The organism is Kitasatospora sp. NPDC001527, assembly GCF_040298605.1.
GTDB lineage: Bacteria > Actinomycetota > Actinomycetes > Streptomycetales > Streptomycetaceae > Kitasatospora.
Genome location: NZ_JBEPAM010000004.1, coordinates 281,274 through 332,416, shown reverse-complemented (window position 1 = coordinate 332,416; position 51,143 = coordinate 281,274). Strand labels below are relative to the sequence as shown.

General features: G+C 75.0%; 45 protein-coding genes (1 of these 45 only partly in view). 26 read left to right on the top strand and 19 right to left on the bottom strand.

Annotated features, from left to right (window positions below):
- Positions 1–1,732, top strand: a 1,732-nt coding sequence (locus tag ABT238_RS06665) for a M28 family peptidase (RefSeq protein WP_350755798.1), incomplete at its 5' end; no start/stop codon positions are given.
- A gap of 81 nt (positions 1,733–1,813) precedes the next feature.
- Here ABT238_RS06665 and ABT238_RS06660 read toward each other — a convergent pair.
- The 4 genes from ABT238_RS06660 to ABT238_RS06645 all read right to left on the bottom strand — a co-directional run bounded on the left by ABT238_RS06660 (position 1,814) and on the right by ABT238_RS06645 (position 5,229).
- Positions 1,814–3,166 (bottom strand): MFS transporter, encoded by a 1,353-nt coding sequence (locus ABT238_RS06660; protein ID WP_350755796.1) that lies wholly within the window; start codon positions 3,164–3,166, stop codon positions 1,814–1,816.
- Positions 3,163–3,678: a glycine-rich domain-containing protein gene (locus ABT238_RS06655; RefSeq protein ID WP_350570761.1), complete on the bottom strand. Its 516-nt coding sequence runs from the start codon at positions 3,676–3,678 to the stop codon at positions 3,163–3,165. Before ABT238_RS06655 ends, ABT238_RS06660 begins: the two co-directional genes overlap by 4 nt.
- Positions 3,675–5,000: a phenylacetate--CoA ligase family protein gene (locus ABT238_RS06650; RefSeq protein WP_350570760.1), complete on the bottom strand. Its 1,326-nt coding sequence runs from the start codon at positions 4,998–5,000 to the stop codon at positions 3,675–3,677. Before ABT238_RS06650 ends, ABT238_RS06655 begins: the two co-directional genes overlap by 4 nt.
- Positions 5,001–5,082: 82 nt before the next feature.
- Positions 5,083–5,229, bottom strand: coding sequence for a hypothetical protein (locus ABT238_RS06645; protein ID WP_350570759.1), 147 nt, complete (start codon positions 5,227–5,229; stop codon positions 5,083–5,085).
- Between the two features lie 337 nt (positions 5,230–5,566).
- On the opposite strand from ABT238_RS06645, the gene ABT238_RS06640 reads away from it, so the two are divergent.
- The 4 genes from ABT238_RS06640 (at position 5,567) to ABT238_RS06625 (ending at position 8,511) form a co-directional block, all read left to right on the top strand.
- Positions 5,567–6,157, top strand: coding sequence for an RNA polymerase sigma factor (locus ABT238_RS06640; RefSeq protein WP_350570757.1), 591 nt, complete (start codon positions 5,567–5,569; stop codon positions 6,155–6,157).
- Between the two features lies 1 nt (position 6,158).
- On the top strand, positions 6,159–6,581 hold the full coding sequence (locus ABT238_RS06635; RefSeq protein WP_350570756.1) for a hypothetical protein: 423 nt from the start codon (positions 6,159–6,161) through the stop codon (positions 6,579–6,581).
- A 103-nt stretch (positions 6,582–6,684) separates the two neighbouring features.
- Positions 6,685–7,092, top strand: a complete 408-nt coding sequence (locus ABT238_RS06630; protein ID WP_350755794.1) for a hypothetical protein — start codon at positions 6,685–6,687, stop codon at positions 7,090–7,092.
- A 105-nt stretch (positions 7,093–7,197) separates the two neighbouring features.
- Positions 7,198–8,511 (top strand): cytochrome P450, encoded by a 1,314-nt coding sequence (locus tag ABT238_RS06625; protein WP_350755792.1) that lies wholly within the window; start codon positions 7,198–7,200, stop codon positions 8,509–8,511.
- 27 nt (positions 8,512–8,538) lie between these two features.
- Here the strand turns inward: ABT238_RS06625 and ABT238_RS06620 are convergent, their stop codons facing one another.
- Both ABT238_RS06620 and ABT238_RS06615 read right to left on the bottom strand, forming a co-directional pair.
- Positions 8,539–12,072, bottom strand: coding sequence for a tetratricopeptide repeat protein (locus ABT238_RS06620; protein WP_350755790.1), 3,534 nt, complete (start codon positions 12,070–12,072; stop codon positions 8,539–8,541).
- Entirely contained in the window at positions 12,069–12,497 is a 429-nt protein-coding gene (locus ABT238_RS06615; RefSeq protein WP_350755788.1) for a hypothetical protein, read from the bottom strand. The genes ABT238_RS06620 and ABT238_RS06615 overlap by 4 nt, the downstream gene beginning before the upstream one ends.
- A 250-nt stretch (positions 12,498–12,747) precedes the next feature.
- Here ABT238_RS06615 and ABT238_RS06610 point away from each other — a divergent pair, with 250 nt between their 5' ends.
- On the top strand, positions 12,748–13,368 hold the full coding sequence (locus ABT238_RS06610) for a LysE family transporter (RefSeq protein ID WP_350755786.1): 621 nt from the start codon (positions 12,748–12,750) through the stop codon (positions 13,366–13,368).
- A 148-nt stretch (positions 13,369–13,516) separates the two neighbouring features.
- Here the strand turns inward: ABT238_RS06610 and ABT238_RS06605 are convergent, their stop codons facing one another.
- Positions 13,517–14,407 (bottom strand): helix-turn-helix transcriptional regulator, encoded by an 891-nt coding sequence (locus tag ABT238_RS06605; RefSeq protein ID WP_350755784.1) that lies wholly within the window; start codon positions 14,405–14,407, stop codon positions 13,517–13,519.
- A gap of 49 nt (positions 14,408–14,456) precedes the next feature.
- On the opposite strand from ABT238_RS06605, the gene ABT238_RS06600 reads away from it, so the two are divergent.
- From ABT238_RS06600 to ABT238_RS06590, 3 genes are all read left to right on the top strand, one after another.
- Positions 14,457–15,194 (top strand): SDR family NAD(P)-dependent oxidoreductase, encoded by a 738-nt coding sequence (locus ABT238_RS06600; protein ID WP_350755782.1) that lies wholly within the window; start codon positions 14,457–14,459, stop codon positions 15,192–15,194.
- A 47-nt stretch (positions 15,195–15,241) separates the two neighbouring features.
- Entirely contained in the window at positions 15,242–15,862 is a 621-nt protein-coding gene (locus ABT238_RS06595) for a DJ-1/PfpI family protein (RefSeq protein ID WP_350755780.1), read from the top strand.
- Positions 15,863–16,310: 448 nt separating this feature from the next.
- Positions 16,311–16,754: a hypothetical protein gene (locus ABT238_RS06590; RefSeq protein WP_350755777.1), complete on the top strand. Its 444-nt coding sequence runs from the start codon at positions 16,311–16,313 to the stop codon at positions 16,752–16,754.
- A gap of 102 nt (positions 16,755–16,856) precedes the next feature.
- Here ABT238_RS06590 and ABT238_RS06585 read toward each other — a convergent pair whose 3' ends face one another.
- Entirely contained in the window at positions 16,857–19,088 is a 2,232-nt protein-coding gene (locus tag ABT238_RS06585) for a transglycosylase domain-containing protein (protein WP_350755775.1), read from the bottom strand.
- Positions 19,089–19,346: 258 nt separating this feature from the next.
- On the opposite strand from ABT238_RS06585, the gene ABT238_RS06580 reads away from it, so the two are divergent.
- Complete coding sequence (locus tag ABT238_RS06580; protein WP_350755773.1) at positions 19,347–20,306, top strand: ROK family protein; 960 nt, start codon at positions 19,347–19,349, stop codon at positions 20,304–20,306.
- 176 nt (positions 20,307–20,482) lie between these two features.
- Here ABT238_RS06580 and ABT238_RS06575 read toward each other — a convergent pair whose 3' ends face one another.
- The 3 genes from ABT238_RS06575 to ABT238_RS06565 all read right to left on the bottom strand — a co-directional run bounded on the left by ABT238_RS06575 (position 20,483) and on the right by ABT238_RS06565 (position 22,656).
- Entirely contained in the window at positions 20,483–21,082 is a 600-nt protein-coding gene (locus ABT238_RS06575; protein ID WP_350570738.1) for an acyl-CoA thioesterase, read from the bottom strand.
- Positions 21,079–21,384 carry a hypothetical protein gene (locus ABT238_RS06570; protein ID WP_350570737.1) on the bottom strand — a complete coding sequence of 102 codons (306 nt, stop codon included), beginning with the start codon at positions 21,382–21,384 and terminating at the stop codon, positions 21,079–21,081. Before ABT238_RS06570 ends, ABT238_RS06575 begins: the two co-directional genes overlap by 4 nt.
- A 279-nt stretch (positions 21,385–21,663) precedes the next feature.
- Positions 21,664–22,656, bottom strand: coding sequence for a DUF6528 family protein (locus tag ABT238_RS06565; RefSeq protein ID WP_350570736.1), 993 nt, complete (start codon positions 22,654–22,656; stop codon positions 21,664–21,666).
- 156 nt (positions 22,657–22,812) lie between these two features.
- Between ABT238_RS06565 and ABT238_RS06560 the strand changes: the two genes are divergently transcribed.
- On the top strand, positions 22,813–25,203 hold the full coding sequence (locus ABT238_RS06560; RefSeq protein WP_350755771.1) for an ATP-binding cassette domain-containing protein: 2,391 nt from the start codon (positions 22,813–22,815) through the stop codon (positions 25,201–25,203).
- A gap of 47 nt (positions 25,204–25,250) precedes the next feature.
- Here ABT238_RS06560 and ABT238_RS06555 read toward each other — a convergent pair whose 3' ends face one another.
- From ABT238_RS06555 to ABT238_RS06545, 3 genes are all read right to left on the bottom strand, one after another.
- Positions 25,251–26,624: an NAD(P)/FAD-dependent oxidoreductase gene (locus tag ABT238_RS06555; RefSeq protein WP_350755769.1), complete on the bottom strand. Its 1,374-nt coding sequence runs from the start codon at positions 26,622–26,624 to the stop codon at positions 25,251–25,253.
- A 131-nt stretch (positions 26,625–26,755) separates the two neighbouring features.
- Positions 26,756–27,349, bottom strand: a complete 594-nt coding sequence (locus ABT238_RS06550) for a hypothetical protein (protein ID WP_350570732.1) — start codon at positions 27,347–27,349, stop codon at positions 26,756–26,758.
- 102 nt (positions 27,350–27,451) lie between these two features.
- A complete protein-coding gene (locus tag ABT238_RS06545) occupies positions 27,452–27,934 on the bottom strand; it encodes a cysteine/serine endopeptidase inhibitor (RefSeq protein WP_350755767.1) in 483 nt (160 codons plus the stop codon).
- Positions 27,935–28,127: 193 nt separating this feature from the next.
- On the opposite strand from ABT238_RS06545, the gene ABT238_RS06540 reads away from it, so the two are divergent.
- The 11 genes from ABT238_RS06540 (at position 28,128) to ABT238_RS06485 (ending at position 40,877) form a co-directional block, all read left to right on the top strand.
- Positions 28,128–28,331, top strand: coding sequence for a hypothetical protein (locus ABT238_RS06540; protein WP_350570728.1), 204 nt, complete (start codon positions 28,128–28,130; stop codon positions 28,329–28,331).
- A 497-nt stretch (positions 28,332–28,828) separates the two neighbouring features.
- Positions 28,829–29,800 carry a TauD/TfdA dioxygenase family protein gene (locus tag ABT238_RS06535; protein WP_350570727.1) on the top strand — a complete coding sequence of 324 codons (972 nt, stop codon included), beginning with the start codon at positions 28,829–28,831 and terminating at the stop codon, positions 29,798–29,800.
- Positions 29,801–29,838: 38 nt separating this feature from the next.
- Complete coding sequence (locus ABT238_RS06530; protein WP_350570726.1) at positions 29,839–31,065, top strand: ROK family transcriptional regulator; 1,227 nt, start codon at positions 29,839–29,841, stop codon at positions 31,063–31,065.
- A gap of 41 nt (positions 31,066–31,106) precedes the next feature.
- Positions 31,107–32,690, top strand: coding sequence for an ABC transporter substrate-binding protein (locus ABT238_RS06525; protein ID WP_350570724.1), 1,584 nt, complete (start codon positions 31,107–31,109; stop codon positions 32,688–32,690).
- 16 nt (positions 32,691–32,706) lie between these two features.
- Positions 32,707–33,651: an ABC transporter permease gene (locus ABT238_RS06520; protein ID WP_350570722.1), complete on the top strand. Its 945-nt coding sequence runs from the start codon at positions 32,707–32,709 to the stop codon at positions 33,649–33,651.
- Between the two features lie 3 nt (positions 33,652–33,654).
- Positions 33,655–34,515, top strand: coding sequence for an ABC transporter permease (locus ABT238_RS06515; RefSeq protein WP_350570720.1), 861 nt, complete (start codon positions 33,655–33,657; stop codon positions 34,513–34,515).
- The gene (locus tag ABT238_RS06510; protein ID WP_350755765.1) at positions 34,512–36,164 is read left to right on the top strand and encodes an ABC transporter ATP-binding protein; all 1,653 of its coding nucleotides are present in this window, start codon (positions 34,512–34,514) and stop codon (positions 36,162–36,164) included. Before ABT238_RS06515 ends, ABT238_RS06510 begins: the two co-directional genes overlap by 4 nt.
- Entirely contained in the window at positions 36,161–38,497 is a 2,337-nt protein-coding gene (locus ABT238_RS06505) for an arylsulfatase (RefSeq protein WP_350755763.1), read from the top strand. Before ABT238_RS06510 ends, ABT238_RS06505 begins: the two co-directional genes overlap by 4 nt.
- Before the next feature lie 55 nt (positions 38,498–38,552).
- Positions 38,553–39,188 carry a 4'-phosphopantetheinyl transferase family protein gene (locus ABT238_RS06500; RefSeq protein WP_350570715.1) on the top strand — a complete coding sequence of 212 codons (636 nt, stop codon included), beginning with the start codon at positions 38,553–38,555 and terminating at the stop codon, positions 39,186–39,188.
- Between the two features lie 75 nt (positions 39,189–39,263).
- Complete coding sequence (locus ABT238_RS06495; RefSeq protein WP_350755761.1) at positions 39,264–39,632, top strand: hypothetical protein; 369 nt, start codon at positions 39,264–39,266, stop codon at positions 39,630–39,632.
- A gap of 807 nt (positions 39,633–40,439) precedes the next feature.
- Entirely contained in the window at positions 40,440–40,877 is a 438-nt protein-coding gene (locus ABT238_RS06485) for a hypothetical protein (protein WP_350755819.1), read from the top strand.
- Between the two features lie 47 nt (positions 40,878–40,924).
- On the opposite strand, the gene ABT238_RS06480 is transcribed toward ABT238_RS06485, so the two are convergent.
- Positions 40,925–41,491 (bottom strand): response regulator, encoded by a 567-nt coding sequence (locus ABT238_RS06480; protein ID WP_350570711.1) that lies wholly within the window; start codon positions 41,489–41,491, stop codon positions 40,925–40,927.
- 254 nt (positions 41,492–41,745) lie between these two features.
- Between ABT238_RS06480 and ABT238_RS06475 the strand changes: the two genes are divergently transcribed.
- Together ABT238_RS06475 and ABT238_RS06470 are read left to right on the top strand one after the other, a co-directional pair.
- Positions 41,746–42,333: a hypothetical protein gene (locus ABT238_RS06475; RefSeq protein WP_350755759.1), complete on the top strand. Its 588-nt coding sequence runs from the start codon at positions 41,746–41,748 to the stop codon at positions 42,331–42,333.
- 20 nt (positions 42,334–42,353) lie between these two features.
- Positions 42,354–43,580, top strand: a complete 1,227-nt coding sequence (locus ABT238_RS06470) for a sensor histidine kinase (protein ID WP_350570708.1) — start codon at positions 42,354–42,356, stop codon at positions 43,578–43,580.
- Positions 43,581–43,635: 55 nt separating this feature from the next.
- Here ABT238_RS06470 and ABT238_RS06465 read toward each other — a convergent pair whose 3' ends face one another.
- Positions 43,636–44,619 (bottom strand): polysaccharide deacetylase family protein, encoded by a 984-nt coding sequence (locus ABT238_RS06465; protein ID WP_350755757.1) that lies wholly within the window; start codon positions 44,617–44,619, stop codon positions 43,636–43,638.
- Between the two features lie 185 nt (positions 44,620–44,804).
- On the opposite strand from ABT238_RS06465, the gene ABT238_RS06460 reads away from it, so the two are divergent.
- Both ABT238_RS06460 and ABT238_RS06455 read left to right on the top strand, forming a co-directional pair.
- Positions 44,805–46,388: a CehA/McbA family metallohydrolase gene (locus tag ABT238_RS06460; RefSeq protein ID WP_350570705.1), complete on the top strand. Its 1,584-nt coding sequence runs from the start codon at positions 44,805–44,807 to the stop codon at positions 46,386–46,388.
- Positions 46,389–46,650: 262 nt separating this feature from the next.
- Positions 46,651–47,079 (top strand): hypothetical protein, encoded by a 429-nt coding sequence (locus tag ABT238_RS06455; RefSeq protein WP_350570703.1) that lies wholly within the window; start codon positions 46,651–46,653, stop codon positions 47,077–47,079.
- Between the two features lie 322 nt (positions 47,080–47,401).
- On the opposite strand, the gene ABT238_RS06450 is transcribed toward ABT238_RS06455, so the two are convergent.
- The 3 genes from ABT238_RS06450 to ABT238_RS06440 form a co-directional block, all read right to left on the bottom strand.
- Positions 47,402–47,998, bottom strand: coding sequence for a sigma-70 family RNA polymerase sigma factor (locus tag ABT238_RS06450; RefSeq protein WP_350570702.1), 597 nt, complete (start codon positions 47,996–47,998; stop codon positions 47,402–47,404).
- 260 nt (positions 47,999–48,258) lie between these two features.
- Entirely contained in the window at positions 48,259–49,551 is a 1,293-nt protein-coding gene (locus ABT238_RS06445; RefSeq protein WP_350755755.1) for a S8 family serine peptidase, read from the bottom strand.
- A 401-nt stretch (positions 49,552–49,952) separates the two neighbouring features.
- On the bottom strand, positions 49,953–51,143 hold the 3' end of the coding sequence (locus tag ABT238_RS06440; protein WP_350755753.1) for a right-handed parallel beta-helix repeat-containing protein. Its footprint extends 2,190 nt past the window's final position; only the last 1,191 of its 3,381 coding nucleotides appear in the window; its start codon lies beyond the right edge, outside the window; the stop codon is at positions 49,953–49,955.

Sequence of the window (51,143 nt, the reverse complement as noted above, 5' to 3'; positions counted from 1 at the left end):
CAAGAACCTCGACCCCACCTGCAACCTCTTCAACCGCACCAAGGCCGCCTGGGACGCCGTCAGCGTCCCCGCCCAGACCGGCGACCCGACCTGCAACGGCGGCCAGACCAACGAGTTCTCGCTCTCGCTGAACCCGTCCGCCGGCCAGGTCCAGCCCGGCTCCTCGGCCACCTCGACGGTCGGCACCCAGGTGACCCAGGGCAGCGCCCAGTCGGTCAACCTGAGCGCCACCGGCGCCCCGAGCGGCGCGAGCGTCAGCTTCAGCCCGTCCTCGGTGCAGACCGGCGCGTCCTCCACGATGACCGTCTCCACCAGCGCGAACACCGCGCCCGGCAGCTACGTGATCACGGTCACCGCGGCCGGCCAGGCCACCCACACCGCGCAGTACACGCTGACGGTCGGCAGCGGCAACCCGGGCGGCAGCGCCCCTGACATCAGCGTCGCCAACGTGCAGGCGCACCTGAGCCAGTTCAACACCATCGCCTCGCAGAACGGCGGCAACCGGCGCACCGGCACCTCCGGGTACAGTCAGTCGCTCGCCTACGTGAAGGCCAAGCTGCAGGCGGCCGGCTACCAGGTCACCGAGCAGACCTGCTCCACCTGCACCTACACCGCCAACAACCTGATCGCCGACTGGCCGGGCGGCCCGTCCGACCAGGTCACCATGTTCGGCGCGCACCTGGACGGCGTCAGCGCCGGCCCGGGCATCAACGACAACGGCTCCGGCTCGGCCGTCCTGCTGGAGAACGCGCTCGTCCTCGCGCAGCAGAACCCGACCCTGACCCGTCACGTCCGCTTCGCCTGGTGGACCGGCGAGGAGCAGGGCCTGCAGGGCTCCAAGCACTACGTGAGCCAGCTGAGCTCCGCCCAGCGCAGCGCCATCAAGGGCTACTACAACTTCGACATGGTCGGCTCGACCAACGCCGGCTACTTCATCAACAACGTCAACTCGACCACCTCGGCGCCGATGAAGGCCTACTGGGACTCGCTGAACCTCCAGCCGGAGGAGAACGTCGAGGGCCAGGGCCGCTCGGACGACGCCTCGTTCCAGTCGGCCGGCATCCCGACCTCGGGCTACGCGGCGGGCGCCAGCGCCACCAAGACCTCGGCGCAGGCCTCGAAGTGGGGCGGCACGGCGGGCCGCGCGTACGACTCCTGCTACCACTCGTCGTGCGACACCACCAGCAACATCAACGCCACCGTGCTGGACCGCAGCGCCGACGGCGTCGCCTACACCCTGTGGAAGACCTCGGTGGGCAGCGGCCCGATCCCGACCAACGACTTCTCGGTCGCGGTCAACCCGGCCACCGGCAACGTCAAGCCGGGCGAGTCCACCACCGCCACGGTGAGCACCCAGACCACCTCCGGCTCCGCCCAGACGGTGAACCTCGCCGTCTCCGGCGCGCCGGCCGGGGTGACCGCCTCGGTCAGCCCCTCCTCGGTGCAGTCCGGCGGCTCCGCGACGCTCTCCGTCGCGGTCGGCTCCTCGGTGCCGAACGGCACGTACAACCTGACCGTCACCGGCACCGGCTCCGTCAGCCACACCAGCAGCTACTCGCTGGTGGTCAGCTCCGACCCGGGCCCCGGTGGCGGCACCTGGACCCCGGGCACCACGTACCAGCAGGGTGACGTCGTCACCTGGAACGGGGTCAGCTACCGGTGCCTCCAGGGCCACACGGCCCAGGTGGGCTGGGAGCCCAACATCGTCCCGGCCCTCTGGCAGGCCATCTGAGCGGACCGGATCGTCTCCGGGTCGGGATAAGGGCGGTGCCGCGGTTCGTCGAGGGGGACGGATCGCGGCACCGCCGCCTGTTCAGCGCCGTTTCCCGGCGGGCGCGGGCGCGGGCTCGGGCGCGGACCCTGCGCCCGCCGCGCGCGCGGAGCGGGCGGCCCGCACCGCCGGCAGCGCGACGAGCAGCGCCACCAGGGCGCAGCCGGCGGCCAGCGTGCCATAGCCGCCGGCCGCCACCACCGGGCCGGAGAGCAGGCCGCCGGTGCAGCCCGCGACCGCCAGCCCCACGTCGGCCAGGCCCTGGGTGGCGGCACCGCGCGCGGGCGGCGCGGCGGCGGTGACCAGGGCCGTTCCGCCGACCAGGCCGAGATTCCAGCCCACGCCGGCCACCAGCAGGGCCACCGCGAGGACCGGCACCGAGTCCGCCGGTGCGAGGCCGGCCAGCAGAGCGGCCGCGCCGAGCGTGACGCCGGAGGCGGCGGCCACCGGGAGCGCTCCCCAGCGGTCCACCAGCAGGCCGCTGAGCGGGGACGGCAGGAACATCGCACCGATGTGCAGCGAGACGACCAGGCCGATCACGCCGGTGCCGTGGCCGTGGGCGGCCAGGTGGACCGGGGTCATGGTCATCAGGGCGACCTTCGGCAGCTGGGCGAGCAGCATGATCCACAGGCCGGTCCCCAGGCCCGGGGCCCGCGAGCGCTCCACCTGGTCCGCCGGGTCCGCCGGGTCGGCCGGGTCGGCCGGTCCCGCGGAATAGGCCGGCTCCGCCGGGCCGGGCGGGGGCGTCGCGGCCCGAACCGACCGGAGCGGATCGGGCCGCAGCAGGGCGCCCAGCACCACGGCCGCCACCGCGTACCCGACGGCGGCGAGTACGAACGGCGCCGCCGTCCGGGGGATGCCCCAGTCCTCGGCCGGCCCGCCGACGAGCGCCACCAGGTTGGGCCCGGCCACCGCGCCGAACGTCGAGGCGAGCAGGACCCGGCTGACGGCCCGGCCGCGCCGCTCCGGTGCGGCCAGGTCGGCGCCCGCGTACCGGGCGAGCAGATTGGTGGCGGTGCCGGCGCCGTAGACCAGCAGCGCGGGCAGCAGCAGGGCCACCTGGTCGGCGGCCACCGCGACCACCACACCGACGCTGCCCAGGGCACCGACCGCGTACCCGAGGCCGAGCCCCGGCCGGCGCCCCCAGGCCTGGCAGAGCCGCCCGATGCCCAGCGCTCCGAGCATCGACCCGCCGGTGAACAGGGCGGTGGGCAGACCGGCCAGCCCGGTCGAGCCGAGCATCTCCTCGGCGATCAGCGAGCCCACCACGACGCCCGCGGTGAGCCCGACGCCGCTCACCAGCTGGGAGACGACCAGCACGGCCAGCACCCGCCGCTGCGCCGGGTGTTCGGGCGGCCGGCCCGGCCCGGCCGCGACCTGCGGGGAGAGCGTCATGCCGCCGCCGTCGGGCGCAGCGCCGAGATCTCCTCCAGCGACATGTCCAGCTCCTCGTGGAGGTAGCGGACGATGGTCCAGTGGGCCGGCGCTCCGTCGTCGAAGGGGCCGAACTCCTGGCAGTAGAACGGGATCCAGCGCAGCGCCTGCTCGGCGGCCAGCTCCCGGCCGGGCTCCTCCTGGTAGGCCTCGTAGGGGATGCCGCGGTGGTGGACGAAGAACCGGCCGGGCAGGCGCTCCTCGCACAGCGCGCGGTACTCGCGGGTCTGCAGGATGAGGTAGTGCCAGATCTCGTCGATGTCCTGCTCGACCGGCAGGAAGAGGCCGGAGAGCTCCTCGCGGTGGCGGGAGACCAGGTAGAGGTAGCGCAGGCACTCGGTGACCTGGCGCTCGGCGTCGGCGGGTGCGGCGCCGGTGCGCGCGATCGTGTACGCCACCACCTCGGCGTGCAGGTCCTCGCCGAGCAGGGCCCTGAGGTCCTCGGCGGTGACGCGGGGCCGGTCGGCGGTCATCGGGTACCTCCGCGGGGGTCCCCGGCGGCCGGGGACGAGGTCGGGGACGAGGACGTGGTCGTGGACGGGGTCGTGGACGGGGTCGGGGCCGTGGCGAGCCAGGCGTACTTGCCCGAGGCGCCGACCGGCAGGTGCGCGTGGTGCTCGGCCCGGCACGGCCGTCCGACCAGCCGTCCGGTCCCGCGGGCCAGGGCGTCCGCCTCGGCCACCGTCAGCGGGGCGCCGTCGAAGGTGGTGCAGCGCAGCACGGCCTCCTCCCCGGGGCCCGTCACGTCCAGCCGGTGGAGGAAGACCCGGGGCGCGACCGCGCCGACCACCTCGTCGAGGTCTCCCTGGGCGACCGGGCCGCCGGGGGTGTCGAGCAGTTCCTTCTCCCGGCCGCAGAACCGGGCGATGCGGCCGGGGTCCGCGCTGCCGTCCAGCGTGCGGACGCAGTCCCCCGAGCGGTAGCGGACCAGCGGCATCCAGGGGTTCCGCACGCTGGTGACGATCAGGCTGTGGATCCCGCTGCCCGGGGCGACGGGGAGGAGTTCGACGCTCATCCCGTCGAGGTACGGCCGGTACCGGCCGCTGCGGTCGCTGTAGTAGAGGTAGCCGAGTTCGGTGCTGCCGAACAGGTCGACGATCGGGCAGTCGAAGTGCTCGCGCAGGTACCGGGCGACGTTCGCGGGGGTGTATTCGTAGGCGTGGACGATGCTGGCCGGCGGCGGGAAGTCCGCCCACAGGCCCCAGGCGCGGGCCTTGCGCACCAGGTGCGCGAGGTGGGAGGAGGAGCAGTCGAGGAGGTACCGGCCGCGCGGGTGCGCCCGGGCGGCCTCCCGGATCTCCGCGAGCATGCGCTCGACGTCGGCCCGCTGCCAGTGGTCGGGGTCGAGGCGGAGGTTGAGGTAGCAGGTGCGCTCGTCCAGCCACCGGTCGCGCGGGGCCGGTTCGGCGGCCGGCTCACCGCCCCGCTTGCGGGCGTTGACCCGTGCCACGTGCTCGGTGGCCAGGACGGTGGTGAGGGAGACCCGCTTGCAGCCCTCCGCCCAGGTGTCGGAGATGTCGGGGTGCTCGCTCCACAGCCGGTAGTAGGAGTTCAGCAGGAAGTACGGCGGTCGGATGATCTGCATGCGGGCGTGGTTGGTGCCGGTGGAGAGCACCATCTCCGCGTCGCCCGCGGCGAGCGCCGCGGCGAGGCCGGGCGTCATCCAGTTGTCCGGGAACCCGCGGGCGATCTCGGGCTTCTCCAGAACGGGGAAGTACCCCCGCTCGATCGAGGCGCGGTAGAGGGGGATGTCCTTGATCCGGTCGACCACGTCGGCGGTCGGCTGGCCGTTCACTGTCACCTCCGGTCGGTGGGGCCCGGGCCGGCCGCTCGGCCGGCCCGGGCCCGTCTCGGCGCTGCCGGTGCGTCGCGCTGGGTCAGGAGATACAGCCGGACTTCGCCACGCTGATGCACCCGGACTTCGCGACGCTGATGCAGCCGTCCTTGGCGCCGCCGGCCGAGTTGACGGCGACCCAGCGCCGCCACTTGTCGTCCTGGGTCATCTTCTTGACGAGCTGTTCCATACGGACCTCCGATGGGTGCCGGTCATCCGGCGGCGCGGATCGACGCCGCCACGGCGACAGTAAAGTGATGGTCAAGGAAGTGTCAATGACGGGTCATCAGACTCGGCCACAGCGCGCCCGATCGGCCATCGGAGGCGATTTCCGGCCGACCCGGGATCCCGGGCGATCCGGCAAAGGTCTAGACCGGATAAATGATCACGGCTCGCGAACTGCGGCTTTCCCTCCAGTAAACGGGGGCCATTCCAGCCACCTAGATTCCCTTGCGTCAGGGCACCGTTGCACTTGAACGGGGGAAGACCGCCGCGCGTGCGCGTCGGCGTGGAAGGAGGCGGACCGAGTGGCACACCAGCCACCCTCAGAACGGTACGGGGAAGCCCTCGACCGGGACATCGCGGCGGAGATTCCCGAGGAGGTCCACCAGTGGCTGCAGCACGACTTCCTCCCCTTGTGCACCACCGACGCGTTCCGAATAGAGGGCGACCCGCGGGTGGACCCGTACGAGGCCGCCACCGAGGGCGTCATCCGCGCCCTCTGCGACTGGGAGAACACCCGCCGCGACCCATCGACCATCATCTACGACACCGTCATGTCCTGGGCCGCCCAGCGCCGCCGCGCCGCGGCCGACGAGCACGCGCCGCTCGCGCTCCAGCGCCTCGCCCCGCTGCTCCGCCACCACCTCGACGACGAGGAGGCCGGCCGCCTCGCCGTCGTCGACGGACTCCAGCCCCGCCGACGGGCCGTCTACCACTGCCAGATCGTCTTCCGGATGAGCCGGGCGGAGGCCGCCGAGGCCACCGGCATGCTCAAGGCCACCGTCGGCACCACCCTGCACTACGCCCGGAAGGCGCTCAGGAGGCAGGAGCCCGATCTCGACCAACTCGAGGACATCATCCAGGAAATCATGCAGGTCAACAGGAAGGACGACTGACATGCCCACGCTCCAGAGCACGAAGGAGACGCACGACAGCGAACCGCCCCCTGCCACCAGGCCGAAGACCGCCCCGCCGCGGGCCTGCACAGCGGTGTCGGACGAGGACTACCAGCGGCTGCGCGACGAGGTCGACCGCCGCCGCAGGCTGCGCCGCAACGGAGAGGAGAACGTCGTGCTGCTCAACCCCGGGTCAACCGGCAGGCCGAGCACGCCCCGGGCCCGCCGGGGGGCCATGGTCATCAAGATCACCTTCGAGAGCACCCGGGCCGACCTGGCCTGGCTCGTCATGGTCGTGCTGGCCGGCGTCCTGGCGATGGTGATCGAGCCGACCAAGTGGACCGCCGGTCTCACCGCCGTCGCGGGCGGCGCCCAGCTCCACCGGATCACCCATCTCAGCACCGGGTGGCGGCGGGGACCGTGACCTGAGCACTTTTCAGGAGCACCACAGGAAAGCTGCCCGCCGACGCGGATTCCGGCCCTGGCCGGCGGACAGCCCCGACAAGCACTCATCAGGAGCACTCGGCATGTTCAACAATGGCACACCACACATTCGAGCGGGCGAACACCAGGAGAAGAGCGGCCCCGCACGGGGAGCCGCACCGCGCCGGTGGCGGATCGGCGCTATCCTGCGCGCCCTCGGCGGCCGGCGGCGGCCCGCGTGCCCCGGCCCCGACCGCCCGCACGGCGCGCCGCCCGGGCCCCGGGACCACCACGGCCCGCACCCGGCCGCGCACGATCACCCCGGCCGCACACGCCACCGGGTCATCACCGCCGTCCAGGCCGCCGCGTTCGCCGTCGGCTGCGCCCTCGGCCTGATCGGGAGCCTCGTCGCCCTGCGGCACGGCAACGGCCTCCAGCTCTTCGCGGCCAGCGCCTTCCTGTTCGGCGCCGCCACCGTCCTGCAGTTCTTCCGGCCGCGCCCCACCGACTGACGAACCGTCATGAACGCCCCCCGGGCCACCCCTACCGCCCACCGGCGGGGCGTCCGCTGACGTAGAGTCGGCGCGGGCCGTCCGTCACCGACCGAGGAGGCACCCGTGACCACCACCGCGAACCCCGGTTCCGCACCCCTCCCCGTCCCCGAACTGCCGCCCGAGGCGGTCGAGGAGTGGCGCACCGAGGAGGCGGAGCTGGTCGAACTGCTGGCCCGCACCCGGCAGCGGCTCGGCGGCGTCGCGGCGTTCCGGATCGGCCCGCGGCCCACCGTCCTGGTCACCGACCCCGAGGCCGTCCAGCACGTCCTCGGCCGGCATCCCGAGCGCTACGTCAAGCGCTCGCACCGCGCCCGGATGCTCGCCGGGGACGGCGTGCTCTCCGCCACCGGCGACGCCTGGAAGAACCAACGGCGCATGCTCCAGGCCCAGTTCACCGGACCGGGGATGCGCCGCTACGAGCAGCGGATCGCCGCCGCGGCCCGCCGCACCGCCGAGCGCTGGGCCGGCCACGCGCGCACCGGGGAACCCGTCGACATCGGCGAGGAGATGCGCCACTTCGCCCTCGACACCATCTGGCGCGCGCTCACCGGCCACCCGCTGGACAGCGCCACCGAACGCGAACTCGACCGCATCCCCGCCGTCGTCGCCGCCCTGCCCCAACTGCCCGACGGCGACCAGGCCCGCGACGCCGTCACCGACGACCTGGCCCGGATCGACGCCGTCGCGCACGCCGCCATCGACGCCGCCCGCCGCCACGAGGACGGCCCCGACGGCCCCGGGGTGCTGCGCGTCCTGCTGGACGCCGCCGCCCGGCACCCCGAGTACACCGACCGGCTGATCCGCGACGAGCTGGTCACCCTGCTCGTCGCCGGCCACGAGACCACCGCCACCACCCTCACCTGGCTCCACCTGCTGCTCGACGCCAACCCCGGCGCCCGCGCCCGGGCCCTCGCGGCCGGTCCCGCGGGCTCGCCCGAACGGCGCGAGGCGGTGCAGGCGCTGGTCCACGAGACGCTGCGGCTCTACCCGTCCGCGTGGATCCTCCCCCGGCACGCGCTCGCCGAGGACACCCTCGCCGGCCACCGCGTCGAGGCCGGCACCGACCTGCTGGTCTGCCCCTACCTCACCCACCGCGACCCGGCCCTGTGGCCCGACCCGGAACGCTTCGACCCCACCCGCTTCGCCCCGGACGGCGCCCGCCCCGCCCACCTCGGCGCCTACTTCCCCTTCGGCCTGGGCGCCCGCGCCTGCCTGGGCACCCAGTTCGCCCTCCGCGAGTCCACCGCCCTGCTCGAACTCCTGCTTCCCGCCCACGAGGTGGATTTCCTGAGCACCCCGACCGGCTCCCTCTACAGCATCACCGTCCGCCCCGACGGCCCCACCCCGGCGGTCCTGAGGGCGGCCTCCACCGGCTGAGCCCGGGGGCACAGAAGCGGGCCGCGCTCAGCCCTGCGCGTTCCGGACGTAGGTCAGCAGGGACCGGGCGGCACGCAGGTGGCCGCCGTACTGTTCGGGGGCGCTCCGGGCCAGCCCCTGGAAGATCCGCACGCCCTCCAGCGCCGCGTCCAGCGCCTCCGGCGTGCCCTCCCGGTCGGCGGCGATCAGGGCGTTCACCAGGATCCCCAGCGCCAGGGCCAGTTCCTCCTGGCCGGCGGACGAGTCGGCCGCGCCCGACGACCGCTGGACGCCGACGCCTTCGCGGGCCGGACGGAGCGCCTCCCGCGGCCGACCCGCCTCGGTCAGGTAGCAGGCGAGGGCGGTGAGGGCCCGCGCGTACCCGGCGCGGTGGGCCGCGGGCTCGGCCGGGGCCAGGTCCCCGCGCACGGCGACGCTGCGCCAGGCCGGGGCCACGGCCTCCCCGGACCGTCCCATCTGCATCAGCATGGAGGCGAGGTGGGTGAGCGACATCGCGTATCCGGGTCCGTGCGCGACCGCGTTCTCCTTCACCAGCCGGCTCCGGAGGTCGACGGACTCCCGGGCCAGGTCGAGCGCCCTCTCCCACCGTCCCACCTCCACCAGCCGCGCCGACAGGTTGTTCAGCGCCATCGCGAGCTCCGGCGTGTGGACGGCGGGGTCCTCCCGCGCCAGCTCCCGCAGGAGGTCCGCGGACTCCTGCGCCGGGTCCACGGCCTCCCGGGGCAGGTCCGCCCTCGCCAGGGAGATTCCGAGACTGTTGAGGGCGTTGGCGAGGTTGTGCCGGTGCACGGCGGAGTTGCGGTCGGCGAGCCGTCGGAAGACCTCCACCGTTTCCCGGGTTCGCGCCACGGCGTCCTGCGGCTCGCCGACCCACCACAGCAGCTCCCCGAGGTTGCCGAGCGCGACGCCCAGTTCGGCGGCGTGGGCGTCGGGGTCCAGCGCCACGAGCCCGCGGCCGAGCGCCACGGCCTCCTCCAGCGGGGCGACGGCCTCGTGGCGCCGGCCGGTCCTGGAGAGCTGGGAGCCGAGCCGGCCCAGATCCACGGCGAGGCCGGCGGTGTGGGCGACGGGATCGGCCTCGGCGAGCCGTCGGGAGATCTCGACGGCCTCCCGGGCCCGGGTCAGGGCCTCCTCCCGCTCCCCCGCGCGCCACAGGGTCTCGCTGAGGTCGATCAGCGCGTCGTTGAGGTCCGGCTCGAAGGCGGCCGGATTCGTCTCGGCCAGGGGCCGGTAGGTGTCCACTCCCTCCCGGGCCGGAGCCACGGCCTCCTCGCGCCGGCCCGCCCTGGTCAGGAGGACACCGAGCCGGGTGACGATCCTGGCGTGGTCGGGCGCGTACCGGGTCGGTTCGGCCTCGGCGAGCCGCCGCTGGATCGCCTCGGCCTCCCGAGCCGCTTCCAGCGCCTCCCGGTTCCGCCCGGCCCTGGGGAGGATGTCGGCCAGGCTGCCCAGTGCGAAGGCCAGGCCGCCGGCCCGGGCGTGCGGGTCGGCTTCGGCGAGCGGCCGGTGCAGCGCCACCGCTTCCCGGGCCGTGGCCAGGGCCTCCGCGACCAGGCCCCTCCCGGAGAGGCGGTCGCCGAGGACGCACAGGGCCGCGGACAGCGCGGCCCCGACGTCGGCGTCGGCGGGGTCGGCGGCCGCCGAGTCGCGGAACAGGGTGACGGCCTCCCGGGCCGCCGCCAGGGCCTCGTCGGCCCGTCCCGCCTTGGGCAGCAGGCCCGCCAGGCAGACCAGGGCACCGGCGAGGCCCACCCCGAAGGTGTCCGGGTCGGCCTCCACCAGGCAGCGCCAGGCGGGCAGGGCGTCCTCGACGGCGGTGAGCGCCTGGGCGTCCAGCCCCGCGTTGACCAGCCGTTGGACCAGCCCCTGCCGGACCACCGCGTGCGCGAGGGGGTCCTGGGTGTGGGCGAGGCGGTGGTGGGCCAGCCGGTAGGCGAGCACCGCGGCGCCGGAGTCGAGGTCGGTGTGCCGGCCGGCGGGCAGCTGGGCCTCGATCGCCTCCAGCACCTCGCGGGGCAGCTCGGGCAGGTCCGCCAGCGCGGCGAGCGCGGTCCCGCCCGCGTGCAGCGCCAGGGCCGGCCGGGCGCTCAGCAGCGGGGCGAGCTGGCCGGCCATCAGATGCGGCCAGCGGGCCGCGGCCGCCGACAGCATCGTCAGGGCGGTCCGGGTCCAGGCCCGCTCCTGCTCCGACTCGCCGCCGCCGAGCAGCCGGGCGGGCACCCCGGTCAACGTGTCGTCGGGGGCGAAGACGTCCTTGAGCGGGTGATCCGGGACCGACAGGGCGAGGAAGTCCTCGGCCAGGCGGTCCGGGTACAGCGGTTCGAGGAAGGTGGTCGCGGCGGCCCGGCCGTCGGTGCCCGGCCGGGTCTCCGCCGCCTCCGGGTACGCGACGGCGTGATCGCGGAGCAACCGGTCCGGCGGATACGGTGCGCCGCCGGCGCGCGCCGCCCGGGTGACCGCGTCCAGGGCGTGATCACGGGTCTGACGCCCGATCAGCGTCGCGACGTAGACGCCCCGGCCCATCTCGTGCTCGTCGGCACGGGTCCGGCCGTGATCGTGGAGGTTCCGCCAGTAGGCGCGCTCACGGGTCAGCAGGTGGGCGGAGACCTCCTCGGGGCTGCCCAGCTCGGGCGGCGCGAACCCGTCCTGCCGGCTCCGGTACACCGCGTCGACCGAGGCCAGGGCCGCCATGTGCACGGCCAGTGCCTCGCGGAAGCCCTGGTGCTCCCCCAGGGACCGGGGCGGCGCCGGCTCGTCGGCGCCGGTGATCCGCAGGGCTTCGGCGAAGCGGCGGCACGCGGCCGTGAACAGCGCCAGGGGGCTGTGGGACGCCCCGCCGGCCCCGCCGGCCCCACCGCCCCCGTCCGCCCCGTCCGCCCCGTTGGCCAGTGGGCCGAGCTCCAGGCGGTCGGTGTCGACGTTCATCCGCTCCAGGTCGTTGCCGGACAGCATCTGCCACCACACCCCGGCCGCCCGGGCGACCAGCAGCACCCTGGTGCGGTGCGGCTGCCGGGTCGCGTCCGCGCACAGCTCCAGCAGGTCGGCCGCCGGCCAGCGGTCGGCGTAGTCGACGACCAGCAGCGTTCCGGCGTGGTCCGGGACCGGCTCGGTGCCGGGGCCGCCGGAACCACGGAGCGGCCCCGGCGCCGGGTCGCTCGCGTGCCGGGCCTGGAGCACCCGCCAGCCGAGCTTCCGGGTCCGCCGGGCGAACTCGGTCGCCAGGCGCGTCTTTCCCTGGCCACCGACCCCGTGCAGCAGGAGGGCCGACACCGGCTCCTCGTTGTCGCGCCAGGCCGCCAGCCGGGCCAGCTCGGAATGCCGCCCGGTGAAGTCCACCACCTCGAAGCGGGAGTGGAGCAGTCGGGACGGCCGCTCGCGGGCCTTCCTGACCGTCAGCACCTCGCGGTCGAGCGGGAACGCGTCCAGCTTGTAGAGCGGGCGTTCGTTGCGGACGGTGACGTTGACGTTCCCGGTGACGTTGTTGATGTTGACCACCGAGCCGTGGACGACGGAGTTCGCCACCCACTGGGCGCCCCGCCGCAACCGCTTCGGGTCGCTCACGCCTCGATCTCCACGTCACCGGCCGCGCCGTCGACGTCCACGACCGAACCGTTGACCCTGGAACGCCGGACGAACTGCCCTCCGGTGGCCGGTGGGGCCTCCGGCGCCGCACCCGGCTGCGGCAGCGGCGAGGCGGCCGGTCCGCTGCCGATCGTCACCTTGACGTTGCCCCCCGCGCCGGTCACCCGGGTGACCCCGCCACCGACGCTGCTGTCCACGACGGACTGCCGGGACCCGCCGCGTCGGTCCTCACCGTCGACGAAGGACTTGCCCCAGAGCGCCGCCAGCGCGGCCACCGCGGCTCCCGCCCCCACCCCCAGGGTCACCCTCGCCCCGACGTCGCGCACACCCCAGAACGGCCCGACGACCGCCGCGAAGAACCACGTCGTGGCGGCGAAGGCCAGGACCGCGACCAGCCCTGCCACCCACCATCTCCACCCCTGTCCCATCCGGCCCTCCCCTGTTCCGTGAGACCACATGGTGTTTCACGCCAACGCACCCCGGCGGGTTCCCACTTATCCCGTACTCGCCCGATCAGCGTCAACCTGATCCCGACCAGGGTTCGGGGCCGTCCGGAGCGGGAAAAGCGGTGGCCGGGTTCTCGGCGTGGGGGCTACGCTCCCGGCCACCACCCGGCGTGCGCGCCGCAGCCCCATCAGAACCGGACCGCCCGCCATGACCGATGCCCTGCTCTCCGGACTCCTCGCCGGCTACGGCGTCGCCGTGCCGGTCGGCGCGATCTCCGTACTGGTCGTCACCCTCGCCTCACGCGTCTCGCTCGGGCGGGGCCTGGCCGCCGCGCTGGGGGTCGCCACGGCCGACGGGCTGTACGCGCTCGCGGCGGTGCTGGGCGGCGCGGCGCTCGCGCCGGTGATCGCGCCGGCCGCGGGTGCGCTGGAGGCCGTGGCCGCCGGGGTGCTCGTCCTGCTCGCCGTCCGCGGCCTGTGGGCGACGTGCCGCGACCACCGGACGGAGAACGGCGTGACGCCGCCGGCCCCGGCCTCGCCCCGGCGCACGTACGCGGCGCTGCTCGGCCTGACCCTGCTCAACCCGCTCACCGTGGTGTACTTCACCGCCCTGGTGGTCGGCGGCCGTGCCGGCCCGGGACCGCTCGGCCCGGGGCTGGCGTTCGCCCTCGCCGCGTTCGCCGCCTCGGCGAGCTGGCAGGCGCTGCTCGCCACCGGCGGCGCCCTGCTCCGCCGTGCGCTCACCGGTCCTCGCGCCCGCCTGCTCACCGGCCTCGCCGGTCACACCGTGGTCCTCGCCCTGGCCCTGCGCCTCGCCCTGACGGGCTGAGGCGGACCCCGGGCGGCGCCCGGTCGGCGGGCGTCGGTTCCACGGCTCCCGGCTGTGGATCCGCTTGCCCCCGTCTCCGGAGCCCCACGGGCCGGACGCGGCAGCGCCATCCCGCCGAGGCCACGGACGGCGGGCTCCGGGCACCCGGTCAGTGGTGCGCCGTGCGGCGGAACTCCGAGGGCGGGCAGCCGTAGTGGGCGTGGAAGCGGCGGGTCAGGTGGGCGTGGTCGGTGAAGCCGGCGGTGGCGGCGATGTCGGCGAGGGGCAGGGCCGTGCGGGCGGTCAGCTGGCCGGCCACCTCCAGGCGGACGGCGAGCAGTTCCGCCTGGAAGGAGGTGCCCGCGGTGGCGAGGGCGCGTTGGAGGGTGCGCGGTGCCAGGCCGAGCAGCGCGGCCGTCGCGGGCAGGCGCCAGGGCCGGGCCGGCTCCCGGGCGAAGTACGTGCGGACGGCGTCCAACGGGCGCGGGCCGGCGGCGGGACGGTCGGACCAGCGCAGCCGCCACCCGGCGACCCGGGTCGCGCGCAGGACCTCCCCGGGGCGGCCCGTCGCGCCGTCGGCGAACACCTCGACGCGAGGCGTGCGGCCGGTCACGGCCGCCGTTCCGGCCGTGTACAGGGAACAGACGAGCAGGGATTCGGAGGGGAGGGGAACCCTTCCCAGGGAGGGAACATGACAGATCGTCAGGGATCCGTCGTCGGCCGGTGACCGGCGGGTCCGGTGACCGGCGTGGAACCAGGGTTCCACCAGCCCGGCACGGCCGAGGAGTTCCGGCAGGCCGCCGCACCGGGACAGCTCGGCGAGCAACGGGTCCTCGGCCAGCAGCCGTTCGGCGGCGGTGCGCAGCGCGGGCCAGCCGCGTGCCGCGAGGGCGGCCACCAGCCGCGCGTGCAGCGGCTCCGGTACCGGCAGGCCGTCGCCGAGCAGCCGGGCGCCCTGCCGGCCCGGCTCGCCGGCGTACCGCGGGCCGAGCGTGCGCAGCACCGCCCGGGCCATCGCCGGGCGGACCGTGCGGGCCATGTCGACGCCGGTGCGGGGCATGGCGCGATCGTACAAGCGGACCGGATGCCGCCGCTCCACGATGGCCGGCGTGAACCTCAGCTCGAAGCGCGTCCTCGTCACCGGCGGCACCGGCGGAATCGGCCTCGCCCTCGCCGACGCCCTCACCGCCCTCGGCGCCACCGTCGTCACCTGCGGCCGCTCCGCCGCCGGGCCGCTCGCCGTCCGCGCCGACCTGGCGGTGCCCGGGGAGGCGGCGCGGGTCGTCGCCGAGGCCGTCGAGCGGCTCGGCGGCCTGGACGTCGTGGTCGCCAACGCCGGTGTGCAGTACCCGACCCCGCTCACCCTGGGACCCGATCCGGAGGTCCTCGGCCGGGCCCGGCAGGAGATCGGGGTCAACCTCGCCTCGGTGGTCGAACTCGCGGCCGCCGCGTGGCCGCACCTCGCCGCCGCGGCGCCCGGCGGCCCGCCGCGCGCCGCGTTCGTCGCCGTCACCTCCGCTCTCGCGTACGCGCCCAAGCAGAGCGCTCCGGTCTACTGCGCGACCAAGGCGGCCGTCCACATCCTGCTGGAGTCGCTGCGCCACCAGGCGCGGTCGACCAGCCCCGGGGTGCGGGTGCAGGAGGTCGTGCTGCCGCTCGTCGACACGGCGATGACCGCCGGGCGCGAGGGCCCGACCAGGAAGATCGGCCCGGCCGAGGCCGCCGACGCGATCGTGCGGGGCCTCGTGCGCGGACGCCCCGTCGTCGCCGTCGGCGCCACCCGCGCCCTGCTGGCGCTGCTGCGGCTGGCCCCGCCCGTCGGCCGCCGCGTCCTGCGCGACGGCTGACGGCCGGCGGCGTGGGCGGGCGGGTACCGGTGGCTATGCTGCGGCGCATGGACATCGTGATTCCGCTCTTCGAAGGGTTCGAACCACTCGACGCGATCGGGCCCTACGAGATCCTCGCGCTCGTGCCCGGTGCCACCGTCCGCTTCGTCACCGGCGAACCCGGCCCGGTGCGGGACGCGTTCGGGGCGATGCCGGTGCACGTCGCGACCGCGTACCCGGAGGTGGAGCGCTGCGACGTCCTGCTGATCCCGGGCGGGGGCGGCATCCGGCCCATGCTCGCGGATCCCGCCTTCCTCGACTGGGTGCGCCGGATCCACGCCGGCACCCGGTTCACCACCTCGGTCTGCACGGGCGCCGTGGTGCTCGGCGCGGCCGGCCTGCTGAAGGGCCTGACGGCCACCACCCACTGGGCGGCGACCGCCGAACTGGAGTCCCACGGTGCCGTCTACACCGCCGACCGGGTGGTCCGGCACGACCGGCTGATCACCGCGGCCGGGGTCTCCTCGGGCATCGACATGGCCCTCCGGCTGTCCGCCCTGCTGACCGACGAGGTCACCGCCCAGGCGATCCAGCTCTGCACCGAGTACGACCCGCAACCCCCGTTCGACACCGGCGCCCTGGCCAAGGCCCCGGCCGAGGTCGTGACCCGGGCCCACGCCCTCGGCTAGGCGCGGCGCGGGTGTCGTCGGTGGCCTTGACCGACGTCGCCCCACCTGGCCGTCCCCCTGGCTGACCGCCGTCCGCGCGTCGTACGACACGGTCGCCGACGAAACCGGTGGACCGGCCCGGTGCCGCGCCCTGACGGGACGCTGGACTACCGGTGACCCGGGGCGTCGAATAACTCCGGTGCCTCTTCGATGAGTTCGCGCATCACGGCGCGCAGGGCGAGGACCTCCGGCGAGGAGCACACCCTCGGCCGGCTGCCGCACTCCCCCGGCGCGCGGCCACAGCGCGCGCCGGGAGCGCACGCCGACACACCGGCTGCCGGGGAGGCATGACGCGGAAGACGGGTAGGACAGCCGCGGGACCGGGAGCGGCGCCGCAACCACCGGCGCCGCTCCTCCGGCCGCCTCCCCGTCCCACCCCGTTCGCACAAGTTCGCACAAGGACGTGCCCATGAGCGACGACCCCGCCCAGCTCGCCGTCACCGACCAGATCAGGGCCGCCGGCGAGCACGCCGAACGCCTGCTCATCGCCTCGGGCCGCCCGGCCCCGGTCCGGACCACCCCGGAGCAGGCCCCGCCGTGGTTCCGAGAGACCCGGGCGGTGATGCTCCGCGCCGAGGAGGACGGCAGCCTGCGCCACTGCGACCACCTGGCCGCCCCGCAGCCGACCGCCATCCTCGCCGAGGCAGCGGACCGGCTGGTCTGCTGGGACTGCTACACCAGGGCGCAGGCCCGGCGCAGCTGCCACCTCTGCGGCGGGCCGGCGGGAACGCAGTCCCTGCACGGCGGCGTCGAGGCGGTGATCCGCGGCCCGGCCGCCGTCTACTCCCGCGTCCTCTGCCGCTCCTGCGCCGAACCCACCGGCCCCCGCGGCACCTTCGGCAACGGCCGCTGACCCACGGCCTCGGCACCCGGGCGCTGCGGAGCCCCCCAGCCAGGACGACGGCCCTGCGCCGGTGCCCCCCGCCCACCACCGGGCGGGGGGCACCGGCAGGCGTCAGCGCCGCTTGCCGGGCGGGGTGGTGGAGGAGGCCGGGGGCGAACCCGCGGCCGGGGTGCCGGAGGCCGAACCCGTGGGCCCGGTACTGGCGTTCGGGTCGGTCCTGGGCGCCGGGTCGGGGATGTCCGTCATCGGCAGGGACTGCTTGGGCGCGCCCCGCAGCGCCTGGTTCATGGCGTCCCGCCAGATCGGCCCGGGCCCGGTGGCGCCGAACACCTCGTCGTGGCGCTTGCCGTTGATGGTGATGTCGCGCATCTCCACCCCGCCGTTGGGGCCGCCGAGCCAGACGGCGGTGGCGAGTTGCGGGGTGTAGCCGCTGAACCAGGCCGCCTTCTTCTTGTCCGAGGTGCCGGTCTTGCCGGCGATCTGCCGGTCGCCCTCCAGCTGGAGCGCCGAACCGGTGCCGCCGCCCTCCGTCACACCGTTCAGGATCGTGTTCAGCACCCGGGAGGTGCTCTCGGAGAAGGCCCTCTCGCAGCGGGAGGGCGGGACGGCGACGTCCTTGCCCTCGACCGTGGTGATCCTGCTGATCGCGACCGGGGCGCAGTACGTGCCGCCGGCGGCGAAGGCCGCGTAGACGCCGGCCATGGTCAGCGGGCTCACCTCCTCGACGCCCAGGGCCATCGCGGGGACCTCGTTCAGCGGCTCGCCGCTGGCCCGGGCCGTGATGCCGAGCTTGTTGGCCATCTGCTTGACCGCGCAGAGGCCGATCTCCTGCTCCATCTGCACGAAGTAGGTGTTGACCGAGAGCGCCATCGCCTCCTTCAGCTGGTACGGCCCCTTCTCGCTCGCGGACTCGTTGGGCACCGTCGTCTTCGGTTTGCCGGTGTTCTTCCAGGTCCCCTCGCAGGTCTTCATCGTCGGGTACTCCATCCTGTTCGGGGAGTCGTACTCCTGGGTCGGCGGCAGCCCCGCCTCCATCGCCGCGGCCGCGACGACCGGCTTGAACGTGGAGCCGGGCTGGAAGCCGTTGCCGCCGCCCATCACCGCGTCGACGTTGAGGTTGACCACGGTCTGGTTCTTGCCCTTGTCCAGGCCGTACGGGCGGGTCTGGGCCATCGCCAGGATCCTGCCGGTCCCCGGCTCGACCATGCTGGCGGCGGCCGAGACGCTGTCGGTCACCCGCACGTTGGAGCTCACCGCGTTCTGGGCGGCTGCCTGCTTCTCCGGGTCGAGGGTGGTGTGGACGATCAGGCCGCCCTGGTCCCAGAGCTTCTTGCGCTCGGCGGCGTTGGCGCCGAACGCCGGATCCTGCTTGATCACGTGCTTGACGTAGTCGCAGAAGAAGCCCATGCCCGCCTTGGCGGTGATGCAGCCGTTCTGCGGCCCCCGGTAGTTCAGGCCCAGCGGGGCGGCCTTGGCCTCCTTGGCCTGCTCCTCCGTGATGTGCCGGTTCTCCAGCATCTTGTCGAGCACGGTGTTGCGGCGGTTCAGCGCCGCCTGCGGGTGCGCCTTCGGGTCGTACTTCGAGGGGTTCTGCACCAGGCCGGCCAGGGTCGCGGCCTCGGCGAGGGTGAGGTCCTTGTTGGACTTGCCGAAGTACCGCTGGGAGGCGGCCTCCACGCCGTAGGCGCCGTTCCCGAAGAAGGTGATGTTGAGGTAGTTGGTGAGGATCTGGTCCTTGCTCAGCTCCTCCTCCAGCTTGATCGCCACCTTCAGCTCCTGGATCTTGCGGCCCAGGGTCTTGCGCATGGCCTCCTTGACGGCCTCCTGGTCGTCACCGGCCTTCTCGACGTTGACGTTCTTCACGTACTGCTGGGTCAGCGTGGACGCGCCCTCGGAGGTGGTGCCGCTCTCGGCGTTCTTGCTGATCGCCCGCAGCACGCCCTTGAGGTCGACGGCGCCGTGCTCGTAGAAGCGGGCGTCCTCGATGTCGACCTGGGCCTGCCGCATGTACGGCGACATCTGCTCGGCGGCGAGGACGGTGCGGTCGCGCTCGTAGACCGTGGCGATCAGGCCGCCCTTGGCGTCGAAGATCTGGCTGGTCTGGGTGAGCGGCGGCGCCTTGAAATCGTCCGGGACGTCCTCGAACTCCTCCGCCGTGTTCTTCGCGGTCAGCCCGAGCGCGCCGGCCGCGGGCAGCACGAGGCCGGCGAGCAGCACGCCGGAGACCACGCTCACTCCCACGAAGGTCGCGCTGTAGCGGGCCAGCCGCAGCGGCGACCTCCGGGAGGGCCCGGGCGCGGCGTCGTCGGCCGGGTCCCCGGTCGGAAGAAGATTCGAATCCATACCTGTTGGATGCCGCGGAGGCCGCGGAGCGTTGCACGTTCCGGGCAGTTTCCGTGCGGTTCGGGCCGGAACGGCCCGAAAGGGCAACGCCGGACCGCCGCGCGCGGCCGGTTCCCTCCGCCGGCACCGGCTCGGGCCGGTGACCCCCGCGGAGCGCGCCGTCGGCCCGATCCTGTTTGCTGTCCCTGTCTTTGTCCCTGTCCCCGTCCGGTCCGCCGGGCCCACCACCGTCCGCACCCTCATCCGGAGCCACCCGCCATGACCGCGCCCTCGCCGTCCACCGCCGCCCCGCTGTCCGCCGGCCCGCTGTTCGCCGCCGTCGACATCGGCGGGACCAAGATCGCCGGGGCGCTGGTCGACTCCACCGGGGCACTCGCCCACCGCGTCCAGCTGCCGACGCCGGCCCAGCGGCCGGGTGCCGAGGTGCTGGCGGTGGTGCACCGGGTGCTGGACCGGCTGGCCGCCGCGCCCGCCTGGGGCGCCGTCACGGCGGTCGGCATCGGCAGCGCGGGCCCGGTGGACCTCGCCCGGGGCACGGTCAGCCCGGTCAACATCCCCGGCTGGCGGGAGTTCCCGCTGACCGCCGGGGTCGCCGCCCACCCCGCCATGGGCGCCCGCCCGGTGGCGCTCGCCGGGGACGGCGTGGCGATGGCCGCGGCCGAGCACTGGCTCGGCGCGGCCCGCGGCACCGACAACGCGCTCTGCCTGGTGGTCTCCACCGGGGTCGGCGCCGGCCTGGTGCTGGACGGCGCCGTGCGCCCCGGTCCCAGCGGCAACGCCGGGCACCTCGGCCACATCACCGTCGACCTGGACGGCGAACCGTGCCCGTGCGGCTCGCGCGGCTGTCTGGAGGGCATCGCCAGCGGCACCGCGATCGCCCGGCGGGCCCTCGCCGGGGGCTGGCGGCCCGCCGGCGACGACCGCTCGGCGCGCGCGGTGGCCGAGGACGCGCTGGCCGGGCACCCGGTGGCGCTCGCCGCCTTCGACCGGGCGGCCCAGGCGCTGGCCGCCGGGATCGCCGCCACCGCCGCGCTGGTCGACCTGCGGCGGGTGGTGATCGGCGGCGGGGTGGCGACGGCCGGACCGGTCCTGTTCGAGCCGCTCGCCCGTCATCTGGACCGCTACGCGGCGCTGCCCTACGTCCGCGGTCCGGAGGTGCGCCGCGCCGAACTCGGCACCGACGCCGGGCTGATCGGCGCCGCCGCGCTCTGCCGCTGACCGGCGCGCCCGCGTGGAGCGCGGTGTCAAGAGGGTGGCCACCAGCCGGAACCGCTCCGCGCGCCGGGCGGGTTCGCGGTGCTCCGCGGCCGGCCCGGCCACCGGACCCGCCCCGCAAACCAAGCAGGATCCTGCCCCAGCAGGATCCTACTCATCGATCGGGGTCGCGGCGGAGGTCAGCGGGCGCGACGCCCGTCCGGGATCACCGGAACGCCCCTGGTGAGGGCGGAGGGGTTCGGCAGACGCCGGCGGGCCGGGTGGTGCCCGGAGGACGCCATGGTGAGCGACCCGCGCGGCGAGCCGAACGCCACCCGGGGCGGCACCGCGTGGGCCGCGTCGTCGGAGAGGAAACCGGAGAGGAACCGCCGCTCCGACGGGCTGAGCGTGCGGGAGCGGCCGGAGACCGCGTCCCTGGCGACCACGACCGTCCGTGCCCGCATGAACGTGTGCGCGTCACGGCACACCTTGACCACGACGTGCGCGGAACTGCGCCCCAGTCGTTCGACCGTCAGCCGCACCAGCAACGGTTCCGGCCGGTGGTACAGCTGCTCCAGATAATCGATCTCGTGCCGGGCGATCAGGAATCCCGACGGGAATAGCGATTCCTGGACGGCGACCGCGTGGTGGCAGAACAGGTCGTAAATTCCCTCCTGCACGTAGGAGACCAACCGGGCGTTGTTGATGTGCCCGTTCTCGTCGACGTCGCTCCACCGGGTGGGACAGACCACCACGTGGGCGTTGACGTCCACCAGCTGGGTCGCGGGTGCCGCGCTCACCGCTGCTCGGCCGTGGAACCGGTGAGCAGCAGCGCCCGGCGCAACCGCGCGTAGTAGACGGCGTGTTCGGACGCCATCCGGGCCGCGGTCCAGCCTTCCTCGGCGGCCTCGGCGGCGGCCTCGACGACCAGGCTGTCGAGCACTCCGTCGACCGCCCGGCACAGCTCGGCGACGGCCGCCAGGCGGTCGGCGACCTCCGACCCGCCGGCGGCGCCGCGGGCCGGGAAGGCCGCGAGCGATTCCACCGCGAGCCGCAGCTCGTCGACGGTCTCGGACCTTGATTCCGAAACGAAATTGCGCACAGTTCTCTCCCTGAATGGGTACATTTCTGGATGAGTGAACCCGCTGAGCGGGCTCGTGTTCCCCCGGCGCCATGGACGCTATCCCAGCCCGGGGCGCTACCGGAAGGTATACGGAACCGGAGCGGAAACTGACCACTATTGGAGTAGTTTGGCGTTGCATAAAATCAGCCGCATCCTCCGAATGGCAGTCCGGCCCCGCCCCATTCCGCTCTATTTCGCCACCCCGTCCGCCACCCCTCCCGCCACCCCTTCCCCCGGTCGCGCCCCCTGCCGCGGCGGTCATCCCCCGCTCCCCCAACTGGTCCACCAGCGCGCCTTGTAGAGGTGCGTGCCGGGCAGGCCGCGGCTGCCGTCGGGGCGGTGCAGGGTGAGCACCGAGGTGCACCAGGCGCACGGGCCCGCGTGGTCCGGGGCGGTGGTGAGCAGCCGCCCGGTGCCGGGCTCGTCGCCCACGCTCTTGATGTCCCGCTCGGCCCGCTCGCTGCCCAGCCGGATCCGGGTGAAGCGGTCCGCCGCCGGGTCGAAGCGCCACAGGTGCGCCGCCGTGCTCACCCAGAACCGCCCGGGCGCGGCGAGCACCGGCGCCAGGTCGTGGCCGCCCGGCTCGGGCAGCGGCACCGTCCGCTCGGCGGTGAGCGTCGGCGCGGCCGCGCTGCCGCCCACCCGCAGCGCGGTCAGCCGGTCGTCGCCGAGCGCCCAGAGCAGCCGGGAGCGGCCGTCCCAGTGCACACCGTGCGCGCCCGGCAGCCGGTACTCGGCGTGCGCGGTGCTGCGCGGGCCGAGGGAGGCGGCGTACAGCCGTATCCAGCCGCCGGTGGAGGCGGCGACGGCGACGTTGCCGTCGGGCAGGAGTTCGGCGCTGTGCGGGTTGGCGAGCGGGCCGGTGTCGACGGCCCACCGCGCGGCGCCGGTCGCGGTGTCGACGACGGCCGCCAGGCCCCCGGAGGCGGTGGCCAGCAGGTACCGGCGGCCGTGCCGCACCCGGCTCTTGACCTCGTCCGGCAGCTCCCAGCTGCGGCGCGGGTCGAGGTCGTCGAGGTCGCCGGCGGTGTCCGCGGACCACGACCAGACCACCGGCCGGCGGTCCGGCCCCCGGTAGCCGACCAGTTCCTCCGCGCTCCGCACCACCAGCACCCGCCGCGACGCCTGGTCCACCACGGCCACCGCCCACCCCGGCCCCACCCCGGCGGCGGTCGCGGGGACCGCGCCGGCGCCCACCACGAGGGCCGCCAGGCCCGCCGTCGCCCGCCACAGCCGTGCCCGCTTCGACACCGCCGGCACCTCCCGTCGTCCGTCCCCCGCCACCACCGTGCGGTGCGCCCCGGCCGGCCGCCAGCGCACGGCCCCGACCGGCCTAAGACCACCACCTGTCGTACCCGGCTGGTTAGATCGGAACCGGAGGGCACCGTGAGAGGAACCGGAGAAACGATGAGCACGGCCAGCAGGACCGACGCACAGGCACCCGAGCCGCACGCCGCCGACACCCACGACCTGATCCGCGTGCACGGGGCGCGCGAGAACAACCTCAGGGACGTCAGTATCGAGATCCCCAAGCGCCGGCTGACGGTGTTCACGGGGGTCTCCGGTTCGGGCAAGAGCTCCCTGGTCTTCGACACCGTCGCGGCGGAGTCGCAGCGGCTGATCAACGAGACGTACAGCGCGTTCGTGCAGGGCTTCATGCCGTCGGTGGCCCGGCCCGACGTGGACGTGCTGGACGGCCTGACCACCGCGATCATCGTCGACCAGCAGCGGATGGGCGCGGACCCGCGCTCCACCGTCGGCACGGCGACCGACACCAACGCGATGCTGCGGATCCTGTTCAGCCGGCTCGGGCAGCCGCACATCGGCTCGGCCAAGGCGTTCTCCTTCAACGTCGCCTCGATCAGCGGGGCGGGCGCGGTCACCGTGGAGCGCGCCGGCAAGACGGTCAAGGAGCGGCGCAGCTTCAGCGTCACCGGCGGCATGTGCCCGCGCTGCGAGGGCCGCGGCGCGGTCTCGGACATCGACCTCACCCAGCTCTACGACGACACCAAGTCGCTCGCCGAGGGCGCGATCACGGTGCCCGGCTACACCGGGGACGGCTGGATGACGCGGATCTTCAGCGGCTCCGGCTTCCTGGACGCGGACAAGCCGATCCGCGACTACACCGAGCGGGAGTTGCAGGACTTCCTCTACCGCGAGCCGACCAAGGTGAAGGTCAACGGCATCAACCTCACCTACGAGGGGCTGGTCCCGAAGGTCCAGAAGTCCATCCTCGCCAAGGACCGGGAGGCGATGCAGCCGCACATCCGGGCGTTCGTGGACCGCGCGGTCGCCTTCGCCTCCTGTCCCGACTGCGACGGCACCCGGCTGACCGAGGCCGCCCGCTCCTCCAAGGTCCGCGGGATCAGCATCGCCGACGCGTGCCGGATGCAGATCAGCGACCTCGCCGCCTGGGTGCGCGAGCTCGACGAGCCCTCGGTGGCACCGCTGCTCGCCGCGCTCCGCCAGACCCTGGACTCCTTCGTGGAGATCGGCCTCGGCTACCTCTCGCTGGAGCGGCCGGCCGGCACGCTCTCCGGCGGCGAGGCGCAGCGGGTGAAGATGATCCGCCACCTCGGCTCCTCGCTCACCGACGTCACCTACGTCTTCGACGAACCCAGCACCGGTCTGCACCCGCACGACATCCGGCGGATGAACGGTCTGCTGCGGCAGCTGCGGGACAAGGGCAACACGGTGCTGGTGGTGGAGCACAAGCCCGAGGTGATCGCGATCGCCGACCACGTGGTGGACCTCGGTCCGGGCGCGGGCTCGGCGGGCGGCACCGTCTGCTTCGAGGGCTCGGTGCAGGGCCTGCGGGCGGCGGGCACGGTCACCGGCCGGCACCTCGACGACCGGGCGTCGGTGAAGGAGACGGTGCGCACACCCACCGGCAAGCTGGCGATCCGCGGCGCGAACGCGCACAACCTGCGGGACGTCGACGTGGACATCCCGCTCGGCGTGCTGGTCGTGGTGACCGGGGTGGCCGGCTCGGGCAAGAGCTCGCTGGTGCACGGCTCGATACCGGCCGGGGAGGGGGTGGTGTCGGTCGACCAGAGCCCGATCCGCGGCTCGCGGCGCAGCAACCCGGCCACCTACACCGGTCTGCTGGAGCCGATCCGCAAGGCGTTCGCCAAGGCCAACGGGGTCAAGCCGGCGCTGTTCAGCGCCAATTCCGAGGGCGCCTGCCCGACCTGCAACGGCGCGGGCGTCGTCTACACGGACCTGGCGATGATGGCCGGGGTGGCCACCACCTGCGAGGACTGCGAGGGCCGGCGGTTCGACGCCTCGGTGCTGGAGTACCACCTCAGCGGCAAGGACATCAGCGAGGTGCTGGCGATGCCGGTGACGGAGGCGGAGGCCTTCTTCGCCGCCGGCGAGGCCCGCACGCCGGCCGCCCACCGGATCCTCAGCCGCCTGGTGGACGTCGGCCTCGGCTACGTCAGCCTCGGCCAGCCGCTGACCACCCTCTCCGGCGGCGAGCGGCAGCGGCTGAAGCTGGCCACCCACATGGGCGACAAGGGCGGCGTCTACGTCCTGGACGAGCCGACCACCGGCCTCCACCTGGCCGACGTCGAGCAGTTGCTCGGGCTGCTGGACCGGCTCGTCGACTCCGGCAAGTCCGTCGTCGTCGTGGAGCACCACCAGGCCGTGATGGCCCACGCCGACTGGATCGTCGACCTCGGGCCGGGGGCCGGCCACGACGGCGGGCGCGTCGTCTTCGAGGGCACCCCCGCCGAGCTGGTGGCCGCCCGGTCCACCCTCACCGGCCGGCACCTGGCGGAGTACGTGGGCGCCTGAGCGCCCTCGCCCCGGGGCCGGCCGGTGGACCGGCCGGCCCCGGGGACCTACCGCCCGGCGACGGTGTCGGCGAGGCGGGCGAGCGGGGAGGTGCGGGGGCGGCGGCCGGCCGCCTCCCGCCGGTCGGCGGTGTGGTAGGCGGCGTAGAGGGCGTGCACGCCCAGCCAGCGGAGGGGTTCGGGCTCCCAGCGACGGACGGTGTGGCCGACCCAGGGCAGCCGGGTGAGTTCGGTGTCGTGGCCGAGGACGAGGTCGCGCAGGGTGCGGCCGGCCAGGTTGGTGGTGGTCACCCCGCTGCCGACGTAGCCGCCCGCCCACCCGAGGCCGCTGCGGCGGTCCAGGTCGACGGTGGCGCACCAGTCGCGGGGCACGCCGAGCACCCCGGCCCAGGCGTGCTCGATCCGGGCGCCGCGCGCGGCGGGGAAGAACGCGCCCAGGATCTCCCGGAGCTGACGGACGGTCGCGGGCTGGGTGGCGCCGTCGGTGTCCGTCCGGGAGCCGAAGCGGTAGGGGACGCCGCGCCCGCCGAGGGCGATCCGGTCGTCGGCGGTGCGCTGGGCGTACATGTAGGCGTGGGCGAAGTCGCCGAGCACCTCGCGGCCCTCCCAGCCGGTCTGCGCCCAGAAGGACGGCGGCAGCGGCTCGGTGGCGATCATCGCCGAGTTCATCGGCAGCCAGGTGCGCCGCTCGCCCGCGAGGCCGGAGGTGAAGCCCTCGGTGGCGCGCAGCACGTAGCGGGCGGTGACGGTGCCGTGCGGGGTGACCGCCCGGGGCCGGCGGCCGCCGCGGATCTCCGTCACCCGGGTGCCCTCGTAGAGGTCGACGCCCAGCCGCTCGACGGTGTCCGCGAGGCCGGCGGCGAGCTTGGCGGGCTGGACGCGGGCGCCGTGCGGGCTCCAGACGCCGCCGAGGGCGCCGGCGACGCGCAGCCGCCCGGCGGTCTCGGCGGCGCCGAGTTCGTGGACGCGGTCGGGACCGTAGCCGCGCTCGGTCTCGGCGAACTCGCGCAGCCGGGCCAGTTGGGCGGGGGTGCGGGCGACCTCCAGCACGCCGCCGCGCACCACGTCGGCGTCGATGCCCTCGGCGTCCAGGGTGTCCGCCACCTCGCCGACCGCCGCGTCCATCATCCGCTGCATCGCGGCAGCGGGCCGCTGCCCGTAGCGGCGGGCGAAGGCGCCGCGCCCGGCGAAGCCGTTGTAGAGCCAGCCGCCGTTGCGTCCGGAGGCGCCGTAGCCGCAGAACCGCTGTTCGAGGACGGCGATCCGCAGCCCCGGTTCGGCCTTCTTGAGGTAGTACGCCGTCCACAGGCCGGTGTAGCCGCCGCCGACCACGCAGACGTCGACCTCCCGGTCGCCGGGCAGGGCCGGGCGCGGCTCGGGCAGCCCGAGCCCGCCCCACCAGAAGGACACCCCGCCGTTCACACCCGTGCCACCGGATCCCACGGACCCCGACCTCCACCTCGCGCCGACCGTTTCCCGGGACGGTACGCCCGCGAGCCCTCCGCGAACCACCGGCAGCCTGCAAGGATCAGGGGCCCGGCCCGGGCACTCTGTCAGGCCAGCAGGCGTGCGAGGACGGCACCGGCCGGCTCGTCCCCGTCCGCCCCGGAGGCGGCGCAGCGGGCGTCGAAGGCCGCGTCGCGGGCGCGGGCGAGGACGGCGGCGTCCCGGTCGGGGTCGAGGAGGACGGAGCGTCCCGGGGCCAGGTGCAGCAGCACGCTCTCCGCGCTCCAGTCGGCGGTGAGTTCGACGAGGCCGGTGTCCGCGCCGGCCATGGCGTCGGCGAGGCCGCGCAGGGCGGTGAACGCCCAGATCATGCCGGGGAGTTCGAAGTCGACGCGGGTGTCGAAGTCGACGATGAGCGCGCCGGTGGCGTTGTCGTGGCGCAGGACGAGGCCGCCGTCCTCGTCGAGGCCGTGGAGGAGGGCGGCGTGGTCGCCGTCGATCCAGCGGTCGCACTCCGCGAGGGCGGCGGGCAGTTCGGCGCGGTAGCGGCGGCGGACGGCCTCCTCGCGCCAGGGGGTGCAGAGGCCCGCCCAGTCGGACGCGGGCCGGGTGGAGGGCGGGGCGACCGGCGAGCGGAGGAACTCCCGCAGCCGTGCCCGGTCCGTGGTGACCGCCGCCGTCACCGTGAGGTACCTCGCCATCTCCGCCCCTCCCTGGGTGGCCTGCCGCGCCGGGTGCGCGCGGCGCCGATTCTGCCCGCCCCCACCGACAGCGGCGGCGGGCGGAGCGGCGTGGAGCAGACCTCAGCCGAGGGTGGAGCCGGTGACGGGCTCACCGATCGGGATGCTCCGGCCGGCGAAGCCGGTCTTGACGAACTGCCAGGTCAGACCGTTGATCACGCCCTGGCCGAGGGGCGCGAACTTCGCGAAGGCGGGCTGGCTGAGGTCGATGTGGGTGGCGTCGCAGGACGGACACTGGTCCTTGACGGGCACGGTGAGGGTCTTGCCCTGGTAGGTCACCTTGACCGAGATGCCCTTGCAGAGCGGGTCGTTGTTGGGGTTGGCGGTGGTCCACCAGGTGTGCGAGACGGCGACGAGCAGCTGGGTGGCGGCGTTGATCTGGGTGCCGCAGGCGCCGTAGCCGGCGTCGTTGTAGTAGGTGGCCTTGCCGCTCATCGGCTGGTTGACCGGTATCGCGGCGCTCGCGGTGCCGGCGCTCAGGGCGAGCAGCGCGGCGGTGGCCACCGGGACGCCCGCCAGGATCCGGAGGTTCGGGACAACGCGCATGTGGGTCCTCCCAGTTGGGTCGTGTGAACAGGACCCTAGGCAGGCACCTCCGGAGCGGTACAGACATCTGACGTGTTGTCATGAACACAATCCGGGATGCTTTACCGGACCGGCCGAAGGAGGGACGATACGTGACCGCACGACTCCCCCGCGCGTTCGGCAGGGTGCCCGTTCCCACGCCCCCGGAGGCCCCGTGCGCACCATCGCCAAGCTCGCCGCCCTCACCGCCGTCCTCGCCCCGGCCCTGACCGGCGCCCTCTCCGGACCACCCGCCGCCGCACAGCCCCGGGAGGTGAACCAGGGCTACAGCATCCCGGTCGGCGCCGTCACCGACCTCGGCGCGCTCCCCGTCCTCGGCGGCCTCGGCCTGGACTTCGCCCGGCTACTGGGGGCGTGAGCGCCCGTCAGATGTGACGAGAGGCCCGCCCGGACGCGCTCCGGGGCGGGCCCTTCGTGCCCGGCGGGGTTTCTTCCGCTGCGAAAGTTAGTAATCCCGACACGCCCCCGACAGGCCGGAACACGCCGCCGCAGTCTTCCCGTCACCACCCGGCCATCCTCCGCAACATGCCGCCACACGGCCGCAACACCCCGTCCCACCAGGCAGAACGGGTGATTGACAGGGAGGCACGGGCTTCAGCACGATGAGCGCCGAGCCCACTCGCAGCGCCCCGGACCAGGAAGGAGGGCCGATGAGCACCCTTCACCGCACCGCCCCGGCCCGCCTGCGCTGTCGCTGTTGTCGCGGGGCCTTCGCCCGCTGATCCCGGCCCTCCGGCCGTCAGTCCTCCCCGGCACCCGTGTGCCGCCCTGCGCCGCGCCGCCCTGCCCGCCTCCGCCGCCGCCGGGGCGTCCTCGCGCATCCCCTTTCCCCTCCACCAGAGTCGAGGAATCGCCATGTCCACCTCCACCTCCCCCGCCACCGCCCTGCGCCTCACCCCGGCCGCCGGCCGGATCGGCGCGATCGTGCACGACGTCCGCCTCGGCGGCGACCTGCCCGCCGAGACCGTCGCCGCCCTCGAAGCCGCGCTGTACGAGCACAAGGTGCTGTTCTTCCGCGGCCAGCGGCACCTCGACGACGCCGGGCACGAGGCCTTCGCCCGCCTGCTGGGCCACCCGGTCGGCCACCCCACCGTCCCCAGCGCCGACGGCCGGTACGTCTTCGAACTGGACGCCACCAAGGGCGTGCGCGCCAACAACTGGCACACCGACGTCACCTTCGTGCCGTCCTACCCCAAGGCCTCGATCCTGCGCGCCCTGGAGCTGCCGCCGGCCGGCGGCTCCACCGTGTGGGCCAACACCGCGGCCGCCTACCAGGACCTGCCGCAGCCGCTGAAGACGCTGGCCGAGTCGCTGCGCGCCGTGCACACCAACGACTACGACTACGCGGCGAGCCTCGCGCTGCGCCCGGAACTGGCCGAGAACGCCGAGGTCGCCGACCTCTTCCGCAAGGTGTTCGTCTCGACGGCCTTCAGGACCGAGCACCCGGTGGTCCGCGTCCACCCGGTGACCGGCGAGAAGAGCCTCCTGCTCGGCGCCTTCGCCCAGCGGATCCAGGGCGTCTCGGGCGCCGACAGCAAGGCGCTGATCGCGCTGTTCCAGCGCTACGTGGAGCGCCTGGAGAACACCGTGCGCTGGGACTGGCAGGTCGGCGACGTCGCGATCTGGGACAACCGCGCCACCCAGCACTACGCGGTCAACGACTACGGCGACGAGCCGCGCCTGGTGCGCCGGATCACCCTGGACGGCGACCTGCCGGCGGGCGTGGACGGCACGGCGAGCCGGCTGCTGGAGCCCGTCGAGCCGCCGCGGGTCGCCGGGCTGGTGCCCGCCGAGCAGCTGGAGGCCGAGGCCGCCGAGAACTCCTGAGCCGGCCCGAACTCCCCGAACTCCCCGGAAGGCGAAGCATGTTCACCCAGGATCAGACCGCGGCCGGCACCCGCCCGCGCACCGGGGACGCGCGGCGGGACGTCAACGCCGCCGCCGTCCTGCGGGCGGTGCTGGACCACGGGCCGGTGGCCCGCAGCCGGGTCGCCGCGCTCACCGGTCTGAGCCCGGCCGCGGTCTCCCGCCAGGTGGTCGACCTCGTCCGGCTCGGACTGCTCCACGAGCGGCCCGAACTGGCCGGCCCCGGCGCCGGCGCGGTCGGCCGCCCGCAGCTCCCGGTGGACGTCGACACCGGCCGGATCGCGGTGGCCGGCCTGCACATCGGCCTGCCGTACACCACCTTCGCCTTCCTCGACCCACGCGGAAACGTGCTGCACCGCCGGGAGTTGAGCAACCGGGGCCGCACCGGCGCGGCGGTGCTGCGGCCGCTGCTGGAGCGGCTGCCCGGGCTGCTCGCCGACGCCCCGGACGGCCGCACCGTGGTCGGCCTCGGCGCCGTCGCCGGCGGCGCGGTCGACCGCGAGCGCGGGGTGGTCACCCGTCACGACCCGCTCGACTGGCGGGACCTTCCGCTCGGCGCGCTGCTGGCCGAGACCACCGGGCTGCCCGTCCAGGTGGACAACCACGCCCGGGCGCTGGCCCAGGCCGAGATCCTGTTCGGCCACCCGGCGGCCCGGCGCTCGCTGGTGCACCTGTTCGTCGGCCACGTGGTGGACGCGGCGCTCGCCGTGGCCGGCACCGTGCACGTCGGGCCGGCCTCGCCGACCGGGGACGTCGCCCACCTGCCGGTGCCGGACAGCGACGCGCCGTGCCACTGCGGCCGCACCGGCTGTCTGGCGGTCGCCGCCTCGGACACCACGCTGTTCGAGGCGGCGGCCGCCGAAGGAATCACCGAACGGCCCGACCGCGCCGCGCTGGTGGCCGCCGTCCGGGCCGGCGACCCGCGGGCCGACCGGCTGGTGCGCCGGCGCGCGGAGACCGTCGGCCGGGCACTCGCCCTGCTGGCCGACGTGGTCAACCCCGACCTGCTGGTGCTGACCGAGACCTTCGCCCTGCTCGACCCCGCCTACCTGGACGTGGTGCGCGACGAGTTCACCCGCCGCTCGCACCTGCGGCGCGACGCCGACCTGGTGATCGCCCAGCAGCGCGGCGCCGATGTGCTCGCCGTGGCCGCCGGAGCGGCCGCGCTCGGCACCCTGTACGCCCGCCCGGTGCACGCCCTGACCACCGCCCCGCGCTCGCCCTGACCGCCCCCGCACCGCCCCATCCCCGCAGAGGATCCCCACTCGTGACCAGCTTCCCCACCGCCTCCCCGCTCTCCCGCCGCGCGCTGCTGCGCGGCAGCCTGGCCGGCGCCGGCCTGCTGACCCTGGCCGCCTGCCGCTCGGCCGCCGACACCGCCGCCGGCCGCGGCGCCGGCGACGCGGCGGGCCCGCGCCGCGGCGGCGTCCTCACGGTCGGCGCCGGCGTCGACTTCACCCCGGCCCTGCTGTTCGCCCAGAGCGCCAACACCCTCGTCCAGCGGCTGGTCTTCAACACCCTGACCCGCTACGACGACCAGCTGAAGCCGCAGCCCGAACTCGCCACCTCCTGGCAGCTCGCCCCGGACGGCACCGAGGTCACGCTCCGCCTGCGCGAGGACGTCACCTTCCACAGCGGCCGCCGGTTCACCGCCGACGACGTGGTGTTCGCCGTCAAGAACCTGCAGAACCCGGCGCGTTCGGCCCAGCTGCGCTCGACCGCCGCCGCCGTCAAGGACTTCCGCAAGAACGGCGACTTCGAGCTGACCCTCGTCCTCGCCCACCCCGTGAGCAACATCTTCGACCTCTTCGAGTTCATGATCGTGCCGGACTCGGAGAGCGTCGAGGAGGCCTTCGCCGGGACGAAGCTGGTCGGCACCGGCCCCTACACCCTCACCGAGCGCAAGCCCGGCAGCTCGATCACCTTCGCCCGCAACGAGAAGTACTGGAACCCCGGCCGCCCCTACCTCGACGGCGTCGAGATCCGGGTGATCCCCCAGAGCGAATCGCTGCTCTCCTCCCTGAAGACCGGCCAGACCCACCTCTCCTACCACGTCCGCGGCAAGGACCTCGCCGCCCTGCGCAGCGACCGGCAGTTCCGCATCACCTCCTACGACACCGGCGGCGGCGCGTACTACATCGGCGTCAACCTCACCGCCGAGCACGTCGGCGACAAGCGCGTCCGGCAGGCCATCGCCTGGGCCGTCGACCGCGAACGGCTGGTCCAGCAGGCGCTCGGCGGCCACGGCACCGTCTCCGCCACGCCCTGGCCCAAGTCCTCCCCCGCGTACAGCGCGGAGGCCGCCGCCCACTACCGCCACGACCCGGAGCGGGCACGGCAGTTGCTCAAGGACGCCGGGCTCACCGGCATCACCCTGCCGTTCGCGCACAGCAACGACCCGGGCAACACCGCCGTGGCGCAGGTCCTCCAGTACGACCTCCAGCAGGTCGGCATCGAGACCGTGCTGCAGCCCACCGACTCGCCCACCATGCAGAAGCAGCTCATCGCCCAGTCCATGCCCGCGCTGTGGACGCTGAGCCACGGCTTCGCCCAACTCCACCCCGCCACCCTGGCGGTGAGCGCCTACCCGTTCAACGAGGCCAGGAACAGCTCCCACTTCAGCTCGCCCGCCTACACCGACATCGTGCAGCGCGCCTGGAAGCGGCCGGACAGCGACAGCGACGAGGCCAAGGCGCTCTACCGGCGGATCACCGACACCCTGCTGGACGAACAGTTCGTGATCGACCTCGCGATCGCCGGACTCACCGAGGTCGCCGGCGGCAAGGTCAGCGGCGCCACCCTCAACAAGTTCGGCTACCTCAACCTCGACGACGCCTACTTCACGGCCTGAGCGGACGGCCCGAACCATGCGAAGCTTCCTCCTCAAGCGGCTGCCCTCCGGGCTGCTCGTCCTCCTCCTCGCCTCCTTCGTGGTCTTCCTCATCCTGCGCCTCATCCCCGGCGACCCCGCCACCACCCTGGCCGGCCCCGACGCCGGACCGCAGGCCGTCGCCGCGATCCGCGCGCAACTCGGCCTGGACGAACCCCTGCTGACCCAGTACCTGCACTGGCTCGGCGCGCTGCTCACCGGCGACCTCGGGCGCAGCTACGCGATCGGCGGCCAGGTGGCCGAGCTGATCGGCGACGGGATCGGCGCGACCGTCCAACTCACCGCCGCCGCCCTGCTGCTGGTCGTGCTGCTGGCCCTGCCGCTGGGCGTGCTCGGCGCCACCGCCGAGCGCCGGCCGGTCGCCGCCGCCGTCCGCGCCTTCACCACCGCCGTGCTGGCCGTACCGCCGTTCGTCACCGGCGTGCTGCTGGTGCTGCTCTTCGCGGTCACCCTCGGACTGCTGCCCGCCGGCGGCCACGAGTCCCTGCTCGACGCCCCCGACCTCGCACTGCAGTACCTGCTGCTGCCCGCCGTCTGCCTCGCCCTGCCCAGTGCCGCGGTGCTCGCCCGCTACCTCAAGGACGGCATCGAACGGGCGCTCGCCGAGGACTACGTGCGCACCGCCACCGCCGCCGGCGTCTCCCGGCGCCGGATCGTCTGGCGGCACGCCCTGCCCAACGCGCTGCCGTCCGCCGTCACCGTGCTCGGCCTGCAGATCGGCCACCTGGTCGCCGGAGCGGTGCTGGTGGAGCGGATCTTCGCCTGGCCCGGCCTCGGCCAGCTCGTCGAACAGGGCGTGCTGCGCCGCGACTACCCCGTGGTGCAGGCCCTGCTGCTGCTGACCGTCGCCGGCTACGTCGCCGTCCAGCTGCTCACCGACCTCGTGTACGCCTGGCTCGACCCCCGGATCCGGTGGGAGTAACCGATGACCGCCCTGACCGCCCCCGCCCCGGCGCGCCCCGCGCGCGCCGCCGTCCGCAACCGGTACCTCGCCGGGCTGCTCACCGCCCGCGGGCTGACCGGGCTCGCCCTGGTCGGCACCGTCGCGCTGGCCGGCCTGCTCGCCCCGCTGCTCACCGGCCACGACCCGAACGCCCAGGGACCGCTCGCGCTCGCCGGTCCCAGCGCCGCGCACCCGCTGGGCACCGACGACCTCGGGCGCGACCTGCTCAGCCGGGTCCTGCACGGCATCACCACCGACCTCGCGCTGACCTTCGGCGCCGTCCCGGCGGGCGCGCTGCTCGGCTGCTCGCTCGCCCTGCTGGCGGCCACCCACCGCTGGGCCGACACCGCCGTCCAGCGGCTGTTCGACCTGGTGCTCGCCTTCCCCGGGCTGATCCTGGCGCTGGCCGTCACCGCCGTGCTCGGCCCGGGCCGCTGGCCGGTGTTCATCGTCATCGCGCTCGCCGAGATCCCGCTGTTCGGGCGCCAGTTGCGCTCGGGCATCCTGGTCCAGCGGGAGCGCGAGTACGCGCTGGCCGCCCGGGTCGGCGGCGCCTCCCGGGCCCGGGTGCTGCTGCGGCACGTGCTGCCGAACGCCGTCGACCCGCTGATCGTGCAGAGCGCGGTGGCGCTGTCGGTCGGCGTGTTCATCGAGGGCGCGATGAGCTTCCTCGGGCTCGGCGTACGCCCGCCGGAGCCGACCCTCGGCTCGATCCTCAGCCAGTCCGTCGGCTACCTCGCCACCCACCCGACCTTCGCGGCCGCCCCGCTGGCCGCGACCACCGCGCTGGTGCTCGGCTTCACGCTGATCGCCGAGGCCCTGAACCGGGGGATCCGCCGATGACCGCCACCGCACCGTCCGAAGGCACCGCCGCCCGCACCGACCGCGCCGTCCTGCGGGTCACCGACCTCACCGTGGCGTTCGACGGCACCACCGCCGTGGACGGCGTCGGCTTCGCGCTGGCCGCCGGGGAGACCCTCGGCCTGGTCGGCGAGTCCGGCTCCGGCAAGTCCACCACCGCGCTCGCCCTGCTGCGCATGCTCCCGGCCGGCGGCCGGATCACCCGCGGCTCGGTGGAGCTGGCCGGCCAGGACCTCGCCGCCCTGCCCGAACCGGCGCTGCGCGCCGTCCGCGGGCGGCGGATCGCGATGGTCTTCCAGGACCCGATGTCCTCGCTCAACCCGGTGCTCACCGTCGGCAAGCAGCTCGACGAGGCGCTGCGCGCCCACGGCAACCACCCCGACAAGCGCGAACGCGCCTCCCGCTCCCTGGAGTTGCTCGACCTCGTCGGCATCCCCGACGCCGCCGCACGGCTGCGCGACCACCCGCACCAGTTCTCCGGCGGCCAGCGCCAGCGCATCATGATCGCCCTCGCCCTCGCCAACGACGCCCAGGTGCTGGTCGCCGACGAACCGACCACCGCCCTCGACCCGACCGTCCAGCAGCAAATCCTCCGCCTGCTCACCCGGATCAACCGGGAGACCGGCACCGCGCTCGTGGTGATCAGCCACGACCTCGGGGTGATCGCCCGGACCTGCCGCCGGCTGCTGGTCATGCGCGACGGCCGGGTGGTCGAGTCCGGGACCACCGACGAGGTCCTCACCGCACCGCAACACCCCTACACCAAGCAGCTGTTGGCCGCCGTCCCACGCCTGGAGACGCCCTCGCCGGCCGCCGCCAACAGCACGCCGGGGGCCGAGCCGCTGCTCACCGTCGGCGGCCTGCGCAAGACCTACGGCGCACGGCGGCGCGCGGTCACCGCACTGGACGGCGTCGACCTGGTGCTGCACCCCGGCGAGACGCTCGGCCTAGTCGGCGAGTCCGGCTCCGGCAAGTCCACCCTGGCCCGCGCCCTGGTCCAGGTGCACGCCCCGAGCGGCGGCGAAATCCGCTTCCGGGGGCAGGAGTTCGGACGCGGCGGCGAACGGGCCGCGCGGCGCGAGGTCCAACTGGTCTTCCAGGACCCGTACTCCTCGCTGAACCCCCGGATGACCGCCGGGCAGATCGTCGCCGAACCGCTGATCGCTCACGGCTTGGGCGACCGGGCCGCCCGCGCCCGGCGGGTGGCCGAGCTGCTGGAGCAGGTCGGCCTCGACCCCGAGAGCGCCGGCCGGCACCCGCGCGCCTTCTCCGGAGGCCAGCGCCAACGCATCGGCATCGCCCGGGCGCTGGCACCCGAGCCGAGCGTGCTGATCTGCGACGAGCCGGTCTCCGCCCTCGACGTCTCGGTGCAGGCCCAGGTGCTCGACCTGCTCGCCCGCCTCCAGCGCGAGCTCGGCCTCGCCCTGCTGTTCATCGCCCACGACCTCGCGGTCGTCCGCCAGGTGAGCCACCGGATCGCGGTCATGCACCGCGGCCGGATCGTCGAGACCGGACCGGCCGACCGGGTCGTCACCGCGCCCGAGCACCCGTACACCGCCGAACTCCTCGCCGCCGTCCCCCGCCTGGACACCCGGCCCGCCGCCCTCACCACCACCCGGAGCACCGCATGACCGCCGCACCGCGCCACGACGCGTACCGCGACCCGTACGCCGGCTTCCCCGGCACCGTCGGCCGCACCTTCCGCGACTCCGCCCCCGCCTGGCCCCGGCGGGTCCGCCCGCGCGAGGGCGCGCCCAACATCGTCGTCGTCCTGGTCGACGACCTCGGCTACAGCGACATCGGCCCGTTCGGCGCCGAGATCCCCACCCCGGCCCTGGACGGCCTCGCCGAGCGCGGCGTCAAACTCGCCAACTACCACACCATGCCGCTCTGCTCCCCCGCCCGCGCGGCCCTGCTCACCGGCCTCAACCCGCACCGGGTCGGCTACTCCTTCGTCGCCAACGCCGACCCCGGCTTCCCCGGCTACGGCATGGAGATCGCCGGCGACATCCCCACCCTCGCCGAACTGCTGCACGACGCCGGCTACGCCACCTACGCCGTCGGCAAGTGGCACCTCACCCGCGACTCCGCCTCCAACGCGGCCGACAACCGCGCCAACTGGCCGCTGCAGAAGGGCTTCGACCAGTACTACGGCGTCCTGGAGGGCCTCACCAGCCTCTTCCACCCGCACCAACTCGTCCGCGACAACAGCCCGCTGGACATCGACGACCTCCCCGACGGCTACTACTACACCGACGACATCACCGACCGCGCCATCGACATGGTCACCTCGCTGCGCGCCCACGACGCCGACAAGCCGTTCTTCCTCTACCTCGCCCACAACGCCGTGCACGGCCCGCTGCAGGCCAAGCCCGAGGACCTCGCCCGCCACCGGGGCCGCTACGACGACGGCTGGGACGCGCTGCGCGCCGACCGGTTCGCCCGCCAGCTCGCCGCCGGCCACTTCCCGCCCGGCACCGAACTGCCCGACCGCAACACCGAGTCCGGCCACGAGGTCGGCCCGTGGAGCGAGCTCACCCCCGCCCAGCGGCAGCTCTACGCCCGCTACATGGAGGTCTACGCCGCCATGGTCGACAACGTCGACCAGAACCTCGGCCGGCTGCTGGACACCCTCACCGCGCTCGGTGAACTCGACAACACCATCGTGGTGTTCACCTCCGACAACGGCGGCACCGGCGAGGGCGGCGCCGAAGGCACCCGCAGCTACTTCAGCCGCTTCGTCCACCACCCCCGCCTGCCCGCGGACTGGAACCCCGACGTCGAACGGGAGACCGAGCTGATCGGCGGTCCGCGCTCGCTCGTCCACTACCCGCGCGGCTGGGGCATGGCCTCCAACACCCCGTTCCGCCTCTACAAGGGCCAGACCCACGCGGGCGGCGTCCGGGTGCCCTTCGTGCTCTCCTGGCCCGCCGGCCTCCCGCGCACCGAGGGCGACCCCGGCGTGCGCACCCAGTACCAGTACGTCACCGACCTGCTGCCCACGCTGCTCGACCTCGCCGGCCTCGACCGGCCCGCGCGGCGCGGTGGAACCGAGGTCCAGTCGCTGGACGGCACCACCTTCGCCCCCGTGCTGCGCGACCCGGCCGCCCCCTCCACCCACCCCGAGCAGTACTGCGAGATGACCGGCAACCGCAGCTACTACCGGGACGGCTGGAAGCTCGTCACCCTGCACCGCCCCGGCGCCCCGTACGACGACGGCGAGTGGGCGCTGTACGACCTGCGCACCGACCCCACCGAGATCCACGACCTCGCCGCCGAACACCCCGGCCTGGTCAAGGAGCTGTCCGAGGCCTGGGAGGCCGCCGCCTGGCGCAACGGCGTCTTCCCGCTCGCCGACGCCAGCGGCGCCCTCGCCCTGCGCCACCCCGACGACGCCCGGCTGCGCCGCCCGCTGCGCCTGCTCGCCGGCACGCCCGAACTGGAGCGGTACCGCTCGTCCCGGCTGATCTCCTTCCGCTCCTTCGCCATCGAGGTCGAACTCGCCCGGCACGGCGCCGGGGACGCGGGCGTCCTGGTCTCGCACGGCGACCAGGGCGGCGGCTACAGCCTCTACGTCGAGGACGGCCGGCTGCACCTCGCCTACAACCAGTACGGCGAACTCCTCGACACCGACGCCGGCCCGCTCGCCCCCGGCGCCCACCTGATCACCGTCGAGGCGACGGCCGTGGCCGGGCTGCGCTGGGACTTCCGGCTCCTGGTGGACGGCGCCGAGACCGGTCGGCTCGGTCCCGTCCACCAGCTCATCGGCATGGCCCCGTTCCAGGGCATCAGCGTCGGCGTCGACCGCCGGTCCCCCGTCTCCTGGCCGGTGTACGAGCGCCACCGCTCCTTCCGCTACAGCGGCGGGCTGCGCGCCGTCACCTACCTTCCCGGCGCCCCGGCCCCCGACGACCCCGAAACCGTCGCCCGCGCCCTGCGGGAGGCCGCCGCCGCGTTCGAATGACGGATCATCACGCTATCCTCCGGAAGGCCATGTCGTCCGTCTGTCCGGGGGAACAGTGATCAACGAAATCCTGCCCGCGCCCGTCGTCGTCGAGACCGCCTACTCCGACCCGCCCGAGGCCCGCCTCGATGCGGAGGAGGAGGCGGTCATCGCCCGCGCCGTCGAATCCCGCCGCCGCGAGTTCACCACCGTCCGCCACTGCGCCCGCCTCGCCCTCACCCGCCTCGGGGTGCCCTACCGCCCGCTGCTGCCCGGCCTGCGCGGTGCCCCCGGCTGGCCGGAGGGCGTCATCGGCTCGCTCACCCACTGCGCCGGCTTCCGCGCCGCCGCCGTGGCCCGGGCCGAGGAGGTCCTCTCCCTGGGCATCGACGCCGAGCCCGCCCTCCCGCTGCCCGAGGGCGTGCTCGACGCGATCGCCCTCCCCGCGGAGCAGGAGCGCAACACCGCCCTGGCCGCCGCCGACCCCGGCACCCCCTGGGACCGCATCCTGTTCAGCGCCAAGGAATCCGTCTACAAGACCTGGTTCCCGCTCACCCACACCTTCCTCGACTTCTCCGAGGCCGACCTCGTCCTGCGCACCGACGGCACCTTCACCGCCACCCTCCTCGTCCCCTCCCCCCTGCCCACCCTCGCGGGCCGCTGGCGCGTCCACGACGGGCACCTCGCCACCGCCATCACCGTCCTGCGGTAGGCGCCGATGACTCTAGGCTCTTCCTCCGGGCCGCCGTACGGCAGTCGGGGTTCGTTCGGCCCGAGGGAGACGGGGATGAGCACGGAGATCGTTCAGCTGGCGCAGCAGGCCGGGCCGTACCTGACGGCGGCGGTGAGCGCGTACGGCGGCGCGGTCCCGGTCCGGGCCGAGGAGACCGCCGCCGACGCCACGGTCGACCTGGGCCTGCGGATCCTCCAGGCGGTGTTCCGGCGGGGCGGCGCGGCCGAGCAGGCCGCCCTGGAGGAGGCGGTCCAGGAGGTCGCGGACGCCCCCGAGGACGCCGAGCTGCGTGCCGAACTCGCCGCCCTGCTGCCCGCGCCCGCCGCCGGCGCCGTGACGATCACCGCCTCCGGTGAGCGGTCGATCGCCGCGCACACCATCACCACCGCCATCACGGGCGACGGCCACCGCGCCGACGCGTGACCGGCGGCAGCTTCGAGGCGGCGGGCGCGGGCTCGATCTCCGCGCACGGCATCGGCACCGCCCACACCGGCGACGTGATCGGCCTGCCCGCCGAGATCCTCCACGCGGCCCGCGACGTCCAGGCCCCGGGCGGCCTGACCAGCCTCGCGCCCGTCCCCCTGTGCATCGGACGCGAGGACGCCCTCGCGTGGCTGCGCACCACGCTCACCGAGGCCGGCGGGACCGCGATCACCCAGGCCTCGACGGTGCACGGCCTCGGCGGGGTCGGCAAGAGCACGCTCGCGCTGGCCTACGCCCACCGGTACCGCGCCTCGTACACGCTCATCTGGTGGGTCACCGCCGACACCCCGGCCCGCATCGAGGAGTCCCTCGCGGACCTGGCCCGCCGGCTGCTGCCGGCCTGGCCCGGCACGGCCTCCCAGCAGCAGCGGGCCGAGTGGGCGCAGGCCTGGCTGCAGTGGCACCCCGGTTGGCTGCTGGTGTTCGACAACGTCGAGAACCCCGCCGACGTCCACCGCTACCTCGGCGCGCTCGGCGGTGGCCACCACCTCGTCAGCAGCCGCCGCGCCACCGGCTGGCCCGGCACCGTCCGCACCTGTCCCCTCGGCACCCTGGACCCCGACGAGGCCGCCGAACTGATCTGCCGGTACGCCTTCCCGGACGGCGCCCCGACGGCGCGCGAACGCCGGCAGGCGCGCGAACTCACCGCCGAGACGGGCCGTCTGCCGCTCGCGCTGGAGCAGGCCGGCGCCTACCTCCGGCAACGACGACTTCCACGAAGCCCTGGGCCTCCTGAACGCCTACAGCATGGCCACCGTCACCCGGCACACCATCAGCGTCCACCGCCTCGTCCAGACCGTCCTGCGCACCACCGCACCGCCCGAACCGGACGGCTCCCCCACCGGACGCCATGCGACGGAACTCGCCCTGCTGCGGCCTCTCAACCCCGAGGAGGAGCCGGAACCGGTCGCCACGGCGGAGTGGGACGCCCTCATGCCGCACCTGGTCGCGCTCGCCGCCACCCGAACCGGCGATCCCCGGAACGACCATGCGACCGCCCTCTACCGGACCGCGGCCGAACGCCTGCACGGGCAAGGACATTCGGCACGCGCCATCCCGTTCCTCCAAGCCCTTCTCCGCCTACGTGAGCAGGTCCGCGGTGACACCCACCTCCGGACCCAGGCCAGCCGCCGCTACCTCGCCGCCGCGATCCGCCGCCGCGACGAGCGCGCGGCGCGGAGCTGAGCGGATCCGCCAGGAAGTCGCACCGCCGCCGGTGGGCGGTCGGGCTCTCAGATCCACCCGTGCCGATGGGCCTGCCGGAGGGCGGCGCCGGGGTGGGTGGTGCCGAGCTTGACGGCGGCGCAGGTGAGGTGGTGACGGACGGTCGCCGGCGGGAGGGGGACGGGGGTGCCCGTGGCGGTGAGGTCGAGGACGTCGAGTTCGTCGGCGGTCAGGACGGTGGTGTCCGGGGCGAGGGTGTCCGGGTGAACGTAGCGGCCGCCCCGATGGACGGTGCGGACGACGCGGGCGAGGTCGGCGGCGGAGACGCTGCGCGGCAGGAAGGCCCGGGCCCCCGCGCGCAGGGCGCGGCGCAGGTCGCCCGGGCGGTCGTGGGTCGTGATGATCACGGTCGGGCAGGGCGGCAGCGGCGAGCCGCCGAGGCCCGGAGACCGCAGCGCGAGGACGGCGACGTCGGGCCGCCGGCGGACGGCCAGGGCTGTCGCGGCCGGGGCGGAGTCGGCCTGGGCGACGACGGTGAGGCCCTCCTCCAGGGCCAGCAGGGCGGCCAGGGCGGCCCTGCGGCCGGGCTCGTCGTCGGCCAGCAGGAGGCGGAGGGCGGGGAGGCGCTCGGTCATGTGGTTCAGCCTCCCAGTGGCCCCGGGGCGACAGAAGTGCGTGCACTCACCGAGGGTGATGAAACTCCTCAGCGGCGTCCCATGACAAATGTCATGACGGTCCATTGCCCGGATCGACGGAGGCGGGGGAAATCCACAGGTCGGGGCAGAGGTGGGGCCGGGGGCTCATGCATCTGGGACAGGAGTGGGGCGAGGGTGGTATCAGTTCACCCGCACAGAACCGAGCGGGTCGCCGATGATTACGGAGAGTCACAATGAGTAGTGAATCCGCTACCGAGATACCCGCCCTGCTCGTCACGGTGAACCTGTGGGAGCGGTCCGGGCCCGCCGACAAGCCGCTCGCGTACGGCTTCCTGACCAGCACGGCGACCGTGCTCGTCCCGGAACCGCCCGAGGAGTTGTCGAGCCCCTGGCGGCGGTACCTCGTCCGCATTTCCCGGTCGCCCGGACCCGACGGCCGGACCGAGTCGATCCTGGCCGGCGGCATCAGTCTGGCGGCGGTCGACGGGGAGGGGATCACCACCGCGGCGGCGGTCCTCACGCTGGTCCGCCCGACGGCGTTCACGGTCCCCGTCGTGCACTCCACCCCGGAGCGGGTCGCCGAACTCCTGATCCGCCACCACGGCGACCAGTGGGCGGCCCACGCCGAACTCGGCTTCCGGGTGGTGCGCCCGGAGAAGGACTCCGCTCCGCCGGACCGCTGGTGGCTCGGACCCGCCTTCGCCGGCGACGTCGTCTCCAGCGTGAAGGCCTTCGGCTGGGGCACCTGCTGCACCAGCCCCCTCTGCGGACACCACGCCGTGGATCCGAACGACGATCCGTGGCGCGCCGCGACCGGCTGACCGGATCAGGAGCGACTGTCATGACCGCAGTGACGCCGGAGGGCCGGCTCTGGACCGGGCACAACGGGCCGGGCGGGTGGGTCCTCTGCTGGCAGGACATCGCGCTGGCCCTCGCGGCGATCGTCCCGGAACTGCTCTACTTCGGCAGCTTGACCGGCTCCTGGGTGAGCTCGGAGCAGCGTCTGGGGATGGTCCTGCTCGCCCTGGCGGAGGCCTCCGCGCTGGTCCTGCGGCGTCGCTGGCCGGTGGCGGTGTTCGCCGCCGTCTGGGTGATCTCGTCCCTCGCCAGCGTGCTCACGCTGGGCGGCGTCCTGGACTACGTGCCGTGCTTCGGCCTCATGATCGCCCTCTACACCGTCGCCGCGCAGTGCCGCCGACCCGTCGCGCTGACGGCCCTGGCGCTCAGCACCGTTCCGCTGGGGCTGGCGATCAGTTACAGCGTCAGCGATCGCCCGAGCCAGGACTTCGGCCCCGTGCTCGTCGCGAACCTCGCGTTCTACCTCCCGGTGACGCTGGTGGTCTGGGGCTTCGCCCGGTGGAGCCGGGCCGCCGAGAAGGCGGCCGAGCGCCACCGGGAGGAGGTCGCCGAGGCACGGATGCGGGTCACCCAGGAGCGGGTGCGGATCGCGCGGGAGCTGCACGACATCGTCGCCAACGCGGTGGCCGTCATGGTGATGCGGGCCGAGACGGCGAAGGTCACCGCCTTCGAGGACCCGGCGCGCGCCGAGGCGTTCGGGCACATCGAGACGCTCGGGCGGTCGACGATGGCCGAGCTGCGGCACATGCTGCGGCTGCTGCGCAGCTCGGAGGCGGCGGTCGAGGAGGGGTACACCCACGGGCTGGGCGATCTGGACCATCTGCTCGACGACGTCCGCGAGGCCGGCGTGCAGATCTCCCTCGAAGTGCGGGGCACACCGCAGCGGATCGACGACAGCGTGGGCCAGACCGCCTACCGCCTCATCCAGGAGGCCGCCACCAACATCACCAAGCACGCCGGCCCCGGCACCCGCGCGGTGGTGCGGGTCACCTGGGACCGGGCGCTGCTCATCGAGGTGGTGGACGACGGTGCCGGGCGCCCGCCGGAGGCACGTCACGAGCTGTCCACCGGGAACGGGCTGCTGGGGCTGCGCGAGCGGGTGGCGCTGTACGGCGGGCTGCTGAGCGCGGCCCCGTACGGTCCCGGGTTCCGGGTCGCGGCGGCGCTGCCGGTGTCCACGACGGTCGGTGCGACCGCGGCGCCGCGGTGAGGAGGGGGAAGAGCACGAGGAGGCCGCCGGTGGGCGGCCTCCGAGGCGCGGCGGCCTAACGGAACGCGTCGGAGAGGCGGGTGAAGGTGCGGCCGGCGGCCAGCAGGGCGGGGAGGGCGGCGGCGACGCCGCGGGCGGTGCCGGAGGCGGGGCGGTTCATGTGGGCGATGACGATGTCGCCCGGTGCGGCGCCGGCCAGCTCCCGCTGGACCTGGGCGGCGGGGAGGGTGGCGCCGCCGTCGGCGTTGGTGCTGAAGCCCGCGACCTGCTGGCCGAGGTCGGCGGCGATGCGGGTGGCGACGTCGTCGTAGTGCGCGGTGCCCGAGCGGAAGAAGCGGGGCGGGCGGCCGAGGAGGGCGGTGAGCTTCGCCAGGTTGCCCGCGATCTCGTCGTAGGCCTCGCCCGGGTCACGGGTGCCCGCGATGCCGTAGGCGGAGCGGCCGGTGACGGAGAGCGGGCGGTGCGCGGTGCCGTGGTTGGCGATCTCGAAGAGCGGGTCGGCGGCGAGGGACTCGAAGACGGCGGGGTTGGCGTCGATCCAGCGGGCGTTGAGGAAGAGGGTGGCGGGGACGCCGTGGGCGCGCAGGGTGTCGACGAGGGCGGCGTCGTAACCGGAGCCGCCGGAACCGCCGCAGGCGTCGAAGGTGAGGGCGATGGCGGGGGCGGCGGCCCCGGGGAGGGTGGTGAGCACGCCGGGGACGTCGAGGCCCCAGGCCGCGGGGGCGGTACCGGCGTAGCGGGCGGTGACGGTGGCACGGAGGGGGACGGGGGCGGGAGCGGCGGTGAGGGCGGAGGCGGGGGTGGGGGCGACGGTGGGAGTGGGAGTGGGGGTGGTGACGGACGCCGTGGGGGTCTCCGTGGGCGTCGGGATCGGCGGAGCCGGAGGGGTCGTGGGAGCCACCGAAGGCGGCGGGGTGCCGGTCGTCGGGGTACCGGTCGGCGGGGCGGAGGTCGGCGGGGGCGGCGGCGCCGGACGCGCGCAGGCGGCCAGGGCGGTGCCGGCCGTGGCCGCCAGGAGGGTCCGCCGGCTGAGTGACATGAGGACTCCGGAACTGTCTGACTGTCAGATGATCTACGTCTATAAGAGGCCCCCAGCACCGGGCCGCGCAACCCGGGTGGCCTTCACGGGCCCGCCGCTCGGCGGTGGGGTCCGGCTCACCGGGGGTTCATCGGAGCGGGTAGGAGGCGGGCCGCAGGCAGACCAGGAGAGAGCGGAGGCTTCCGATGGCGGAGGACGTGCGGGACGACGGGGCGCGGCTGGGCCGGCGCGGATTACTGGCGGCGGGGGCGGCACTCGGGGCGGCAGCGGCGACCACGGCGGCGACGGGCGTCGCACGGGCTGCGGACGGGGCCGGCGGGGCCGGCGGCCCGGACACGGCCGATCGGACGATCACCCTGTCCGGCAAGCTGCCGACCGGTGCGCCCGACTTCGTCCACCTCCCCTTCGACGTCCCCGCCGGGGTCCGGGAGATCGCCGTCGCCTACCGCTACGACAAACCGCCGGTGCCGGCCGGCACCCCGGGCAACTCCTGCGACATCGGGCTCTTCGACGAACGCGGCACCGACCTCGGCGGACGCGGCTTCCGCGGCTGGTCGGGCGGCTTCCGGAGCGAGTTCGCGGTGAGCCGGGAACAGGCCACCCCGGGTTACCTGCCGGGCGCGATCCGCCCGGGCCGGTGGCACGTGGTACTGGGTCCGTACCAGGTGGCGCCGCAGGGGCTGGAGTACCGGGTCGACGTGACGCTGCGGTTCGGCGCGCCGGGCGGCGAGTTCACCCCCGCCTACCCGCCGGAGCGCGCCCGGGGGCGCGGGCGGGCCTGGTACCGGGGCGACTGCCACCTGCACACGGTGCACTCCGACGGGCGCCGCCAGCCGGCCGAGGTGGCCGCCGGCGCGCGCGAGGCGAAGCTGGACTTCATCGTGTCGACCGACCACAACACCACCTCCTCGCACGGGGTCTGGGGCCCGCTGGCCGGCCCGGACCTGTTGATCGTGCTCGGCGAGGAGGTGACCACCCGCAACGGCCACTGGCTGGCGCTGGGCCTGGAGCCGGGCCGGTTCGTCGACTGGCGCTACCGCTCGCGCGACGAGGTCTTCCCCCGGCTCGCCCGCCAGGTGCGGCGGCAGGGCGGGCTGGTGGTGCCGGCGCACCCGTACTGCCCGTACGTCGCCTGCCAGTGGAAGTTCGGGTACGAGCACGCGGACGCCGTCGAGGTGTGGAACGGCCCGTGGACGTACGACGACGAGTCGGCGGTGGACACCTGGGACGCCGGACTGGCGGTGGCACTGCGCGACGGGCGGTCCTGGCTGCCCGCGATCGGCAACAGCGACGCGCACAGCGTCCCGCAGGTGATCGGCTCGCCGCACACCGTGGTGTTCGCCGAGGACCTCGACCGCGACGCCGTCCTGGCGGGCCTGCGCGCGGGCCGCAGCTGGCTGGCCGAATCGGCGTCCGTCCAGCTGGAGTTCACCGCCACCGGCGACGGCCGGCAGGCCGGGATCGGCGAGGAGCTGGCCGTCCCCGCGGACGCGCCGGTGGACGTCCGGCTCGCCGTCTCCGGGGTGCCGAACGGCACGGTGCGGTTCCTGACCGACGAGGGCCAGCTGCACCAGGAGTCGCTGCCGGCCGACGGCGCGGGCACCGTGGTGTGGCGGACCACCGCCTCGCTCGCCGCGTACGTCCGGGCCGAGGTGCGGCACCCGAAGGCGGACGGGAGCCCGGGCCGGGGCAACTCGATGGGCCCGGACCTGCCGTGGGGGCCGATGGCGGCGCTGACCAATCCGATCGTGCTGAGGGTGCGGAGGTAGCGGGGAGGCGACGGGACGGCGGAGGTCCGGGGAGGGGAGGACTCCGGGGTGTGCGGTGGACTAGGTTGATCTCCGACAGCAGTCACTCGTATGACGAGAGGGTCGGCTGTCCGTATGGCCGGGTTCGATGGCCGGGTTCGCCCGCGCGCTCCGGCCGTCCCGCCCCGGCCCCGTCCGTCCCCGGCCCGCGAAGGGATCAGCAGCTGTGAACCGTACGACCGTAGGTGGGCCGGAGCTCGGAGGCGGACGGGGAGCGGGCAGCGTGGTCGTCCTCTCCGACCCGGCCGCCGGCGCCGGGAGCGGCGCGGTCGCCCCGCTGGTCGCGGAGGCGCTCTTCCCGAGCGTCCACCTGCGCGCGGAGGACTTCCGGCGGGCGGTGCGGCAGGGGTACGTCGAGGCGGACCGGCCGGAGGCGCGGCGGCAGAACGTGACCGCGCTGGCGGCCACCGCGCAGGCGGCCTTCGCGTTCGCCTCGGGCGGGTACCAGGTGGTGGTGGAGGGATCGGTCGCGCCGACGGCGCTGGACGCCTTCCGCCGGGAGAGCCGGGCGACGGGGGCGGCGCTGCACTACGTGGTGCTGCACGGGGGCGCGGTGGCGGAGGCGGACGGCTCGGCCACCGAGGACGCCGGGGTCACGGCCGACACGGTGCTGGCCGGGCTGCGGCGGGGGGCGTACCTGCTGGGGTGGTGACCGCCCGGGCGGTGACCGCGGCCCGCGGAAAGGGGCGGCCCCCGGTCCGGGGGAGACCGGGGGCCGCTTGTGCGGCCGGCCGCCCCGGTGTCCGCGCTCCCACAAGGGCGGAGACCGGGGCGGCCGTTGGCCCGGCGCCCGCACGGGGGACGGGCGCCGGTGGCGGTGCCGCCACCCTGGTCTACGGGTGCCGGCCGGGGAACGGTTCACGGCGTTCCGCTTCCGGGCGGACGGTTCCCCAAAGGGCACACAAGGGCACGGAAGGGGCATCGGCACCGGACGTCACGGCCGCCGGACCGCACCGCCGACGCCGCTCAGCCGCTCAGCCGGCCCAGGCCATGCCGTGCGCCTCCAGGATCGGCCGCAGGGCGCGGACGGCGTAGAAGTTGCGGGACTTGACCGTGCCGACCGGCACCCCCAGCACCCGCGCCACCTCCGCCATCGACCGCCCCTTCATGTGCAACTCGACCAGCACGTCCCGGTGGTGGGGCTGCAGCTCGGCCATCGCCGCCGCCATGTCCTGGGCCACCAGCACCTCGTCGTACGGGTCGTGGCTGCCGGCGTGGTCCTCGGGGGCCTCGTCGGCGACCTCCTGGGCACGGGCCATCTGCATCCGGTAGTGGTCGATGGCGATCCGGCGCGCCACCGTGAACAGCCACGGGCGGCTGTGCTCGGGGCCGCGGTGCATGGCCGCCGGGTTCTGCCAGGCCCGCAGCAGGGTCTCCTGGACGATGTCCTCCGCCTTGCCCCGGTCGCCGCTGGTCACCCGGAGCATCGCGCGCAGCAGGTAGCCGCCGTGCAGCCGGTACAGCTCGGCGAGGATGTCCTGGTCCAGGGTGGGCCGGGCGCCCGCCGGGGCGACGGGCCCCCGGGGCTGCTCGGTGGTCGTCCCGGCGTGGGCGGTAGCGTCGATGGCCACGGCTGTTGAGCCCCTTACGACATTCGTCATTCGTCGGCACCCCGGTCGATGGCCGGTGGTCGGTGCCTGGGTCGATCGCTGTCTCGGCGCGCGGGGGCGGGCCACGGCGGGCGTGCCGCTCTCCCGGGCGCTGCCACGCTTGCAGCCGTCGCCAACGGGGGGCCAACGGCGGACCAACGCGGGCGCGCCGGGCCGCGTTGGCGCGACGTTGGGGCGGCGTTCGCGGCCCCCGCCGATCGCCCGGCGGCCGGCCCGGGCCGTCACTCCGGGCGGCGGCCGCCCCGGTTCCGCCCGGCGCGCACCGCGGCCGCCGCCAGGCCGACCAGCGCCGCGCCGCCCAGCCCGGCCCCGGCGACCGCCGCCGCCAGCCGCTCGGCCGAGCGGTCGGCCGGCGGCGGGACGACGACCGGTTCGGCGGACGGCACCGCGCCGCCGCCCCCGGCCTGGGGCCTGGCGGCGCTCCCGGCGGCCACGGCCGTCATCGGGTCCACCGTGCCCCAGCCGACCGCCTGATCGGGCAGCGCCGTCCCGGGCCGGTAGGCCGTCGCCCGCAGCCGCTCGGCGAGCTGCTCGGCGGTCAGCGAGGGCGAGCGGCCCAGCACCAGGGCCGCCGCCCCGGCCACCAGCGCGGCGGCGTAGCTCGGGCCGGAGGCGGTGAAGGTGCCGCCGCCCGGTCCGGGGGCGAGCAGTGCCATGCCGGGCGCGACCAGGTCCACCCGCGAGGCCCGCCCGGCGGGGGCGCCGGAGGACGCCGACGGAGCCTCGGTCGCCGCACCGCCCGCCGGGGCGCCGTCGGCGCCGAGCGCGGCCACCGCGAGCACGCCCGGGTACCCGGCCGGATAGACCGGGGCGGCCACCGCCTGGCTGTCCGGGCCCACCGGGGCGACCAGCAGCATGCCCTTGACGGCGGCGTAGCCGACCGCGTCGGCCAGGGCCTGGGCCGGCTCGGCGATGGGCGCCGCGACCAGGGCGATCCGGGCGCCGCCGTCCGCCGCCGCGCGGATGCCCCGGGCGAGCAGGTCGGCGTTGGTGCTTCCGGCGTCGTCGGTGGCGGCGACGGCCAGCACCTTCGCCCCGGGCGCGATGCCGGACGGGCCGCCGTCGCCCGTCCGGCGGCCGGCGATCAGGCCCGCCAGGACGGTGCCGTGGCCGACGCAGTCCCGGCCCGCGTCGCCCTCGCCGTGCAGCCGGGGCCCGAGGGTGAGCCGCCCGGCCAGCGCGCCGGAACCGGCTCCCGTGGAGGCGTCCACCCCGGAGCCGATCACGGCCACGGTCACGCCGTCGCCCCGGCTCAGCGGCCAGACGGCCTCCGGCCGCAGGTACGTCTGCGCCCAGCTCGCCCGGTCCGCCACCCGCCCGGACGGCTTGCGGCACCCGTTCTGCCGCACGTCGGGCAGCGTCTGCCCGGCCGCCGGAAGCTCCGCCGCCCCCGCCGGGGCACCCCCGCCGTCCGCCCCCGGCACGGCCGCCACCGCCGTGGGCCCCGCCGCGGCGGCCACCCGGACCGCGCCGGCCGGCGCCTCCCACGCCGCCACAGCCGAGACGGCGGCCACGGCCGACGGCTCCCGGCCGAACCGGAGAGCCGCCGGGGAGGCCGGCCCGGCCGCGGCCGGGGATGCGGACACGGCGGACCCGTCCAGGGCGGGCCCGGCGGCCCCGGCCGGAGCAACGGCCGGCGCCGGCACCAGCGGGGACGGCCCCACCACCGCCGGACGCACCGGCACCGGCCCCGACCGGCCCGCCGGGCCCGTCACGGCCGACGCCTCCCGGGCCGACACGGCCGCAGCCGCCGCGAACGCCGCGGGCCCCGGGCCGGGGAGGCCGACCGGACTCGCCACGACCCGCCCCGCCGGGGCCGGCCCGGCCGCGACCGGGGAGGGGGCGGCCGTCGCCGCCGACGGGGTGAGGACCGCGAGGCCGCAGACGGCCGCCAGGGCGGCGGTGGTCGCGGCGGTCACCCGGGGCTGCCCGCGCGGTCGACCGCGATGTCCTCGGGCAGGAGCAGGCTCAGCTCCGACAGGTCCGCGACGTCCAGGCGGCTGAGGCGGCCGGCCTGGCGGGTGATCATGCCCTCCAGGGTCTGCCGGGCGAAGCGGCCGTTGCCGAAGGTGCGGTCGCGCGGAACGGTGCCGAACAGCTGCTGGAGGGCGACCAGCGTCTCCGGCGCGCACTCGTACCCGGCCGAGACCGCGTGGTTGCGCACGATGGTGACCAGCTCGTCGTCCGCGTAGTGGCCGAAGTCGATCTGCCGGGAGAAACGCGAGGCCAGACCGGGGTTGGAGGAGAGGAAGTGCCGCATCTCGTCCTCGTAGCCGGCCACGATCACCACCACCTCGTCGCGGTGGTCCTCCATCAGCTTCATCAGGGTGTCCACGGCCTCCTGGCCGAAGTCCCCGCCGCCGCCGTGCCGGGGCGTCAGGGTGTACGCCTCGTCGATGAAGAGCACGCCGCCACGCGCCTTGTCGAACGCCTCCTTGGTGAGCTGCGCGGTGTGGCCGACGTAGCGGCCGACCAGGTCGGCGCGGGCCGTCTCGATCAGCTGGCCGCCGGGCAGCACGCCCAGCTCGGCCAGCAGCCGGCCGTAGAGCCGCGCCACCGTGGTCTTACCGGTACCGGGCGGGCCCGCGAAGACCAGGTGGTGGCTGATGGTCGCGGTCGGCAGGCCGGCCTCCTCGCGGCGGCGCACCTGGCGGATCAGGTTGACCAGGTCCTCGACCTGCTCCTTCGCGGCGGGCAGGCCGACCAGGGCCTGGAGCTCGGCCAGCGGCTCGGTGCCGTCGGCCTCCTTCGCGGGCGGCTCCAGCTCCACGCCGACGTCCGCCGGGACGAGCAGCGCGAGGTCCTCGTCGCTGATCTCGGGCTGTTCGGCGAGCCGGGTGGCCTGCCGGTCGACCATCTCCTCGAAGACCTTGCGGGCCGACCGGCCGTTGCCGAAGTCCTCGCCGCGCGGCATCCGCTCGAACAGCACGGTCAGCGCCGCCCCGGTGCCCTCGGCCAGCTGGTAGCCGTGGCCGGAGGCGGCGCGCTCGACGATGGTGACCAGCTCGTCGACCTCGTAGTTGGCGAACTCGACGGTCCGGCTGAACCGGGAGGCCAGGCCGGGGTTGCTGGCCAGGAAGTCGACGATCTCGGCGGAGTAGCCGGC

Bases quoted from the DNA above. Each gene is read 5' to 3' on its own strand.
- ABT238_RS06660 (WP_350755796.1), bottom strand. From the start codon at position 3,166: ATGACGCTCTCCCCGCAGGTCGCGGCCGGGCCGGGCCGGCCGCCCGAA.
- ABT238_RS06655 (WP_350570761.1), bottom strand. From the start codon at position 3,678: ATGACCGCCGACCGGCCCCGCGTCACCGCCGAGGACCTCAGGGCCCTG.
- ABT238_RS06645 (WP_350570759.1), bottom strand. From the start codon at position 5,229: ATGGAACAGCTCGTCAAGAAGATGACCCAGGACGACAAGTGGCGGCGC.
- ABT238_RS06635 (WP_350570756.1), top strand. From the start codon at position 6,159: ATGCCCACGCTCCAGAGCACGAAGGAGACGCACGACAGCGAACCGCCC.
- ABT238_RS06630 (WP_350755794.1), top strand. From the start codon at position 6,685: ATGTTCAACAATGGCACACCACACATTCGAGCGGGCGAACACCAGGAG.
- ABT238_RS06610 (WP_350755786.1), top strand. From the start codon at position 12,748: ATGACCGATGCCCTGCTCTCCGGACTCCTCGCCGGCTACGGCGTCGCC.
- ABT238_RS06605 (WP_350755784.1), bottom strand. From the start codon at position 14,407: ATGCCCCGCACCGGCGTCGACATGGCCCGCACGGTCCGCCCGGCGATG.
- ABT238_RS06595 (WP_350755780.1), top strand. From the start codon at position 15,242: ATGGACATCGTGATTCCGCTCTTCGAAGGGTTCGAACCACTCGACGCG.
- ABT238_RS06590 (WP_350755777.1), top strand. From the start codon at position 16,311: ATGAGCGACGACCCCGCCCAGCTCGCCGTCACCGACCAGATCAGGGCC.
- ABT238_RS06585 (WP_350755775.1), bottom strand. From the start codon at position 19,088: ATGGATTCGAATCTTCTTCCGACCGGGGACCCGGCCGACGACGCCGCG.
- ABT238_RS06580 (WP_350755773.1), top strand. From the start codon at position 19,347: ATGACCGCGCCCTCGCCGTCCACCGCCGCCCCGCTGTCCGCCGGCCCG.
- ABT238_RS06560 (WP_350755771.1), top strand. From the start codon at position 22,813: ATGAGCACGGCCAGCAGGACCGACGCACAGGCACCCGAGCCGCACGCC.
- ABT238_RS06550 (WP_350570732.1), bottom strand. From the start codon at position 27,349: ATGGCGAGGTACCTCACGGTGACGGCGGCGGTCACCACGGACCGGGCA.
- ABT238_RS06545 (WP_350755767.1), bottom strand. From the start codon at position 27,934: ATGCGCGTTGTCCCGAACCTCCGGATCCTGGCGGGCGTCCCGGTGGCC.
- ABT238_RS06535 (WP_350570727.1), top strand. From the start codon at position 28,829: ATGTCCACCTCCACCTCCCCCGCCACCGCCCTGCGCCTCACCCCGGCC.
- ABT238_RS06530 (WP_350570726.1), top strand. From the start codon at position 29,839: ATGTTCACCCAGGATCAGACCGCGGCCGGCACCCGCCCGCGCACCGGG.
- ABT238_RS06520 (WP_350570722.1), top strand. From the start codon at position 32,707: ATGCGAAGCTTCCTCCTCAAGCGGCTGCCCTCCGGGCTGCTCGTCCTC.
- ABT238_RS06515 (WP_350570720.1), top strand. From the start codon at position 33,655: ATGACCGCCCTGACCGCCCCCGCCCCGGCGCGCCCCGCGCGCGCCGCC.
- ABT238_RS06510 (WP_350755765.1), top strand. From the start codon at position 34,512: ATGACCGCCACCGCACCGTCCGAAGGCACCGCCGCCCGCACCGACCGC.
- ABT238_RS06505 (WP_350755763.1), top strand. From the start codon at position 36,161: ATGACCGCCGCACCGCGCCACGACGCGTACCGCGACCCGTACGCCGGC.
- ABT238_RS06495 (WP_350755761.1), top strand. From the start codon at position 39,264: ATGAGCACGGAGATCGTTCAGCTGGCGCAGCAGGCCGGGCCGTACCTG.
- ABT238_RS06485 (WP_350755819.1), top strand. From the start codon at position 40,440: ATGGCCACCGTCACCCGGCACACCATCAGCGTCCACCGCCTCGTCCAG.
- ABT238_RS06480 (WP_350570711.1), bottom strand. From the start codon at position 41,491: ATGACCGAGCGCCTCCCCGCCCTCCGCCTCCTGCTGGCCGACGACGAG.
- ABT238_RS06475 (WP_350755759.1), top strand. From the start codon at position 41,746: ATGAGTAGTGAATCCGCTACCGAGATACCCGCCCTGCTCGTCACGGTG.
- ABT238_RS06470 (WP_350570708.1), top strand. From the start codon at position 42,354: ATGACCGCAGTGACGCCGGAGGGCCGGCTCTGGACCGGGCACAACGGG.
- ABT238_RS06465 (WP_350755757.1), bottom strand. From the start codon at position 44,619: ATGTCACTCAGCCGGCGGACCCTCCTGGCGGCCACGGCCGGCACCGCC.
- ABT238_RS06460 (WP_350570705.1), top strand. From the start codon at position 44,805: ATGGCGGAGGACGTGCGGGACGACGGGGCGCGGCTGGGCCGGCGCGGA.